Origin of the sequence: Sandarakinorhabdus limnophila DSM 17366, assembly GCF_945882885.1 — a bacterium.
GTDB lineage: Bacteria > Pseudomonadota > Alphaproteobacteria > Sphingomonadales > Sphingomonadaceae > Sandarakinorhabdus > Sandarakinorhabdus limnophila_A.
The window spans coordinates 1-53,344 of the sequence record NZ_CAMCWT010000011.1 but is presented as its reverse complement, the minus strand read 5'-3'; the positions used below and the strand labels follow the sequence as shown (position 1 = coordinate 53,344).

Sequence of the window (53,344 nt, the reverse complement as noted above, 5' to 3'; positions counted from 1 at the left end):
TTCTTCTCCACCGATTATGCCGCCGAATTCCGGCACATCTTCGGTGAACACCGCCTGCCGCACGAGCCCAGCATCTACATCTGTGCGCAGGATCGTGGCATCGGGCGTCCTCCTGATGGCCCCGAACGCCTGCAACTCATCGTCAACGCCCCGCCCACCGGCGACGGCTCCACACCAACGCCAGAGGAGATGGAACAATGTCAGACAGCAACGCTGGCGGTCCTCGCCCGGTGCGGGCTGACACTGAAACCGAAGGCAATGGTGCAAGTGGGCCCAGCGATGTTCGAGGCGCTTTTCCCTTCGAGCGGTGGGGCCCTTTATGGTCGGGCCTCGCACGGGTGGCAGGCCAGCTTCCGCCGGCCTGGCAGCAAGACGAAGCTGCCCGGGCTCTGGGTCGCCAGTGGTTCGGCGCACCCGGGAGCGGGCGTTCCGATGGCGGCCTTGTCCGGCCGCTTGGCGAGCGCAGCGATCCTGCAGGCCCGCGCTTCGATCAGGACGTTGCACCCGGTGGCTACCGCTGGTGGTATGTCGACGCCGAAAGCGACTGCGGACAGTATGGGCTGACGATCATTGCCTTCATCGGTTCAGTGTTCTCCCCCTATTACAAGGCCGCCGGCCGCGATGCCCCGGAAGATCATGTCTCCTTGAACGTCGCGCTTTATGGCAAGGGCTGCCGCCGCTGGGCGATGACAGAGCGCGGCACCGGCGCCCTGTTCCGTGATCGCGCCACGCTGCGCATCGGCCCCAGCCAGGTGCGCTGGGATGGCGCCACGCTGGTGATTGATATCGAGGAAGAATGCGCTGTGCTGCCCATGAAAGTCCGCGGCCAGGTGCGCGTCACGCCGCAAGTCTATGGCCAGCGCCGTTTCCGGCTTGATCCCGGCGGCAAGCATGTGTGGGAACCGATCGGCCCGTGCGCGCGGGTGGAAGCCACCTTCACCAACCCCGATATCAAATGGGCCGGCACCGGCTATCTGGATGCCAACCACGGCAGCGAATCACTGGAAGACGGCTTTGCCAATTGGCAGTGGAGCCGGGCCCATCTGAAGGATGGCTCCACCGCGGTGATGTACGAAGGCCAGCTGAAAGACGGCGCCGATTTCGGCATGGCCCTGCGCATCACGCCCGATGGCCAGGCCGAAGTGATGGAAATGCCCGCCCCCGTGGTGCTGCCCAAAACCGCCTGGCGCCTTGACCGCATGACCCGCGCCGACGCCGGCTACACGGCTCGCGTGCGCGCCACCTGGGAAGACACCCCCTTCTACAGCCGCACCGCACTGGCCACCCGCCTGTGGGGGGAAGACGTGGTGGCCGTGCACGAATCGCTCAACATGCGGCGGTTCGATACGGGCGCGGTGCAGTGGATGCTGCCGTGGCGGATGCCGCGAAAGGCGTAAGGAGGCGCTGACGTCGGCATTGCGTCTTCATCTCGGTCATCGGCGACCATTCTTCGCCCCCCAAAAGCGGACATCATCTGGCTGAAGCTTGAACGGCTAAAATTTCGGACGGTGCCAACAGTCCGGTTTTGGAAGATGATTGTGGTCAGCAGATATTCGTACAGGTGAATCAAAATATTTCAGAAATGCGCCATTGTTGTTATCGGTATCAAGGGATTGGAACCACTTCAACAATCAAAAGGCGTGACGGGTCAGAGTCTGCGAATTTAGGAACAGCCTCGACAGCCGAGGGCATTCGGCGGACCATAAGCGCTATTAAGCGGAAAGAGGAGAAGGCCGCTGTACAAGCGACGGACATGTCCGAAACATCTCTGCGCGGTCAATTGGTCCAAAAGACATATTCCTGATCCTTCTTCCACGCCGCATTGAGCGGCACGTCGATGCGGATCGCGGCTTCGAGCAGGCCGGGCCAGAGCGGCTTGGGCATTTGCGCATTTTGATCTTCGATCATCTTGCGCAACAGGGCAACACGATGCGGTTCGCGCGCGGCCAGGTTGACGCGCTCGGCAGGATCACTCGCCAAGTTGAACAACCAGGCTTGGTCAGGGCGCTTCGAAACCTGCAATTTCCAGTCGCCCGCACGCACCACGCGGTAGTCGCCAGAGCGCCAGAAGGTGATTTCGCGCTTCGGCCCGGCAGCGATCAGGTTGAAGCTGTCCATCTTGCGATCTCCTGGCACGTTCGCACCGGTTGCTGCGGCAATCGTGGCAAACATATCAAGGTGCTGGGCAACATCGTTTCGGACCGTGCCCGGCGCGATCCTGCCCGGCCAGCGCATCATCATCGGCACATGAATGCCGCCTTCGAAGAAAGTGCCCTTGTAACCGCGATAGGGCGTGTTGTGATCCTTGATGCCGGTATACCAGGCGCCGCCATTGTCGCTTGTGAAGATCACAAGAGTATTCTCGTCGAGCCCCGTTTCCTTCAGCTTTTGCATCACATCGCCGATCCGCCGGTCGAGCTGGCGCATCATCGCGCCATAAACGCGTTGGGTATGGTCCTTGATCTGCGGTAGCGCATCATAGTCACTCTTGAGCGCCTGCAGCGGAGTGTGCGGAGCATTGTAGGCGAGATACAGGAAGAAGGGTCGGTTCTGGTTGGCCTCGATCGTGGCCAGCGCATTGTCGGTGAAATAGTCCGTCAGATGGCCCTTTGGGCGAAAGCGCTGACTGTTTCCCCAGTAAACGGCATTGGGCAGGTTCGCCCATAAAAAGCGGTCGATTGGATCCCATGGCAGCTTCGCGTTGACGACCTGAGGATCGTGTTCGGCCATGAAAAGATCTGCGCCCGAACGCATGCCAAGGCTTTCGTCAAATCCCTGCGACGTCGGCCGCAATGGTTCGGCCTCGCCCAGATGCCACTTGCCGATGTGGATCGTGTGATAACCTCTGGCTTTCAGGATTTCTGGCAACATGATCTGGTCGTGCGGCACACCCATGTCGGCATAGGCAGGCAGATCGTGGTTGAGCTCTTCATGATAGATCGGTGGGTAGAGTGAAATGCCACCACTATGAGCCAGGTTTGAAGCAAAGGCGGCTGGAACGGCGGTAAATTCAAAACCGAAACGCGTCGGATATCGCCCCGTCATCAAGGCCGCGCGCGACGGCGAACAGGTCGCATTGGCGGCATAGCCGTTGGCAAAGCTAACCCCTTGCTTGGCAATCGCATCGATGTTGGGGGTCGGCACAGCGCCACCAGCAACGCCGCCGCCGTAGAGCGAGATGTCATTCATCCCAAGATCGTCGGCGACAATCAGGATGACATTGGGCGGACGCTCGCCAGAAGGGGCCACCGCAGGACCCTGCGCCCAACTGATCGGGCGATTCTCTGCGATTGGTTCCCGCCATTCGCCGATGATGCCGGGAAGGTAGATCTTGTACTGCTGAAAACCCAAATAGCCCGCGCCAACCAGCAGGGCCAAGGCACCCAGCCACTTCATCGTGCGTGTCATCGTGGACCTCCGGGTTGAATCGCGGCAGGGCGCAGGGCGAGCAACAGGAATAGCAGGATAACAGGGATCAGGATCAGGCTGGCATAATGTTCGGGTGGATGATGCACGCCCGGTTGCGCGCGGCCAACCCAGGCCGACCAACTGAGCAAACTGCGCTCCAGCAGGCTGACCAACAAAAGCAAGGGCACCAATGTGCGATAATGGAGGGCGACCGCCAATGTCACCATCCCGTGGGCGATCTGCGTGGCGCCGGCCCAAGCGAACAGGCCAATGATCAGCGCCGGATTGTGGCCCAGATCAAGCCCGGCAATCGTGCCTGCACCACCATCGGGCAGGAAGCTGTGGATCATCCCCGGCACGATCCAGCCAACGCCGTACAGCGCCAGGAACCAGGCCGCAGCGCGCGCGCCGCGATAATGGTGGTTGGTGCTGGGCGGCAGCAGCGCGGTCATCATGTGATGGTCACCATTGTCAGGTGCGAAAGGGCGGCAATCAGCGCCAGCACCAGCGCCACGGTGACCCGTGGGCCCACATAGAAGGACAGCACTCTCTGTGTGGGGAAGGAAAAGGTCGCCAACGTGCCGAGCAATTTGTCGGGATGGCCTGCCATGAAGGCCGGGTCCATCACCAGTTTGATCATGTCGCGGCGGCTGCGGTATCGCATCAGGCCGAAAACCGTCCAGCCGGGATCGGGTTCGGTGTTCCAGGCATCGACATAGCCGCCCACTTTGCGCCCGACGATGCCGGGATGGCCGCCATTGCGGAACAACACCGGCATGAAGCGTTTCGAATAGCGTTTCAGCAGTTCAAAGCCCTGCACCATCTGCCCGGTCTGCGGATCTTCCACCGGGTCCATCTGCGCCTTGACCAGATTGAGCATCACGAACTCGCGGCCGTCATCGGCTGCAAGGAAGGCGCGCAGGACATCCGGGCTGTTCCCGGTTGCTTCGAAACGGCCGGCCATCTGGGCCAGAAAGGCATCGATCTCTGCCGGCTTCAGCGGGCCAGACCAATTGTCATACCAGAGCCGGAAGGCGCCATAAGCCAGCAACGCCGTGCCCCAGATGATCCCTTCAGCCATCACGCCAACCGCTCCATTCCGGGCCGCCCTTGGCATGGCGCCGCGCGGCTGCCGCCAGATTGACCCCTTCTATTGGCATTAAAAGTGCCAAGAAATATTTGCAAACGTTATTGTCGCTTGCACCAATGTCGGTTTGCCGCAAAACAAGCCAGCATGACCAACGTATCGCACAAGATGGCATCGCGCTCGAAAGCGCCGCTGGCTGATGGCCGGCGCGAACGCAGCCGATCGAGCCGCGGCAAGATCGTCACGGCGATGCTCGATCTGGTCGGCAAGGGCGATGTAGCGCCCAGCGCGGCGCGGGTTGCCGAAGTGGCGGGCGTTGGCCTGCGATCGGTCTTTCGCCACTTCGACGACATGGACGAACTCTACCGGGAAATGGGCGAGGTGATCGAAGCGCGGGTGATGCCGATCATCCTGCAAGCCCCCGCCGGCGCAGACTGGAAGGAAAGGCTTTTCGATATCGCCGACAAGCGATCGAAGGTGTTTGAAACCATCCTGCCCTACCGGATTTCGGCTAGCCTTAAACGCTTCCAGTCGCCCTATCTGATGCAGGATTATCGCCGCATGCTGCGGTTGGAATTCGAAACGCTTGAGGCCCATTTGCCGGCGACGGTGAAGGCCGATCTGGCCGGCACCCGCGGTCTGCATGTCGTCCTGAGTTTCCAGACCTGGCGGCTGCTGCGCCATGATCAGGAATTGCCGGTTGAAGAGGCCAAGGCGGTGGTGCGGCGCTTGTTGGGCGATGCCATGACCCGAATGCCGGCCGATTGATGCAACGCCTGTTGCTTGTGGCTAGCCTGGCGGTGCTGCAGCAGGCCTGCACCGATACTGCTGGGCCGCCTGCCAAGGCGTGCGCGGGCCTTGCAGACAACAACATGGTCTGGATGCCCGGAGGCCGCTTCGTGATGGGCGATGATCCGCAGTATCCGGAAGAGGGCCCGCCGCGCACGGTCACGGTCAAGGGGTTCTGGATCGACGCCCATGAAGTGACCAACGCCCAATTCGCCGCCTTTGTGAAGGCCACCGGTTACCGGACTATGGCCGAGCGCGAACCACCCCGAATTCCCGGCACCCCGCCCGAGATGCTGGTGCCGGGGTCAGCCGTGTTCAACATCCCATCGCAAGCGGATCCGCGCTGGTGGCGGTGGGTCACGGGCGCCCAGTGGCGGCACCCATCCGGATCGCAAGAAAGCATCAGCGGGCATGACCGCGAACCCGTGGTCCAGATCGCCTGGCAGGATGCGCAGGCCTATGCGCGCTGGGCTGGCAAGCAATTGCCGACCGAGGCGCAATGGGAATATGCCGCTCGCGCCGGGGCAGCCGCACTGCCGGAACCGGTTGATGCGAAAGGCCAGCCGCAGGCCAATTATTATCAAGGCATTTTCCCGGAGAGGAACCTGGGCACCGACGGCTTTGCCGGGCGTGCGCCGGTGGGCTGTTTCAAACCCAACGGCTTTGGCTTGTACGACATGATCGGCAATGTCTGGGAATGGACCAGTTCCAGCGGATCGCGCACCGATGCTGGCGAACCGGTCAACATCATCAAGGGCGGATCCTATCTGTGCGCCGCCAATTATTGCGCCCGCTATCGCCCGGCCGCGCGCCAGTTCCAGGAACGCGGGCTGGGCACCGATCATATCGGGTTCCGGCTGGTGGGTACTGCGAAACCCGGGCCTTCGGCTTGACCTTGCGGCGGCAATACGGCACCAGCAGTGCCAATATTATCGAAAGCAGGGGATAAATCGTGAAGGTCTTACGCACGCCCGATAGCGCCTTTGCGGCGATCAGCGATTTTCCCTTCGCGTCGCATTATGTGGAGATTGCTGATCCTGGCGATGGCACGCCCCTGCGCATCCATTACGTCGATGAAGGGCCGCGCGACGCGCCCGTGGTGCTGATGATGCATGGTGAGCCAAGCTGGTGCTATCTGTATCGGCACATGATCGGCCCTGTGGTGGCAGCCGGTTTCCGCGTGATCGCCCCCGATCTGATCGGCTTCGGCAAATCAGACAAGCCGACCCGGAAGACCGACTACAGCTATGCCCGCCACGTCGGCTGGATGCGCCAGTGGGTCGAGGCGCTGGACCTGACGCGGATGACGCTGGTCTGTCAGGATTGGGGCTCATTGATCGGCCTGCGCCTGGTCGCAGAAATGCCGGATCGTTTTGCCAGCGTGGCGCTGTCCAATGGCGGCCTGCCCGAAGGTGGCCCGCCCCCGCGCGCCTTTGCCCTGTGGCGGGCCTTTTCCCAATGGAGCCCGGTCTTCCCGATCGGCCGGATCATCAACGCCGGGGCCAAACGCGCGCTCAGCGCGGCCGAGATTGCCGCTTACGACGCGCCATTTCCGGACAGCAGCTACAAGGCCGGTGCGCGCATCTTCCCCAGTTTCGTGCCGTTCGAAAACAACGTCGCCATCCCGGACCAGAAGCGCGCGTGGCAGGTGTTCGACCAGTGGCACAAGCCCTTCCTTTGCTGCTTCAGCGACGGCGATCCGGTGACCCGCGGCGGTGAAACGCGTTTCATCGGCCGCGTTCCCGGTACCGCAGGCCAACCGCACCGCACGCTGAAGGGCGGCCATTTCATCCAGGAAAACGACCCGCAGGGCTTTGTGCAGGCGATATTGGAGGTAGCGAAATTATGAACATCACCAATCAGCTTCACCCCAGCCCCGAACATGCCGAGCTATTTTTCGGCGGCGTGGATCACGTCAACGCGATCCGCGTCACCTGGTCCATCGAGCACCAATAGAAATCTTCATTCCAGCCGGGCGAGGGAAACACCACGCCTTGCATGAACCCGCCTGTTTCGACCCGCGCAACTGTCGCTCCGTTAGCGATATCGAGCAGGACGATCGCTTCTCGGCGCTGATAATCATTGGTGCAAATCCGACCACTTTCGGGGAAATGCAACATGTGGCTGGCGCTGCCCAAACCGTCTCGCCTCCACAGTGGCACGAGCGCGCGCTTCTCTTCCTCGAACCGGAAGCCACAGATGACGCGATTGGCGCTGTCATATGCGATGACGATCTGCCTTGCTTCGTCCCAGAGCGGCGGGTTGGTGATGCTACCGCCCGGTAAGCCGCTGACGTCGATGCCCTGCCAGTCCTCAGCGTCTGCAAGTGCAACGCGGATGAGCCGGTTGGGTGCCTGCGCAACGCCGCGCCCGACCATGCTTGTTCGATAGCGATGCTGGCCGTTGTCCATCAGCCAAAGGTGCCGGTCCCCGATCACCGCATCCCAGCCATGGCTGCGCTGGCTGTTGCCGATATAGGGGCAGGCCCAGCTATCGTCGCGGCGCAAGGCAGTGCCATCCCAATGATAGCGGGTTATCGTACGCACACCCACCACATAGACGGTATTTCCAACGGCGCTGAGCCGCGCGACCGATGGCTCGCCGCAATCGAGCGGCGGGCAGGGCATGGTCAAATCGTCCGGATCGATCACACAAAGTTGTGCTGTGGAGCGAACTGACAGATTCTTCGTCACAATCAGCCCGGAATCGAGGATCACGAAACTGTTATAGGGCTGATCGACCGGCAATCGCGCTGCCGCGCGGACAGCGAGATCTGCGCGGTCTAGGCGATGGATGTAGCACCCATAGACGATGTAAAGATCGCCATTGCGGTGGACGGCCATCCCGCCCGGCCAGATCGGGCCGCCGTCGAGGCGCGGGCTGCGGGCGAGAGGGCGCAGCGTCAACGGATCGATACGCTCGACCTGCGCGGTGGTAGGCAACCCGATCCGCGATCGCAGCGCCTGATGGGTCAGCAGAAAAATCTCGCCTGGATCGCCGAGTACGGTCATCGTCGTCATCAACCGGCGCCGCGATGTCGCCGCGAGCCGCAGACTGGCGGGTTCTGCTAGGGCCTGGGGATCGGGAACCGACTGTAACCGGCGTGGGCCGCCGTCCTCGCAGGGCCAGCGGCCAGGCCAATAGCCCTTCACCGTGTAGCGCGGCGGCGGCGCCACCGGATCAAGGTCGCTAATGCTATCACCAATATGGCACCAGCTGGCCACAGTTCGAGCAGCCGTGGTATGAGCAACGTACGCAATGCATTGGCAAAAATCTGGTCGGGTGCCGTGTAGCCTTCGGGCATCGGCAGCACCTGGTTTGCCCTGGCAAAGGCGACATAGTCGCTTTGCATGACGGCAAATCGTTCCGGATCGGCGCGCGACAGATCATCAGTCTCGCCGGGATCGGCGCTGATATTGTAGAGCCGCCAGCGGGCATCGCCATAAGGTGGCAGGTTCTTGACCAGCTTGTAATCGCCTTTGAACAGCACCGCATTGCCCGACAGTTCATAGCCCAGCGGCTTGTCTGCCGGATGGACGGATGGCGTGCTGCCGGTGAGCATCGGCGACAGGTTCAACCCGATCATGGGCTCGACACGGCGCCCGGCAAGAACGCCTTGCTGCGGCGCCACCCCGGCCAGCGCCAACAACGTCGGCGGCATATCGGTGACATGGGCAAAGCCGGTCGCAACACGGCCACCCCTGATCGCCGGATTGCCCGGCCAGGCCATAATCATCGGCACACGCAAGCCCCCTTCGCTGGCGGTGAACTTGTATCCGCGCAGCGGCGAGACTGATGCGCTGGCAAAGCCAGCGCCTTGTGCGGTCAGCGAGCCCGGGCGACCCTGCCTAGCGATGCTTTGATCATAGAGATGATTGGCGTTCCAGCGCGCAAATGCCCCCATCGCCATCGGGTCGGTGGCTTCGGCGCCATTGTCAGACAGAAAAACGAATATGCTGTTCTCATATTCGCCGATGGCCTTCAGATGCGCGACCAGCCGGCCGATTTCGCGGTCCATCGCTGTGGCCATGCCGGCATAGGCCGCCATCGCACCCGCGCGCTGCTGCCGTTCCTTAGGCGACAATTTCGACCAGTCGGCGCTAGTGTTCATGGTCACCATGGCAACGCCGGCGGGCATTACGCCCTGGGTAATCGCACCGGCCCGGCGCTGGCTGCGCAGCGCGGTCCAGCCCGCGGTGTAGCGCCCGGCATAGGCCGCGATATCGGCATCGGGCGCCTGCAACGGCGTGTGGTTGGCGATGAAGTTCACCGAAGCCAGAAACGGCTTTCCGCTGGCCTTGCCGCTGTCGATATAGCGGATCATCCTGTCGACAATCAGGGTCGAGGAATAGAAACGCGCCGGCAGTTTCGCCGGCTTGCCATCCTCGCTCCATTCGGTCTGATCATAAATCAGCAGATTGGGCTTATCTTCAAAATTGTCGGCACCCGATTGGGCCAGCGCGAGCGCATGATCATAGCCGCGCGCTGTGGGCAGGCTGTCGGGCGTGTGGCCCAGATGCCATTTCCCGGTCAGATAGGTGCGATAGCCGCCAGCGCGCAGCTGATCGGCAATTGTCACCACGCGGTTGTTGAGGTGCGCGTCATAGCCGGGCTTGCCCTGATGTTCCGGCGGGATCGTCTCCGGCATGTTGCCCAGGCCAGCGCGGTGGTTGATCACGCCCGTTTGCAGCATCGCCCGCGTGGGCGAGCAGGACCCGGCGACGTGGAAATTCGAAAAGCGCACGCCCTTGGCCGCCAGCGCGTCGATATTGGGCGTTGCAATTTCGCCGCCGAAGGCCCCGACATCACTGAACCCCCAATCATCGGCAAGCAGGATGACGATGTTCGGGCGCTTCGCCGGTGCCGCGTGGGTGGCAGGCGCAAGCAGGTGCAGCAGGGTCAGTGCGGCCAGAACCGTCGCTGGCCGGTTCCGTCTCATCGGATCAGCAAAGCGTCGAGACACCCCGCCTCCACCAGCAGCGGATCGATGCGCTTGCGCGCAGTCGCATCCAGCGCGGCATGGCGCGCGCGCAGATCAGCCAGGCATTTGGCCTGATATTTGAACACACCCTGGGTGTATCGCAGGCCCATGGCGGTCATGCTGAAGGTCGTTTCGCCCGCTTCGATCGCGGCGGCATTGGCGAGGAGGAAGGGCATGTAGATGTCGCCTACCTGCTTCAGCCATCCGGCGATGATCGGCGCAAAGGGCGCATCTGCTGCATCCCATTGGCCGTCGATGCCCGACATATCGTCAATATGGAGCAGCCAGCGGAAGCTGTAGGGATAGTCCTTGCGCATCATTGTTTGCGCGGTCGGGTCGACGCCAAGTTGCGATAACTGGCCATATATGCCGAATTCCGCGAGGCTGGGGCGCGTGCCAAACAGGCAATGGCGATCGACCACATGCGCCTCCAGCGCCGCCAGCAGCGCGTGGGTCGAGGCCTCGATCAGCGGGAAATTCTCCCGCGTGCAGCCGACAATCGCCATCCGCCCGACTTGGCGGGCGCGGAACTGTTCGGCAAAGCCCTGGCTCGTCGCCAGCCCGCCGCCCTTCATCGCGTCAAAGGCGAGCCAGCGGCTCATCTGGATCTGGTCCACATCCTCCAGCCAGCGGTAGCCGAACATCGCCTTGGTCACCCATTCATCGGCAAAATCCTCGATCATGTGCGCGATGAAGGCGCTTGCCGGGTCTGGCGGAACCACGGAACGTTCGGCGTGACGCGCCTCCAGATCATAAATCAGCGGGGTGGAATCATTGTGGAACGTCCTATCGGGATATTCCATCACCGGGATGACCGGTGCTTTGACCCTGGCCAGCGCCTCGCGCGAGTCCGCACCGTGGACCCAGAGATGCGGAATACGGCGATAGCGCATCAGCGCGCGCATCTTCATCGAATAGGGTGAACCGAGCGCGCCGTTGATTATGTACATGGTGATGGTGCCCTGTCTCGATCTGGTGCGGCTGATCTGCGCCCGTTCCTGATGCCCTTTGTCGCCAATCGCGCGATCACGACACAGCTGGCAGCAGCGGTATCGCATTTTATTAGCACTATCAATGCCAACTAATCAGCCAAACTGGCTGTCAGGCTGCTCGATCGCCATGTTTCAAACTTACGAAACATGGGATGGCCAATGCAATCCCCTTCGCATTTACTGACATAATGTCAGAAATAGATTTGTGTCATCTTTGATGACATGCCCCTTGCAAAACCGACCAGGCTCCAAACGTGAACGAACGCGCGACCAGTTGCTTGTTTCGGCGCAATCCCTGTTGATGGAAGCGGGCACGGCCGCGCTCGGCCTTCGTCAGATCACCACACATGCCGGCATGGTGCATGCCAGTTTCTATAACTATTATCCCCAAAACTGTTGATTGGGCAGCAGCGTGGCAGCCTGTGTTGTGCCCGTCAATCACTCCCACCAGGGCACGCCGGGCGGCAGATCGGCGCTGGCCTTGCCGGGGAAGGATGGGCTGCGCTTTTCGAGGAAGGCGGCCACGCCCTCCTTCACATCCGGCCCGCGACCGAGCGCGATGTTCCAGGCCGCATCCACCGCCAGCGCGTCCACCGGCCCGGCGGTGTTGCCCAGCCGCCACAGCATGGCGCGGGCCAGCGCAATGGCAACCGGTGCGGTGCCGTCGCTGAATTCGGCAGCGATGGCGCGGGCGCGGGGCAGCAGCTGGTCGGGCACCACCACCTCGCTCACCAACCCGCCGGCCAGCGCCTCGGCGGCGTCGAAGACGCGGCCTGAAAGGCACCAGCGCAGCGCTTGGGGCAGGCCAACGAGGCGCGGCAGAAACCAGGCGCTGCCGGCCTCTGGCACCAGGCCGCGCCGGGCGAACACAAAACCGATGCGCGCGCCTTCCGCCGCGATGCGCACATCGCATGGCAGGGTGAGCGTGATGCCGACGCCCACCGCCGGGCCGTTGATGGCGGCGATGATCGGCTTCTTCGATTCGAACAGGGCGTGGATGAAACTGTCGTGCTTGCCGCGGCGTTCTTCGCCGAAATTACCGGCGCCCTCACCCGCCATGTCGAAACTTTCCGCACCCGCCGACACGTCTGCTCCAGCACAGAAGGCCCGCCCGGCACCGGTGATGATGATGGCGCGGATGGTGTCGTCCTCGCTCGCCGACCGCACCGCCCGGGCCAACGCCCGGCCCATCGCATCGGTATAGGCGTTGAGTTTTTCCGGCCGGTCGAGCGTGATGATCATCACCCCGGCTTCGTTGCTGACAGTCAGCCCATCTTGCGCCATCATCGCCTCCCTTGCCTGGCCATGCTGCGCCGGAGACTTGGGAGCAGCAACGACTGCTTTGGGGAGGAAACATGCTGCGCTTGCGCCAGATTGCGATGATTGCGCCAGATCTGGCGCCGGTGGAGGAAGTGGTTGGTCAGATGCTGGCTGCCGAAGTTTGCTACCGCGATCCCGGTGTGGGCAAATATGGCCTGCACAATGCGCTGTGGTCGCTGGGCGGCACATTTCTGGAGGCGCTTGCGCCCTTGCAGGAAAACACCACCGCTGGCCGCTACATGGTCCGGCGTGGCGGCGCGACGGGTTACATGGTGATTCTCGACATCGATGACCTTGCCCCCGTGCGCGACCGGCTAGCCGCACGAGGCACGCGCATCGTGGAGGATCTCACCGTCGGCGACGCCGCTTTGCACGCCACCGCACTGCACCTGCACCCGCGTGACACCGGCGGCTGCCTGCTCTCCATCGATCATCACGGGCCAGACGGCGGCATGATGGGCAGTTACATGTGGGCCGGCAGCGCCTGGCACGCCCAAGCCAACGCCAGCCTTGCCATCAGCGGCGCGATGATGACCTGCGATGACCCGACCGCCACCGCGTCGCGCTGGAGCCATATTCTTGACCGGCCTGCCGTGCCGCATGGCGCTGGCTGGCGTGTCACCCTGGACAATGCTGCGCTGGATTTCATGCCAAACAATGGTCCGGCCGGCGAAGGGCTAGCGGCGATCCGCCTTACCGGCCTCAACGCCCCGGCCCGCAGTTGCGGCCTCGATTTTCTTCCGGAGACCAACCAATGAGCTACGAAACCGGCACCGAAGACCTGCTGGCCAGCGTCGTTGACGGCGTACTTACACTCACCTTAAACCGCCCGGCGGCGCGCAATGCGCTGTCGCGCGCCATGCTCGACGGGCTGGCGCGACTGCTAGGCGAGGCGGAGGCTGATCCGGCCATCGGCGCGATTGTGATCACCGGTGCCGGAGGCGCGTTCTGCGCCGGCGGCGACGTGAAGGGCATGGCGGCGCGCAATGAAAGCGGCGAGCCTGAACCCATCGATGTCGCCATCGCCCGCCAGCGCCGCAACCAGCGCGAAACCGCCGGGCGCCTGCATGCCATGCCGAAACCCACCATTGCCGCCATCCCCGGCGCGGCGGCCGGCGCTGGTCTCAGCATGGCGCTGGCCTGCGATCTGCGCGTGATGGCCGACACGGCCTTCATGACGACCGCCTTCGCCAAGGTCGGCTTTTCCGGCGATTATGGCGGCACCTATTTCCTCACCCAATTGGTGGGCGCGGCCAAGGCGCGGGAGATGTATTTCCTCTCCGACCGGGTCGATGCTGCCGAGGCGCTGCGACTGGGGCTGGTCAACCGCGTGGTGCCGGCCGACGCCCTGCTCACCGAAGCCCAGGCGCTGGCCACGCGATTGGCCGCCGGCCCGCGCGTGGCCTATCGCTACATGAAGGAGAATCTCAACCGCGCCTTCTCCGGCGGCGACATGGATGATTGCCTGGACCTGGAGGCCACCCACCATGTCCATTGCGGGCTGACAGAAGATCACAGGGACGCGGCGAAGGCCTTCGTGGAAAAACGCGCGCCGGTGTTTAAGGGGCGTTAGGCCAACATCCCCAGCTTGCGGGCAAAGTCCGCCACCATTTGCGCATGCCGCTCCGGCGCTTCCTCATGCGCAAGGTGGCCTAGGCCGGGCAGGCCGTGATGCTCGGCGCTGGTGCCGTGATGGGCAAGGCGCTGCGCGACGATGTGGCTTGTGGAAGGCGGCACGGTCTTGTCGCGCTCGCCGTGCAGCAGCAGCACCGGGCATTTGATATGAGCGATGCTGCGCTCGATCGTGTCCAGATCCCAGTGCGCCATCAACGACAGCGCACCGCCGGTGTGGCCGGGATTGCGGAACAGGCGTTCGTAATAGGCCACCTGCTCGCGGCTGGAGTGCGAGCCGGTCCAGCGCTTGAGCAGATCAGGCATCGACTGAAAGCGGGTGGTGAACGAGAAGATCGACGGCATGAACGGGTTGACGAACAGCGCCTTGGCCAGACTGGGATAGGCCTTGCCCATACCCTCAAACGGCAGCAGCGCTCCACCCAGCGAGACGATGGCTTGCGGCTGCAGATGGCCGCCCGCCGCCAGCATGAACGCAATTGCCGCTCCTACGCTATGGCCCAGGATCAGCGCCGGTTGCATACCCAATTCGGCCAGCAACACGCCCAGCGCCTTGGCAACATTGTCCGGATCCGGCGAATAGAGCTTCTGGGTAAAACCGTGACCGGGCAGATCCGGAATGACCAATCGGAAATGCGGCGCCAACAGCGGCGCCAGGCCGGCGAAACTGTGCGTGGTCGCCCCGGTACCGTGGATCAGCAGCAGGACCGGTGCATCCTCTGGCCCGGTGATCTGCACGTGATATTTCACACCGCTGGCGGTGACGAACTGGCTCCATTCCTTATTCGGCACATGACGGCCATCAATATCCCAACGCATCAGACCGCCCCACCACTCGCGGCCTTCACCGCCGCTACCACTGACTTGGCATCAACCCGCGGCAGTGTCACCAGCCGGGCCCCCATCGCATTTGCCAGTTCCGTTCCCTGCGGGCGCGGACGCGGGCTGCAATCAATAAAAACGCACGCGATCCCGCTGGCGCGATAGGCGCGTGCCGAAGCCAGCGCCGCGTCCTGCGGGCTTTGGCCGGCGTTGCCGCCAACATTGGCCCTGCCATCGGTAAGCACCACGACCAGCGGCGTGCGGCCCCTGCCCTTCTCGGCTTCGGCCACCTTGCGGGCGAGATCGAGCCCGGCGGCAATCGGCGTCCCGCCGCCACCGGCCAGCCCGGCCAGTTCCTTCTTGGCGCGCGGCAGGCTGCGGGTGGGCGGCAGCGCCAATGCGGCTTCCGTGCCGCGGAAGGCGACCAGCGCCACTTCAGCGCGTTTCACATAGGCTTCGGCAAGCAACAGTTCGACCGCGCCCTTGGCCTCAGCCAGGCGCGCGAACGCCGCCGAGCCACTGGCATCAACGGCAAAAATGGTGGTCGATTGCGTCTGCGCGATGAAGCGACGGATGCGCAAATCGTCAGTGCGAATGGCGAGGCGGCCGTCTTCGCGGACGGGGCGGATCTTCTGCCAAGGGGCAGCGGTCTTGATGGTTTCAATCAGCGCCAGCCGCGCGCCGCGGCCCGGCATTCCTGGCCGCACGCCAGCCGGGCGCCCGCTCGTGATGCTTTTCTGCTTGGCGCCGGATGAACCGCTGGCCTTGGGTGCCTTGCCCATGGTGCCCGCAGCCAGCGCATCGAGCAGGCCCGGCGGCAGCGCGGTTTGTGCCGCATCCAGGATCATGTCGGTCGGATCAAATGGCGGCGGTTCCGGCTGCTCCTGATCGTCGCCCTGGTTGTCGTCGCTGGGCGGCGGTGGAGGCGGCGGCTCTTCCGGCGGCGGCTGGTCGTCGGGCTGTTCTTCGGGAGGTGGCGGTTCCTCTTCAGGTGGCGGTGGCAGGCGGGTGGCGCGCGGCCCAAGGACCAGCGCGGCGGCAGCGGCCATGTCCGCCTCACGCAGCTGCTCGATATCATCTGGCCGGTCATCGGCACGGGCATGGGCGCGGGCAACACGCACCGCCATGATCGGCGCGCGCACCGACGCGATGCCCAGCGCGGCCGCCGCCACGGCCAGAGCGGTTTCTGGGTCCTTGGCGATCGCGCCGGGCTCGGCCAGCATTTCCAGCGGTGGTGGCGGCGCTTCACCGGCGATCAGGGACGCCATGTCCAGCCGCACGCTGTTCAGATCGATATGAATGGCCAGTCGGTCAGCCAGGCCCTGCGGAATCCGTTCCCGATCCGCATCTTCGGGATCGCCTTCGTCGAACAGCACCAGCGGCGGCGCGCCATCGTCGATCGCCGTGGCCAGCCGCGCCGCCAGCGCCGGATTGAGTCGCTCCGCCATCGGCACCACCAACGCCTTGCCTTGGGCATCAGCCAATATGCCGGCGCGGTGCACGGGTTTGCCGCTGGCCAATGTCGCCGTCAGGTCCAGCCCGCCATCCATGGCTTCGGCATCGGCGCTGGCCGGCAAGCGGCGGGTGGGGACGACTAGATTCAGTGCATCGGCCCAGGCATCGCGTACCGGGCCGGGGCGGGCGCGCAGCAGGATGCCTCCAACTGCATTGCCGGCCGCCACCAACACGTCGATCGCCGCCAGCGCCAGCGCCCAGCGTTCTCCCGACGTGTCACTCTCCCCTTCAGGGGTCATGCCGGGATAAGTTCCGCGATGGCGCGGGTGATGCGGGCGGTGGAGCCGGTGTCATCCAGCACATTGCGGCGCAGGCGGTGGCGCAGTGCCATCGTCGCCACTTCAGCCAGATGATGGGGCTTCACATGCTTTTTGCCGGCCAATGCCGCCTGCGCGCGGGCGGCACGCAGCAGGGTCAGTTCCCCGCGCAGGCCATCAGCACCCACCGCCGAGCAGAGCTGTGCACCCAAGCCCAGCATTTCGTCTTCCACCTGCACCTTGGGCAGCAGCTTGCGGGCCTTGGCGATGGCTTCCAGCGTGTCCTGCTCACTGTCTTCAAACTCGGCCACAAAGCTGACTGGATCGCGGTCGAAGCGGTCGCAACGCTTCACGATCTCGATGCGGTCGCCAATGTCGGTCGGGGTGCGCACATCGACGCTGAGGCCGAACCGGTCGAGCAACTGCGGGCGCAGTTCACCTTCTTCCGGGTTGCCGCTGCCCACAAGGATGAAACGCGCCGGGTGACGGATCGAAAGCCCCTCGCGTTCGACGACGTTGGTACCCGACACGGCAACATCGAGCAGAAGATCGACAAGATGGTCTTCAAGCAGGTTGATTTCGTCGATATAGAGAAAACCGCGATTGGCCTTGGCCAGCAGGCCGGGTTCAAAGCGCTTTTCGCCCGTGGCCAATGCACGTTCGAGATCGAGGCTGCCGACAACGCGATCTTCCGTGGCGCCCAGCGGCAGATCAACGAAGGGCACGGCGCTTTCCTCGACGTGCTTGCCGGCGCGTTCTCGGCAGCCTTCGATGCAGGGGCTGCGATCATCGGGGGCACATTTGTAGCGGCAGCCGGGCACGACCTTCATTGGCGGCAACAGGCCGGCCAGCGCGCGCACGGCGGTGGATTTGCCGGTGCCGCGATCGCCGAACACCATCACGCCGCCCAGCCGCGGTTCCACGGCGGCGAGCAGCAGCGCCTGCTTCATCTCGGCCTGGCCAACAATGGCGGTGAACGGAAACGGAGTGCGCGCGGGCGTTGCCATGGCTGTTGCCTTAAGCGGCGGGCCGCCTTGCTGCAAGCCGGTCGGCGATGTGTCGCGCCTGACAGTACTCCCGGCCAGCTTTACAACTCGTTACTATTGAGTTAAATTTTCTGCAGTGTTGAGCCGGGGGTATGTAGCATAAGTAAGATTTTGGGTTTGGCCGTGAGTGCCACACTGCTGGCGGCATCGCCGGCGCTGGCGATCACCAATCTGGTGAGCAACGGCAGTTTCGAGAACGGTCTCGCCAGCTGGACAATCGGTGGCAGCGACGGCCAGAATTTCCCGCCAGTCGCCATTTTCTACAATAGCGCATCGGCCTATCCGATTGGTGCCTTCGGCGAGTCGGTCCCGCCCGACAACAGCGTGTCGAACAGCCCGGATGCCGTTGGCCAGCGCGCCGCCTATTTCGTCACCGATCTGGCGCGTGCGCAGTCGCTGTCGCAAACCATCTTCCTGACGCCGGGCCGCTATGAGTTCGGCTTCTCGGCCTTCGCGCCGCAGAATGGCTACAACAACGCCGGCGATGCCCGCTTCCAGGCCACGATCCTGGGCACCACGGTCGCCAATTATCTGGTGTCGACTGGCCCGGTGCGCACATGGCAGGCCTTCACCGGCCAGACCACGATCCAGACCGCCGGCCTATACACGGTGAACTTCCAGTTCGACACCAACCTCAATCCGTCGAAAGACATCGTGATCGACCGCGTTTATGTGGGCTCGGTGCCGGAACCGGAGAGTTGGGCGATGTTGCTCGCCGGCTTTGGCCTGATTGGCCTGATGCGCCGCCGCTCGAACAGCGCCACGGTGGTTTCCGCCTGAACCTTCACGTCTTGGGCCGATAAAAGAGAACCCCGCAGCGCCAAACGGCCTGCGGGGTTTCTGCTTTTCGGGACACGCGAATCCAAGGCTCAGCCGAATGGCGCGTCAATACTGCGCGGCGGCGTGCTGAACCACTGCGGCCCAGCATCGGTCATGTGGAAGCAATCCTCCAGCCGGATGCCGAACCGACCGGGCAGATAGAGGCCCGGCTCGTTGGAGAAGCACATGCCCGGTGCCAGCGGCGTTGCCTCGTTGTGCACCAAGTTTACCGGTTCATGCCCGTCCATGCCGATGCCATGTCCGGTGCGGTGCGACAGGCCAGGCAACTGGTAGCGCGGCCCGAAGCCTTTCGATTCATAGAAGGCGCGCGCGGCGTCGTCCACGGCTCCGGCCGGCGTGCCCAATTGAGCGGCAGCGAGCGCACGTTGCTGGCCTTCCGCCACGATATCCCACACCCGTCGCACGTCGTCGGGCACACGGCCGAACACGAAGCTGCGCGAGATGTCAGAGGCATAGCCGCCGACGCTGCAGCCGCAATCGATCAGCACCACCTCTCCCTCGCGCACGGCCTGCGGCTTCGCCGAGCCGTGCGGATAGGCCGACGCCTCGCGCAGCAGCACCAGACCGTCGCTCGCCTTGCCGCCCAGCGCCGCAGTTGCGGCATCGATCAAGGCTGCGATGTCACCCGGGGTCATGCCGGCGCGGATGCGCTGCCATGCCCAACGCTGGGCGGCCAACGTCACGTCACTGGCCGCCTGCATCAATGCGATTTCGGTCGCGGTCTTCACCATGCGGCAGGCGCGCACCACCGGGTTGGCCGACGCGATCCGCGCCTGCGGCACACGCCGCGCAAGGCCATCACTGATAAAGAAGCGCACCGTCTCCTCGATGCCGATGGCGGAAGTGGCGCCGCCGGCCTGGCGCAACGCTTCGGCGACGAGTGCCAGAGGGTCCTCGTCCTCCTGCCACACGCGCACGTCGGCCGGAACGCCCAGACTCTGACGGATCGAGGGCTCTTCGAAAAAGGGCGTAACGATCACCGGCTGGCCGCTGGCCGGGATGATGGCCGCTGTCACCCGCTCGCTGCGCCTCCACTTGATGCCGGTGAAATAGTCCAGGCTCGATCCCGGCTCGACGACGATCGCCGCCATGCCCGCCTTGGCCATCAACGCCTGCGCCCGGGCGATGCGAGCGGCGCGTTCGGCCGCGTCGATCGGCTTGAGGCCGCTTGTGATTGGCGTGAGCCCGCTGGTGTCGACGGCGGCAGCGCGCAAAGGTCCCGGCAAGGCAGCCAACCCGGCAAGACCAAGGGCGGCAGCAGCGAAGCGGCGGCGGTTCGGGCGAAGATCGATCATCACCCAAGCCTCGCAGCTTGAGTCATAAAAGCAAGAGGGGGCGCCGCCAGGCCGGCGACGCCCCCACGTTTCAGAAATCCTGACGGATCAGAAATCCTTGCGGAGCGTCACGAAAAACTGGCGCGGCGCGGCCGGCAGCAGCGTCTGGTTGTCGCCAGAGAAGCCGAAGCCGTTGGAACCGATGGTGGCGACATAACGGCGATCAAACAAGTTGGTGACCGTGCCTTCGATCGCCAGATTATTCAGCCAGCGATTGTCGCTGGTGAAGCGATAACCGAGCTTGCCATCGACCACGACGCGGCCGGAGACTTCGCGATCGTTGGAGAAGGTGAAGAACCGGCCCGACATGGCGTTGGCATTGGCGCGACCGTAGAATGCGCCATCGTCATAGGCCAGTTCGAGGTTGGCGATGCTGCGCGGGCTGTCGACCACCGTCTTACCGCGAATTGCTTGCACCACGGCGCCGGCGGCATTGCGAACGTCATCGCGGTAAGTGTTTTCATTGTAGGCATAGCTGGCGGTGACGGTGAACGCCTTCACCGGCTGCCATTGCAGGCCAATTTCCACACCCAGTGAGCGCACATCGCCGACGTTGGACAGCAAGGACGCATTGCCGACAATGCCCGGACCCTGCGGGATGGAGAGCAGCCGGTTGGAGAAATTGACCAGGTAAGCGGCGATCACGCCGTTCACCTTGCCTTCGCCAAAGCGGAAGCCGCCTTCGAAGGTGTTGGTCTTCTCCGGGCGCAACTGGCTGGAGATCACACCAAAGCCGGCGGCCGAGGTGGCAAACGGACCGGTGGTCGCCGCCGCGGTGAAGGCGCGCTGGTTCTGGGTGAAGCTGGCGAACAGTTCGTTGCCGCCGCCCAATTTGTAGAGCAGGCCGACCTGCGGAAGGAACAGATCCTCTGCCTTGATGCGGCCCAGCGCCAGCGGGCCTGGCACCGGATTAATCGCTTCGGCGCGCAGTTTCACGCTCTGGCCCTTGAAGCCGGCGGTGACGATGAAATCCTCGGTCACTTCCCACTGATCTTGAACCGCGAACTGGAAGGTGCGGGTGTTGTAATCGTTATTCCACTGCGTGAAGAACGGGTTCGATTGATAGGTCAGGGCGCTGGTCAGCGGCACGGTCTGGCTGGTGCCCATGTCGTAGAAGCGGCGGGCCTGTTCGAAATCGTTGTTTTCGTACCAGACATTCAGGCGCAGCGTGTTGCTGCCGAACTCGGCCGTCAGATCGCCAATCACGCCGATGCGCGCGATTTCATATTCGGTGGTGCGGAAGCTGAGCGGCAGGCCGCCCGGGCTGGCGCGATACGGCGTGATCCACGAACCCTGGCCCTTGTTGCTGTGGTAATAGGCCTGGATGCCGCCCTTCACCTTGTCGGTGAAATCATGTTCGACGCGGCCACCGGCCAGCCAATCGCGGCGCAGGCCGGCAGCATCATAATAGGTATCATCGACAAAGCGGATCGGCGCCGGATAGGTTGTGCCGAAACTGTTGGGCGCGACCACCACGCCGGTGTCGCCGCGGTTGGCACCGACAAAGGCGATGCGCACGGCGGTCGGCCAATCATTGGCGATATTGTCAAAGAACGGACCGAGACGACCCAGCATTTCCTGATTGAAATCCTGGTAATCGCTTTCCTTGCGGTCGCTAAAGTTCAGGAAGGCGCTGAAGCGGGTCGAGGCGGTCGCATCGGTGGCGATCTTGGCGTTGATCTGGGTCGAGCGCTGCGGACCAAAGCCCTTCCACTTGTCGGCACTGATGTGCGCGCCGCTGATGTAGGCCGACACACCGCCGAGATCACCGGTGTCGAGCGTGCCGTAAACGCGGAACGTATTGCTGTCGCCATAGGTGGCGTTGCCGGCAATGCCGAGTTCCTGCTGGGGCGCGCGGCTGAAGAATTCGATGGTGCCGCCCAGGTTGGAGGTGGAGGCGGTGCCGAGCGCGCCGGCGCCTTGGCTGACGCGGGTGGTGCCGATATTGTCGGCGATGATGGCGCGGCTGATATGAAGGCCGTTGGTGTTGCCATAGCTCATGTCGCCCAGCGGCACGCCATCCAGCGTGAAACCAAGCTGGTTCTGGTTGAAACCGCGCAGCGTGATGCGGGTCGACCATTCATAGACACCGAACGGATCAGCCGACTGGAAATTGACGCCCGGCAGCTTCTGGATGGCGACAAAGGGGCTGCCGCCCGGAACGGTCAGCTTGATATCATCGGCCTTGATCTCGGTGACCTGACGCACCTCACCCTTACCGTACACGACGATCTCGGCATCTTCGACCACGGCATCAGCACCAGCGGCCTCAGCAGCCTCGGCTGCAGCGGTGACAATGACGGGTTGGGCAAACACCGGCCCGGCAAAGGCGGCGCTGGCAAGAAGGGCGAAGCGGTGGAGAGAAAGGCGCATATTTGGGTTCCCCGGTTGTTGATTGCAGGGCAGCCCGTGACAGGTGAATGTTGCGTCGCGATGCCAATTGGGTGACGGCACGGCTGCAGTCAGATGGCAGATTGGTGACGTGTCCGCCAGGCAACAGGGCGAAAGCCATGCCTGAAAGCAAAGGGCCCGGCAGTTTGGCTGCCGAGCCCTTGGCATCTTTGCGGACTGCGGCGCCTCAGGCGGCTGCTTCAACCCGGTGCAGGGCGCACTGGCCCCAGATATCAGAAAGCGCCTTCACCAGCTGCTCGATGTCGTCATCACTATGCACAGGGCTGGGCGTGATGCGCAGACGTTCCGTGCCAACGGGGACGGTCGGATAATTGATCGGCTGCACATAGATGCCGTGATTTTCCATCAGCCAGTCGCTGATCATCTTGGCCTTCTTGGCGTCGCCCACCATCACCGGGATGATGTGGCTGGGATTGTCGAGCTGCGGAATGCCGGTGGCACGCAAGGCGGCGCGCACCTTGGCCACGCGCTCCTGCTGACGCTTGCGTTCGAACGGGCTTTCCTTGAGATGCTTGACCGAAGCCAGCGCACCGGCGGCAATCGACGGGGGCAGCGCCGTGGTGAAGATGAAACCGGAGGCGAAGCTGCGCACGAAATCGCACAGCGCCTTGGACGCTGCGATATAGCCACCAACGACACCATAGGCCTTAGCCAGCGTGCCTTCGATCACGGTCAGTTCGTCCATCAGGCCTTCGCGTTCGGCAACGCCGCCGCCGCGCGGGCCATACATGCCAACGGCATGGACTTCGTCGATATAGGTCATGGCGCCATGCTTCTTGGCCACGTCGCAGATGTCCTTGATGGGCGCGATGTCGCCATCCATCGAATAGACACTTTCAAACGCCACCAGCTTGGGCACTTCCGGACCATACTGGCTCAGCAGCCGGTCCAGATCTTCCGCGTCATTGTGCTTGAACACATGGCATCTGGCGCGGCTGTGGCGGATGCCTTCGATCATGGAGGCATGGTTAAGCGCGTCGGAGAAGACAACGCAGCCGGGGATCTTGGAGGCCAGCGTGGACAGCGCAGCCCAGTTCGAGACATAGCCCGAAGTGAACAGCAGCGCATCTTCCTTGCCGTGCAGATCCGCCAATTCCAGTTCGAGCTGGCGGTGCACGTGCATCGTGCCGGAGATGTTGCGGGTGCCGCCAGCGCCGGCGCCCGACCGGTCCAGTTCTTCATGCATAGCGGCAAGCACATCCGGGTGCTGGCCCATGCCGAGATAATCGTTTGAGCACCACACCGTCACATCCTGGGTGCGGCCGTCCTCCAGATAGCGGGTGGCATGCGGGTAATCACCCTGGTGCCGCTGCAATTCGGCAAACACGCGGTAATTGCCGCGTTCTTTCAAGCCGTCCAGCGCCGCCTGGAAGTGAGCTTCAAAGTCCATTCATCTTCTCCCGGCGCCGTTCATTGCACGGCGTTTTGTCGCACCGCAAGCGGATTCGTGTCGGTTTGAGCCGACATTGTGACAGGTTCGTTAGTCGATTTCTGCAGGCGCTGTCTCGCCTGTTCGGGCATCGCCCAGCGGAAGATTGCCGTGTCCTGCCACGGCACCACCAGGAACCCATGTTCAAGGAAGGCTAGCGCCACTAGGGCAAAGGCCAGCGCATAGCCAGTAGCAATACCGCCGCGGCTGCTGAGCGCCAGATCAGCCAACCACGCCGCCAGCACAGCAATGCCCGACACCGACAGGATGAAGAACCAGCGCGGCGGCGCGATGCGGAAATAGCTGGCCAGATAGCGCATGTGATCCGGCATCATTTCGGTCGACAGATGGGGCACACCGGCGAAAATATTGAACTTGGCCGAAAGGCGCATGACGAACAGCAGCAGGAAGGTGAGCGTCGCAGTCTGGTTCGGCTTGCCCCAAGTGGCCGCCGCCATCACCAGCAGACACACGAACATCGCAACTTCATGATAGATCAGGGTGCTGGCCGCCAGCCGGAAGCGCCGCCAGCCGCGCGCATCGGGCGGGCAGGGATTGCGGTTAGGTCCAGTGACAAAGCCCATCAGGAACGACAATTCGTGCCAGCCCCACAACACCAGCGCACAGGCGAAGGCGACATAGGCCGCCCAGGCGCTGGTCTCCTCGGCCGTGGCAATGATGCCGCCCATGGCAAAGCCCGACGCGACCGAAGCCAGCGTTATGCTTACCGGCCAGGTGTGGCTGGGCAGCTTATCCAGCCACAGCACGAAGCCGGTGGCCACGAACCACAGCACGGTCGCAAACAGCAGAGGCAGTGCAAACTCGGTCACAACCCGCCCGCGCTTACCAGACCGGCGCCATGCGCACGTTGGGGGTGACCGCCATCTTGTCCACCGGGTGCAGATAGAGGCGGGCGAAGGTGGCAGCTGCCTTCAGCGACAGGCCGACGCGCTTGATGCTGCCCATCAGGCCGCCCTGCGCAACGGCGGCGTCAATAGCGTCGCTGGTCTCGCGCATGGATTCCAGCAGGGCGCGATAGGTCGGTGCATCGCTCTGCACGCCGATCGGGAAAACCTGGCGGGTGATGTCGGTGGTGATACGAAAGACCTTGAAGCCGAAGTCTGTCGGATTGATGCCAAAGGCGTTGTACAGCGCCGGTCGCTTGTGATCGCGGACATACATGGTGGCATAGACCGCGTTCAGGAAGAAGCGGATCCACAGCACGTTGAGACCAGAGGTGAGCTTGGGATCGGACCGCATCAGCAGCGCGAAGGCCTCACCGTGGCGATACTCGTCGTTGCACCATTCCTGGAACCACTTGAAGATCGGGTGGAAGCGCTTTTCCGGATGGGCCTCCAAGTGGCGGTGGATAGTGATGTAGCGGGCGTAGCCAATCTTTTCCGACAGATAGGTGGCGTAGAAGATGAACTTCGGCCGGAAATAGGTATATTTCTTGGTCTTGGTCAGGAACCCGAGATCGATGCCGATACCGGCGTCCTTCAGGCTGTCGTTGATGAAACCCGCGTGGCGGCTTTCGTCACGAGCCATCAGCTTGAACAGCGCCTTGGCATCCGGGTTCTTCATGCGCTTAGTGATCTCGGCGTACAGGATGCAGCCGGAAAATTCCGACGTCATTGACGAGACCAGGAAATCAATGAACTCCGGCTTCAGTTCCGGGTCCATTGCGGCGATCACGCCATCAAATTCCGGCGTGCGCTTGAAATGCTTCTTGTTGGGATCGGCGTTCATCTCGTCGATCAGGCTGTCCCACTCGGCGCGCACACCGGATACGTCGATCTTGTCCATCGCGTCATAATCGGTGGTGTAGAAGCGCGGGCTCAGCACGGTTTCCTGGCGCGCAATCGCCAGCGCATCGTCCTTGGTGATTTCACCGCCGGCCTTGATGGGGGTGATTGCGTTCATCACGACTTCTCCGAGCTGAAGGTGATTTCGTAGAGTTCGGTCAATTCCAACTGGGCCTTCATCCTGGTCCACAGCCGGCCAAAGGGGGTGGCTTTCCACACCGTTACCGGGCGGCGCAGGGTGAGGCGCTCACCAAACGGCAGCTTCACCGCGGCACCGTGCACCTTCACCTGATCACCCGGGCCCAGTTCGATATCACCATCCAGTTCGACATGCGCGTGGAGGTTGTCGAACGTGTGCTCGATCTCGATCGTGCACTGGGTATCAAGACGATCGCGGGTGAACAGGCCCATCAGGCACCTCCCGCCAGAAACGGCATCGACGATTGCACCGGCGCTTTCGGAATGATCGGCTGATCCGGCACGCCGCTGCCACCAGGCTGATAGGGGACAAGCAATTGCGCGAAGGCGGCGCGGTTGGTGCTGCCAAAACTTCCCAGTTCAAGGATCCGCCCGGTGGAGGTGTCGGTTAGCGTCAGGGCGCCATCGGCCCATTGCGCCACTGTCACCGATCCGGCGCGATCAACCTGCTTCAGGCGGCGTTCGCGCATCATGCCGCGCATGACGCCGCGGATGAAACCGGTGTTGCTGCCCGGCGGGAAGATGAACACCAATCTGCCGGCCGCCACGTCGGTTACCAGCAACGCGCCATCAGCGCGGTCTTCGAAACGGAACTCGCGGGCCACCTGCACCGCCACTTGCCGCCGTTCCCGCGATTGCGGCGCGGTTTCTGGGGCCGGCAGCACACCCAGCCGGATGCAGCCCACCGTAACGATCGAAATGGCAATCAAGGCACCGGCGGCATAGAGCGCCGATTTGGGGAAGCGTTCGTTGGTGAATTCACCACTCATGCTGCTGCCCCTACCATGGCGGGGGCCGGCACAGCATCCGTGTTTGCCGCAACGCGGTCCGGATCGGCCTTGGCCAGCGCATCGGCGAGCTGCGGCACGAAGTTTTCCGGGACGGATCGCAACATCGGCTGCGGCGAACCGAATTTCCAAGGCCGCACGTGCGGCCACATCTGCAGATAGGCCAACGGGAACCGCACCGTGGGCGTGAGCGAGACATCCACCATGCCGGTGCCGGCCGGCTTGACATCGGCTTTGCCGACCAGTGACAGCGGCACGTTCACGCATTTCGGCAGCGCCACGCCAAAGCGGAGCACCACGCGCTTGTTGGTGAGCGTGTAGATGGTGGATTTCGCCTGCGCCCTTGCCAGCACCGCCAGCACGCCCAGGCCAAGCAAGGCAACTGCCAAGGTGGTGGCCGCGCCCACCACACCGGTGCCGCCGGCCACGAAGGCCAGGCTGGCAACAATCACGAACCAGACGGCAACGAGGCGCGTGTGGAAAACGCCACGCGCCACACCGCGCCAATCAGGCGTGCCCTGCCACAGGATCGTTTCCCCTGGCGGCAGCCGCCCGGGCAGACCCGGGATTGGCTCGTTCTCATATTCCATCGACACGAAAAAAAGCTCCGTCTTTCCGCTCCAGTGCCGGCCCAGCCCCCCCAGCCTTACCGCTGGTTCTGCCGGGAACCGGATCAGATCAGCGGTTCGGCCCGATCGGGGGTCGCCCACAGATAGCCAGCGCCATAATAGGCTTGGATCTTTTCTTCTTCGAGCAGGGTAACCTGATCGGCCGACTTGGTGCGCGGCACGCCGGCAATCTGCTGGCCAGTGATGGCATCGGTCACGACACCGCCGCGCGACACGCGGCCCATGGTGATCGGCATCAGCACAGTGCCGGCGCCGCCAGCCAGATCCACTTCCAGATAGCGCAGGCAGGATTCGGCGCGGTCCATCCACAGTTCCTTGACCGTGCCGGCCTTGCCGGAATCGAGGCCATAAACCGGCAGGCCACGCGGATCGACGTCGTTGGCGTGCACGTCGACCGGGTGCTTGATCATGCGCAGCGGCACGATGCGCGGCTCGCCATGCATGTCGAGATCGGGGCGATCGGCGCGCTGGGCGATCGAGGCCGGGCCAAGACCGGAGGTGAGCTTGTCCCCGGTTACATCGAGCGGCTCACCCGGCCAAACCCGCGGCAGCACATTGCTCGGCAATTCGTCGCGATCGTTGGCTGTCGGCGTGGTCACAACACCCAGGCCGTGCGGCAGCGTAAAGCTTTTCGGCGGCTTGAAGAACAGCGGTTCGGTGCCGCCATGGGCTGCGCCGGTCAGATCATCCTCGACCGGATAGCCTTCGCGGCGGTCTTCGCCGCGCAGATACCAAACGAGCCCAAGGAAAAACAGGAAGAAGGCGAAAAAGGTGAGCTCTGCGATATCCAGGCCCCCAACCAGATGCACATTCGTCATGCGAGGCGTCTCCCCTCAAAGATGCTGTTCGTCACGAGATGCCCCATCTGCGGCGAACTGGCGCGAAACAAGAAAACCGAACCCCGCCGCGCCTGCGGGTTGGAAAATGACTCCCGAAAGAGGGTCATAGCATGCCGGCCACGGCCGTGGGTAGAGCAGAAGCTAACAGCAATGAAATGATTTGCCGTTGTCCAGGCAGGAAGTTTCGCCCTGCTCTTGCCTAGGTAGTTCATCCCAGCAGCACCTCCTGGGCGTGGCTGGTGTAAAAACCCCGGCTGATGCGCTGATCGCGGCCCAGCTTGGCCTGCGGCACACTTCGCGAAAGCCGGGCCTTCAACAGATCATGGGCCACCGGGATGATACTGGGCGAGCGGTCGCTCTTGGGAAAGAACTGGCCGATGGCCCGCGCCGTGCGCAGCAGCGGCGTGCCGGGCGCGAAGGTGAACAACATCGAATGGCGGGTGCGTTCAGCCAGCTTGGCCGTGGCAGCGGCGATCTGATCGCTTTCATAATGGATCAGCACGTCCATCGAGACGATGTGATCAAAATCGCCAAAGCCGGCGTCGAGCATGTCGCCGGCGTGCAACGAAATCTTGCCCTTCACATCTTCGGGCAGCCGCTCCTTGCCGATTTCGATCAGCTGAGGCGAAACGTCGATGCCCACCACGTCCCCACCCCTTCTTGCAACCTCGATGGCCAGCATGCCGGTGCCGCAGCCAGCATCAAGGATACGGCGACCGCTCAAGTCCTGCGGCAGCCAGCTCAGCAGCGTGTCACGCATTTCCTGCCGGCCGGCCCGCACCGTGGCCCGGATTCTCGACACCGGCGCATCGCTGGTCATCGCCGCCCAGGCATCCAGCGCCGTGCGGTCGAAATAGGTTTCCAGCCTGGCGCGCTTGGCGTCCCATCCGGCAGCCTGCTTCGGCGTGTGGGCGTTCATTCAAACCCCAGGAAGTCAAAGATTTCGCGATCCTTCATCGGCACGGCCTTGCACGGCTCCACGCCGGCCCAGAGCAGCGCAGCAAGGCGCTTGTATTCATTCTGCACGGCCAGGATTTCCGGCGACTCGTCCATTTCGAAGATGGTGCATTTTTTCAGCCGGCTGCGGCGGATGGCATCCAGATCGGGGAATTGCGCCAGCCGATCAATCCCGGTGGCTGCGCTGAACCGGTCGATCTCGTCGGTGTTGGCCGAACGATTGGCGATGCAGCCAGCCAGCCGCACTTCATAATTCTTCGATTTGGCCTGGATGGCGGCCATGATGCGGTTCATCGCGAAGATGCTGTCGAAATCATTGGCGGTCACCACAATGGCGCGTTCGGCGTGTTGCAAAGGCGCTGCAAAGCCGCCGCACACCACGTCGCCCAGCACGTCGAAGATCACCACATCGGTGTCTTCCAGCAGATGGTGCTGCTTCAACAATTTCACCGTCTGGCCAACAACATAACCGCCGCAGCCGGTGCCGGCCGGCGGCCCGCCGGCTTCGACGCACATCACGCCGTTGAAGCCTTCGAACATATAATCCTCCGGCCGCAGTTCCTCGTGGTGGAACTCATGCTGTTCCAGCACGTCGATCACCGTCGGCATCAGTTTTTTGGTCAGCGTGAAGGTGCTGTCATGCTTGGGATCGCAGCCGATCTGCAGCACGCGCTGGCCGAGCAGCGAGAAGGCCGCCGACAGGTTGGACGAGGTGGTGGACTTGCCGATGCCGCCCTTGCCATAAACGGCGAAAACCTTGGCGCCCTCGATCTTCTGGCTCGGATCAAGCGCGACCTGCACGCTGCCTTCGCCGTCGCCGGGGCCCAGTTTGCGGGTCTTGTCGATGATGAGCGTCATTGCGCTTCTCCTTACGCCGCCAGGGAACCGGCGGGGGCTACGCCTTCGAGTTGGTCTTCAATCGCGTCGGTGGCGGCCTGAAGGGCGGCCATTGTCTCGGCATCCGGCTGCCAGAAATTGCGGTCCGCCGCTTCGATCAGCCGGTTGGCGATCTTGGCCGCAGCGCGCGGGTTCATCTCGGCAATGCGCTGGCGCATGGTTTCATCAAGCACATAGGTCTCGCTGATGCGCTGATACACCCAGGAGTCGACCTGACCGGTGGTCGCCGACCAACCAGTGGTGGTGGTCACCGCCGCTTCAACCTGGCGCACACCTTCATAGCCGTACTTCAGCTGCGCCTCGATCCACACCGGATTGAGGGTACGGGTGCGGGTTTCAAGCGCAACCTGTTCCTGCAGAGAGCGCACCTTGCCAGATCCTTGCGTCTGGTCACCGATATAGACCGGCGCCGATTCGCCGCCCTTGGCCCGGGTGATGGCGCGGCTGATCCCACCCAGCGTGTCGACGTACTGGTCGATCGTGGTGATCCCCAGCTCAACCGATTCCAGGTTCTGGTAGGCGCAATCGACCGTCTTCAGTGCACTGGCGAGCAGGCCGGGCTGACGCTTGGGCTTGCCGTCGACGCCGTAGGCATAGCCCTTCTGCTTCTCGTAGGTGTCGGCCAGTTCGTTGGGATCGGTCCAGCCGCCGCTGTCGATCAACAGGTTGACGTTGGCGCCATAGCTGCCTTCGGCGTTGGAATAGACGCGCAAACTGGCGGTGGCCATGTCACAGCCATGTTCTTCCAGATAAGAAAGGCTGTGCTTGCGAATGAAGTTCAGCTCCAGCGGCTCTTCGGCTTCGGATGCCAGCAGCGCGGCTTCGGCGAGCATCTTGGTCTGCAGCGGCAAGAGATCGCGGAACACGCCCGACAGAGTCACCAGCACGTCCACCCGCGGACGACCGAGTTGCTCAAGCGGAATGAGCTCGGCCCCGGCAAGGCGGTTGTAACTGTCAAAGCGTGGCTTGGCACCCATTAGCGCCATCGCCTGGGCGACCTGCGCGCCTTCGCTCTTGAGGTTATCGGTACCCCACAGCACCATGGCAACGGTTTCCGGCAGTTTGCCGGCGTCTTCCAAGGCGCGATCAAGGATACGCTGGGCCTGGGCCGTGCCATCCTTGCAGGCAAAGGCCGACGGCAGACGGAACGGATCGAAACCGTGGATGTTGCGGCCGGTCGGCAGGATTTCCGGATCACGCAGGATGTCACCACCCGCCACCGGGGGCACGTAACGGCCATCGAGCGCCCGGATCAGGCCGTTCATCTCGTGATTGACCGACAGGGCGGCGTTCAGATTGGCAAGTTCGCGCAGCACCGGCGTGTTGGGCACGATCCGGCCGTGAAACAGCTTGGCGATGGTGTCGCGATCGATGATCTCACCGCGCGCCTGGGCGCTGGCGGCCAGCATGTCGATGCGGGCCTCTTCGCTCTCGGCATCGCCGAAGACGTGCAGGCCCTGCGGGATCAGTTCCTGCTCGATCTCATAAAGCTTGGCAGCGAGCTTGGAGACATCGCTGCCATAAAGGTCCATCGCCTCGGCCTGTTCGCGGATGATTTCCTCCAGCCCCGGCAATTCCGGGCTGCCCGGCTCGGTCGCGCGCCAGCGGTCCACACTGGCCTTTATGTCGGAAAGCCCCTTGTAGAGGCCCGAATTGGTCAACGCGGGTGTGAGGTAGGACACCAGCGTGGCGCCCGAACGCCGCTTGGCCAGCACGCCTTCGGATGGGTTGTTGGCGGCATAAAGATAGATGTTGGGCAGATCCTGGATGATGCGCTCCGGCCAGCAGCTCATGGTCATACCGGTCTGCTTGCCGGGCATGAATTCCAGGCTGCCGTGCGTGCCCCAATGGACGACCGCGTGCGCGCCGAAATCATTCCGGATCCAGCGATAGAAGGCCATGAAGGCATGGGTCGGTGCGAAGCGGCCATCGAACAGCAGCCGCATCGGGTCGCTTTCGTAACCGTTGGCCGGCTGGATGCCGACGAACATGTTGCCGAACTGTGCGCCGGTGATCAGTACATTCTTGCCGTCAGACTGGAACTTGCCCGGTGCCGGGCCCCATTCCTGCTCGATCTCGGCCAGATAAGGCTCGGTCGCAACAATGCGATCGGCAGGCACGAAGGCGTGCACATTGGCTTCTTGGCCATATTGCATGGCGTTGCCTTCGATCACCCGGCGGCGCACCTCATCCGAATTCTCCGGCACTTCCACGTCATAGCCTTCGCCTTTAAGCCGAACGAGCGTGCGGTGCAACGAATCGAACACCGCAAGGAATTGCGCCGTGCCAGCCGCGCCGCCGTTCGGCGGGAAATTGAACAGCACGACCGCCAGTTTGCGATCCTTGTTTGCGGCTTGACGCAACTGCACCAGCTTCAGCATCTTGTCGGCCATCGCCTCGGCGCGTTCCGGGCACGACTGCATGGCGCGCACGCCGTCCGACGCCGCCCATGTGCAGGCGCGCGAGCAGCCGGTGCAGGCTTCGCCGCCGGCATCGCTACGGCCGCCAAACACCATCGGCTGGGTGCCGCCATCCAGTTCCGGAATGGCGATCATGATCGTTGATTCCAGCGGCAGCAGGCCCTGGCGGTTGGCGCCCCATTGCTGCAGCGTCTGGAACTCCACCGGATGGGCAGAGATATAGGGCCGATCCAGCTTGGTAAGGATTTCCTCGGCCGCCTTGGCGTCGGAATAGGCCGGGCCGCCGACCAGGGAGAAGCCGGTCAGGTTGATGACGGCATCAACTGTCGCCTTGCCGTCCTTCATCATCAGCGTTTCGATCGCCGGGCGCTGGTCGAGACCGCCGGCAAAGGCCGGGATGACATTGAGGCCACGCGATACGAGTGCGCGGATCACGCCGTCGTAATGGTTGCTGTCCTTGCCCAGCACATAGGAGCGCAGCATCAGTACGCCGACGGTGCCGACAGCGTCCTTTTTCCACGGCAGATCGGCCAGGTTTTCCGACATACGCTGCGGCAGATCGGGGTGATAAACGCCAACTTCGGGATATTCCTGCGGCGCTTCCACCTTGGCCTTGCCGCGGAGGCCCTTGCGCGGTCCATCGGCATAACGATCGACCAGTGCCTGAATCATCTGAAAGGCGTTGTCGTCGCTGCCAGCCAGCCAATATTGCAGGGTGAGGAAATAGGCGCGCACATCCTGCGCGGTGCCGGGCACGAACTTCAGCAGCTTGGGCAGGCGGCGCAGCACGGCCAGCTGGGCGGCGCCGCTGTTCGGCGCGCCCTCCTTGGAGGAGCCGCGCAGCTTCTTCAGCCAGCCCAGCGGCCCCTTGGGCGGCGCATCCATGCGATAATCGCCCATCCGCGTCATCTTCACGACGTCGGACTGGCTCATCAGGCACACCATCGCGTCGCACTCTTCACGGCGCGCGGTGAGCGCATCCTTGATCATGCGAATCTGTTCATCAAGGAACAGCATGGTGACGATGACGATATCGGCGCGCGCAATGTCGGCGCGGGTGGCGTCCAGCTTGCCGTCCTTGTCCCAATCGGCGGCGGCGTGGAAACCGATGGAGACCGGCAGGCCCATCTTCTGGAAGCGCACGCGCGCCCGGTCGACCGCGCCCGACAGATGGTTGTCGAGCGTGACGATCACGACATGGCAGTGATCCGGCCGATCCTGTTTCGATGGCGGGGTATCAGCGCGCATAATGGGATTTTGCCTCGTACAGCGTATCGCGGGTGATGGGGGTCACGCCATGCTCGGAAGCATAGCGCTCGGTGTTGCGGCGGGCCTTACCGCGCACAAAGAACGGGATTTTTCCTAATTCCGCAAGGGCTTCCTTCGTCCAGCCGCCTTGTTCGGCAGGCATGGGTGCCGGCGCGGTGATGGTGGCAACTTCGCCTTCCGCCTGTTCGGCGGCCGGTGCGGCGTGAGCAGCCGTCGCCGACGCGTGGCCCAAGTGGCTCGGCCCGGCCGCATCGGAGAACTCGAAATCCTCGCGGAACATGGTGAGCAGATGCTCCTCCAGGCCCATCACCAGCGGGTGGACCCAGGTATCGAACAACACGTTGGCGCCTTCGAAGCCCATCTGCGGGCTGTGTCGGGCGGGGAAATCCTGAACATGGACGGGCGCCGAAATCACCGCGCAGGGCAGCCGCAGGCGCTTGGCGATGTGACGCTCCATTTGCGTGCCGAGCACCAGTTCCGGCGCAGCCGCTTCAATGGCCTCTTCCACCGCCAGATAATCATCGCTGATCAGTGGCTCGACGCCATATTTCTCGGCCGCAGCTCGCACTTCACGGGCAAATTCGCGATTGTAACAACCGAGGCCGACAACCTTGAAACCCAGTTCTTCGCTGGCCACGCGTGCGGCAGCGACGGCATGGGTGCCGTCGCCAAAGATGAAGACGCGCTTGCCGGTGAGATAGGTCGAATCGATCGAGCGCGACCACCAGCCCATGCGACCTTGATCAAGAACGGTGGGCACGGGCAGCCCCGCCACGGCGCACACTTCGCTGACGAATTCGCGGGTTGCAAGCAGGCCGATCGGCACGGTTTTCACGGTCTTCTGACGGAATGTGCGCTCCAACCACGAACAGGCCTGCGCCGCAATTTCGGGATAGAGGCAGATATTGAAATCCGCCTCGCCGATGCCGGCAATGTCGGCCGGACTGGAACCCATGGGCGCCACCAGATTCACATCGATGCCAAGATCGCCGAGCAGGCGGATGATTTCGGAAACATCATCGCGGTGGCGGAAGCCGAGCGCGGTGGGGCCCAGCAGGTTGGCGCGGGGCCGGCGCGGGCCGTTCTCGCCCACCGCCGGCAGCGGCTTTCGCTCCTTGTCCGCCAGCGTCCGCACGATCTGGTAGAAGGTTTCCGACGCGCCCCAATTTTCCTTGCGGCTGTAGCTGGGCAATTCGAGCGGGATGACCGGGCAAGGCAGCCCCATCGTCAGCGACAGGCCGTGCGGATCATCCTGGATCAGTTCAGCCGTACAGCTGGAACCGACGATCATCGCCTGCGGCTGGAACCGATCATAGGCGTCGCGCGCCGCCGTCTTGAACAGTTCAGCGGTGTCCTTGCCCAGATCGCGGGCCTGAAAGGTGGTGTAGGTGACGGGCGGGCGATGATCCCGCCGCTCGATCATCGTGAAGAGCAGATCGGCATAGGTATCGCCCTGCGGCGCATGCAACACATAATGCAGATCGCGCATGCCGGTGGCGACGCGCATTGCCCCGACGTGGGGCGGGCCTTCATATGTCCAGACCGTCAATTGCATCGGTCAGACCCTCAACAGATCACGACGATGGAGTGGTCGCGAGAACAGTTCAGCGAGATCACCGGCCTGTTCGTAACCGTGGATCGGCGAGAAGACGAGTTCGATCGCCCACTTCGTCGACAGGCCTTCCTTCTCCAACGGATTGGCAAGCCCGAGCCCGCAAACCGTCAGATCGGGTCGGGCGGCGCGCACGCGGTCAAGCTGCTTGTCCACGTCCTGGCCTTCGGAAATCATCGTGCCCGGGGGCAGCGCAGCGAGTTCGTCGATCAGATGGCCCTTGTGCAAATAGGGCGTGCCAACTTCGACCAATTCCATGCCGAGTTCGCCGGCCAGAAAGCGCGCCAGCGGCACCTCCAACTGGCTGTCAGGCATGAAGAAGATGCGTTTGCCGGCCAGCTTCTCGCGATAGAGCGCCAACCCCTTGCGGGCGCGTTCACGCGGACCGGCGATCACTTGCTCGAAGCGGGCTTCCGGCACACCGAAGGCCTGCGCTGCCGCATGGAGCCAGGCCGTGGTGCCTTCGGCGCCGAACGGGAACAGCGCCGGCAGATGCTCCGCCCCGCGCTTGTCGAGCGCGGTGCCGGTTTCGGCCAGAAACGGCTGCGCCAGCAGATATTTGGTATTGGGACCAACGCCCGGCATCTGCCCGGCCTTGCGGGCCGGCAGCGACACGACCTTGCTGATGCCAAGATCGCCGAGCAGACGGGTAAGCTGATCTTCCACGATGTCGGGCAGACTGCCGACGATCATGAGCTGCTTTTCGTCGCTGAACGCCAGATCAGGCACCAACGCGGACAGGCAGGCGTCTTCGCCTTGCGTGAACGTGGTCTCGATACCGCTGCCCGAATAGTTGAGCACGCGCACATTGGGCGAAAAGCGGCCGTTCAGCCGCTGCGCCGCGCGTGACAGATCAAGCTTGATCACTTCGGACGGGCAGGAGCCAACCAGGAACAGCAACTTGATATCGGGCCGCCGAGCCAGCAGGCGGTTGACGACGCGATCGAGTTCCTCGTTTGCGTCGGCAAGACCGGCGAGATCCTTTTCCTCAATGATGGCCGTGCCGAAACGCGGTTCGGCGAACACCATCACGCCGGCGGCCGATTGCAGCAAGTGCGCGCAGGTACGGCTGCCGACGACAAGGAAGAAGGCATCCTGGATCTTGCGGTGCAGCCAGATGATGCCGGTCAAACCGCAGAACACCTCGCGCTGACCGCGTTCACGCAAAATGCCATCAACGCCCACCGGTGGCGCATCACAGCCTGAAGCGGGGCCGGCGCTGCTCATGCCGCCTGTGCCACCAGCGGTTCGGACACATCCGCATCCGATTCGGTTGCCGCAGCCGGCTGTGCGGCCGGCGCCGACAGCCGTGCCTGGCGCAATTTCCACACGAACTGCCCGGCGTTGATCACATACGCGACGTACGCCGCCAGCGCAGTGGCAAACAGCACGCCTTCATCAGCGATGCCGGTAAACAGGCCGAACACATACAGGCTGTGCAGCACGATCACCAACATCGAGAACACATCTTCCCAGAAGAAGCTGTCGTGGAACAGATACTGGCCGAAAACCACCTTTTCCCAAATGGCGCCGGTGATCATGATCGTGTAAAGCGCGACCGTTTTGACGACAACCGACCACACCGCCCAATCATAGTTGCTGCCGGTGTTGAGATAATCGATCACCAGATACAGGCTGACGCCAAAGATCAGGAACTGCACCGGCGCCAACAAGCCCTGCACCAGCGTCCATTTCGAATTGTCACGCCGCACCCGCTCTTCCGGGGTGTACAGCGGCCGCGGCGCAGGCGGTGACAACGATGCAGACAAGCCTTCAGACCCCTCGGACATTACGCCAAAAACCCTATCATCCGGCCCCCTTCTGTCAACTGCGCACGCGCGGCGAAGTGACGAAACTGTAACGCTGGCGCCACGCCTGCGTTGACGGGCCGGCAGTGGCACGACTAGGTTGGAACAATGGAACATGTCCTCCCACCCGCCGTGCCGGCGAGCGCCGTGTTGCGCCCGCGTGACGTGCTGGAATTGTTGAAGCCCGTCACCTGGTTCCCGCCGATGTGGGCGTTCTTGTGCGGGGTGGTTTCGTCGGGCGTGCCGCTCAGTGACCGCTGGGCGCTGCTGATCGCCGGCATGATACTGGCCGGGCCGCTGGTGTGCGGCAACAGCCAGGCCATCAACGACTGGTTTGATCGCCATGTGGACGCCATCAATGAGCCGCAGCGCCCGATCCCGTCGGGCCGTATTCCCGGCCGCTGGGGGCTCTACATTGCCTGCATCGGCACCATTATCAGCCTCGCCGTCGGTTTTCTTATCGGCCCGGTGGTGGGCGTTGCCACCATCGTTGGCGTCGCCATGGCGTGGGCCTATTCGGCGCCGCCGCTGCGCTTCAAGGCTGATGGCTGGCTCGGGCCGCTTGTGTGCGCTGCAGCCTATGAAGGGGTGAGCTGGTTCACCGGTGCCGCGGTGATGGCTGGCGGCGTGCCAGACAGCCGCATCATCTGGGTGCTGTGCATGTATGCGTTGGGCGCGCACGGCATTATGGTGCTGAATGATTTCAAGGCGGTGAAGGGTGATGCCCAGTCCGGCGTCAATTCGCTGCCGGTGCAGCTGGGCGAGCGCAATGCCGCCGAAATCGCCTGCTGGACGATGGCGCTGCCGCAAGTGGTGGTGATCATCCTGCTAGCGCGCTGGGGCCTGCACTGGCCGTCGGCAATGGTGGCGTTTTCGCTCGCCATGCAGGTGGTGCTGATGCAGCGCGTGCTGGCCGCGCCGGCAGCCAATGCGCCCTTCTACAACGCGACAGGCACCACACTTTATGTGCTCGGCATGCTGACCAGCGCCTTCGGTCTGTCGGTGATTGTGTGACCACGCAGGCCCCACTCAGTTGGCCCGGCATCGCGCGGCTGGGCCTGGTGCAGAGCGCACTGGGCGCCATTGTGATGCTGGCCTCCTCGCTGCTCAACCGCATCATGGTCGTGGAATACTCCATGGCCGCCGCGCTGCCAGCCGGACTGGTTGCCTTCCATTACGGCGTACAGCTTTCCCGCCCGAAATGGGGCCATGGCAGTGACGCCGGCTGGCGCCGCACGCCGTGGATCATCGGCGGCATGGCCGTTCTGGGCGGCGGCGGCATCCTCGCCACATTTGCCACCACATTATTGGCCGGGCCGGTCTGGCCGGTGTTTGCAGCGCTGGTGCTGGCCTATGCGATGATCGGAATCGGTGTTGGCGCAGCCGGCACCTCGCTGCTAGCCCTGCTTGCCACCCGAACGGCTGAGGCGCGGCGTCCAGCGGCGGCCAGCCTGACGTGGATCATGATGATCGTTGGCATCGTCATTTCGGCGGGCACGGCCGGCGCGCTGCTCGATCCCTTCTCACCGCAACGATTGATCGCGGTGGCGGCCGGCGTGGTGGCGGTGGCCTTCTGTGTCACCTGCCTCGCTGTGTGGGGCATCGAAGGCGCACCGCAGGCCGTGGAGAAGCGAGAGGCCGCCCCGTTCGGCGAGGCGCTCAAGGGCATCTGGGGCGACCCACTCACCCGCCTGTTCAGCATCTTCGTGTTCTTCTCGATGCTGGCTTATTCCATGCAGGATCTCATCCTTGAGCCGTTCGCCGGCCTTGTGTTCGGCATGACGCCGGGCCAATCCACCAGCCTGTCTGGCGTGCAGCACCAGGGCGTGCTGGCCGGCATGATCCTGGTGGGCGTGGGCGGCCACGCCTTTGGCGGGCGCGCAGGGATGAAATTGAAGCGCTGGATCGTTGCCGGCTGCCTGGCTTCGGCCGTGGCGCTGGCCAGCCTGGCGTTGGCCGCGCGGGCCGGGCCGGGTTGGCCGCTGGCCATCAATGTTGCCCTGTTGGGCTTTGCCAATGGCATGTTTGCTGTGGCCGCCATCGGATCGATGCTGGAACTGGCCGGCCGCGGCGGGCCGGGGCATGAAGGCATCCGCATGGGCCTGTGGGGCGCAAGCCAAGCGGCTGCCTTCGGTATTGGTGGATTTGCTGGCGCTTTTGCCGTGGATCGGCTGCGCGCCACCCTGCGCGCCGATGCGCCGGCCTTTGAATTGGTGTTTGCTGCGGAAGCTGTGCTGTTTCTGCTGGCGGCGATCATCGCTTTCCGGTTGAATGACCGGATGGAAAGCAACCCGGCGGGCAGGCCGAATTTGGAAGAGGCAGTCGCATGAATGAGATGTTCGACTTTGTGGTGGTTGGCGGCGGCCCGTCGGGAGCGACGGCGGCCAATGATCTGGCGCTGGCCGGGCACAAGGTGATGCTGCTGGATCGCATGGGCCGCATCAAGCCATGCGGCGGCGCCGTGCCGCCGCGGCTGCTGAAAGACTTTGACGTGCCGATCGAGCAGTTGTGCACAACCGCCAACAGTGCCCGCATGATCAGCCCCGCCGGCCGGGAAGTGGACATGCCGGTAGGCGAAGGCGGCTGGGTCGGCATGGTCGATCGCGACATGTTCGATGAATGGCTGCGCGCCCGCGCCGCCAAGAACGGCGCCGATCGCCGCGACGGCACCTTCGAAGCGCTGGAGCGTGAACCCGATGGCACCGCCGTCGTGACATATCGACCCAAGGGTGCTTCACGTGGTTCCGAGCCGGTGCGGGTGATGACGAAGATGCTGATCGGCTGCGATGGCTGCAATTCGGCCGTGGCCCGCGCGGCCCTGCCCGATGAGAAACTGCCCTTCGTTGCCGCCTATCACGAAGTGGTGGACAGTCCACCCGAAGGCTTCAAGGGCTTTGCCGGTGATCGCTGCGACGTGTTCTACCAAGGCAAGCACAGCCCGGATTTCTATGCCTGGGTGTTCCCGCATGGATCCAAAACCAGCATCGGCACCGGCAGCGCCGTTCAGGGCTTTGAACTGCGCAAGGCCGTCGGCAAGCTGCGCGAAGAGCTGGGCATGACCGAGGAGACCTGCAAGACGGTGCGGGTGGAAGGTGCCCCCATCCCGCTGCGCCCGCGCAAGAAGTGGGACAATGGCAAGGATGTTGTGGTGGCTGGTGACGCCGCCGGTTGCGTGGCCCCTGCCAGCGGCGAAGGCATTTTTTATGCGATGACCGCCGGCCGCGAAGCCGCCAAGGCCGCCGCCGAAGCGCTGGCCAGCGGTGATCCGGCCAAGCTGGGCCTGGCCCGCAAGCGGTTCCTGAAGGCGCACGGCACCGTTTTCCGCGTGCTCGGCATCATGCAGTGGTGGTGGTACCGCAGCGACACGATGCGCGAAAAGTTCGTGAAGCTGTGCATGGACAAGGACATCCAGCAGCTGACCTGGGAAGCCTATATGAACAAGGAACTGGCGCGCAAGAAGCCGCTGGCCCATGTGAAGATCTTCCTGAAGGACAGCGTGCAGCTGATCACCGGCATCCTGTCGGGCGGCGGTGTGCGTGAAGGTGACAGCGCCGGTAAGCGGGCGCAGGTCTGACCGGCCGCAACGCCAAGGGCGGCCCAGGAAGAACGAGAGCGATGTCGCGATTTGCCGAGTCCCCTTGGGTACTGCCCGCCGCCATCGCTGCGGTGGCCGCGACCTTCACGGCGGCCGTGGGGGCCACCATCACCGATATCGGCCCGTGGTATCTGGCGTTGAAGCAGCCCGAGTGGGCGCCGCCCATCTGGCTGTTTGGCCCGGCGTGGACAATCATTTTCATGCTGTGCACGTTTTCCGGCACCACAGCCTGGCTGGCGGCACGCAGCACCGGTGCGTTCGAAGCCATCATTGGCTTGTTTGCCCTCAACGGCTTCCTCAACCTGTTGTGGAGCTTCCTGTTTTTCCGTCTGCACCGCCCTGATTATGCGGCGCTGGAAGTCGGCATCTTGTGGAGCAGCATCGCCGCGCTGATCGTGGTGCTGTGGCGCATCTCCCGCCCTGCGGCGGCGCTGCTGCTGCCCTATCTGGCGTGGGTGAGTTTTGCTGCAATGCTCAACCGGGCGATCGTGGAACTGAACGGGCCGTTCTGAGACGGCGGCCTCAGCGCGGGACCGCCGCCAGAAGGCTCAGGCCTTTGTCTTCAGATAGGCAATGACATCTGCGCGGTCTTGCGGGTTCTTCAGGCCGACGAACGCCATGCGGGGGCCGGGCATGAACTTGGCCGGGGCTTCGAGATAGGTGAACAGCACGTCCTCGCTCCAGGTCACGCCGCTTTCCTTGTTGGCCTTGCTGTAATTGAAACCGGCGATACTGCCGGCAGTGCGGCCGACCACGGCCCACAGCGACGGGCCGACACGGTTCTTGCCAGCCTCGGCGACATGGCAGGCCTTGCACTGGGCAAAGAGCTTTTCACCCTTGGCGGCATCGCCGGTGAGCGAGGCGTAGGTAACGGCCGCCGGAGCAGGAGCGGCTGCAGCAACAGTGGCAGGCTCTGCTGCCGGCGCCGGGGCTTCTGCTGCCGGTGCAACCGGTGCTGCCACCACCGGCGTCTCGGCGGTCGGCGTTTCAGCGGGCTTGTCAGCGCCGCCGCAGGCCGTCGTGAGCAGGGCCACCAGAGTGAAACCGGACAGGGTGAGGACGCGCATGGGGCAATGCTCCTTTGCAAAATGCATGGAACGATAAATTACCACAACGTCATGTTTCCGGCCAATGAATGGCGACCAGCAGCCGCCTATTCGGGACGGAGCGCCGCCGCCGCCGCGAACGGCCCCACGGCAAGCGCCACGAGGCTGGCCGCTGCCAGCAGCCGGAACGCACCAGCCACATCGCTGCCCACGCCAAAGATCAGCACCGGCAGCGCCAGCGGCAGGACGATCAGCCCGGCCAACGCGCCCCCGCCCTTCAGGCCCGCCGTGAGCGCAGCGGCGACGACGGCGAGGCTGGCCAGCGCCGGGGTGCCGAGCGCCAAAGCGATGGCGATGCGGGTGCCATCGTCAGACGACAGGCCAAGCAACACGCCCGCCACTGGCAGCGCTGCCAGCAACGGCACGGCAAAGCCGATCCAGTGGGCGATGATGCGCGCTGCACACACGAGTTCCAGCGCGATACCGCGCGCGATCAACTGATCGATGCTGCCATCCTCCACGTCGGGGGCCAGCAGGGTTTCCACCGGCAACAGGCTGGCCAACAAGGCGGAAACCCAGATGATGCCGGGTGCGATGCGGGCGAGCAGCCGGGCATCGGGGCCGACGGCGAAAGGAAAAAGGGCGGCGGCCAGCACGAAGAACATCACCGGCAGCCACAGTGCCGGGGAACGGGCGATGAGCGAAAGATCGCGGCGGAGGAGCGTGACGAACATCAGCCAAGCCGCAAGGTGGCCGCATCAGCCAGGCCGATATCGCCGTGAACCGCTGCCACAATGAGGCCGCCTGCTGCCCGATGCTGGCCCATTGCGGCCGCCAACAGGCCGGCGGATGCCGCATCAAGCCCGGCGGTGGGCTCGTCCAGCAACCAGCATTCCGCGCCTGCAGCGATCACCCGGACGATGGCGGCACGGCGCTTCTGGCCCGATGAAAGATGCCGGCACGGCACATCCACCAGCCCGGCCAGGTTCATCGCCGCCAGTGCGCCGGGCAGGCGGTCCCGCCCGCCATCCAGCCGCGCCCAATAGTCCAGCTCCGCGCTCAGGCTCTGGCGCGGTTTCAGCGCCACGTCATGCCCGGCAAAGGCGCGGCGACCGCCGCCGCTCACACTGCCGGCTTCGGCGCGCAGCAATCCGGCCAGCAGCCGCAGCAAGGATGATTTGCCGGCGCCGTTCGGGCCGGTCAGCAGCAACGCGCCGCCCGGCGCCACCTGCGCCGAGACAGCCTCGAACAGCAGCCGCCCGCCGCGCCGGCAGGCCAGATTATCGATCACGAGCGCATCCACCACGGCCCCGGCTTAATGGCTCCGTCGGGCTTCGTCACCCCCAAGAGGTGACGTATGCCCGGTTCTTGGCTATCACTGCCGCCATGCCCCCCACCCCCGACCGCCCGCAACTTTCAACCACCGCCCGCATGGCCATCAATTTCGGGCCGCTGCTGCTGTTCTTCGGCGCCAGCAAATTGGGCAAGGCGCTGCATGAACGCGGCCAACTGCCCGGTCTGGCCGATGCCGAAGTGGCCAGTGCCGTTGTTGGCACGGCGGTGTTCGTGGTCGCCACGTTGATCGCGGCGCTGTGGCATTGGGGCAAGACGCGCCATCTGCCGGCCGCAATGATCTTTACCACGGTGATTGTCGTGCTGTTCGGCGGACTCACCATCTGGCTGCAGGACAAGGCCTTCATCCAGTTGAAGCCCACCATCATCTACGGCGTGTTCGCCCTGCTGCTGTTCGGCGGCCTCGCCACCGGCCGGCCGACCCTGCAGCTGGTGATGGAAGATGCGCTGCCCGGCCTGACCGACACGGGCTGGCGCCTGCTCACCCGCAACTGGGCGCTCTTCTTCATCGCGCTGCTGATCGCCAACGAAACGGCGCGGCGCATGCTCGGCTATGATGACTGGCTCAGCTTCAAGGTGTGGGGCGTCACCGTGGCGATCTTCGTATTCACCCTCGCCCAGGGGCCACTGCTGGCCAAACATGGCCTGAAACTGGATTGATCGTCATTCCCCCAACAACCCGTGCCGCTTCAGGGCATGGCGCAACTGGTCATAGGTGAGGTTGAGCGCGGCGGCGGTGCGGCGCTGGTTATGGCGGCGCTTTTCAAGCGCGCACTCCAGGATTTCCTTTTCATAGGCCGAAACGGCGCCGCGCAGATCGGTGACGCTCTCCAGTCGCGGTGCCGGCATGGCGGCGGCGGTGTCCACGGGGCTGATGCTGGGTGCGGGGCTCGGTGCGGGCATCGCGTAAAGCAGAACATGGCTGGAGGTTGGCCGCCACGGCGATTCGAACGGATCGATCACCAACTGCCCCACCGCTGTTTCGGCATCGCCCCAGCGATAGAGCGCGCGTTCGACCACATTCTTCAACTCGCGCACATTGCCCGGCCAGGCCCAGGTGGCCAGCTGTTCCTGCACCTTCGACGTGAAGCCGGGGAAGCGTGGCCAGCCCAGTTCGGCGGCCATGCGGCGGGCAAAATGCAGTGCCAATATGTCGATATCCTCGGCGCGCTCCCTCAGCGGCGGCAGGGTAATGACCTCGAAGCTCAACCGGTCGAGCAGATCGGCGCGGAACCGCCCGCGCGCCACCAGGCCGGGCAGATCCTCATTGGTGGCGCCCACCAGCCGCACATCCACACTGATCGGCTTGTTCGATCCCAGCCGAGTCAGCTCGCCATATTCCACCACCCTGAGCAGGCGTTCCTGTGCCTGTGATGAAAGGGTGCCGATTTCATCCAGGAACAGCGTGCCGCCATCGGCATCCTCGAATCGGCCCGCCCGCGCCCGCTGTGCACCGGTGAAGGCGCCGGGTTCATAACCGAACAATTCGGCATCGATCAGATTTTCCGGCAGCGCCGCGCAATTGAGGCTGACCAGAGTTTGCGACCAGCGCGGGGACAGGCGGTGCAGGCGATCGGCGATCAGTTCCTTGCCGGTGCCGCGTTCCCCGATCACCAGCACCGGGCGGTTCAGCGCCGCCGCTGCCGAGGCGCGTTCGACGGCATCGAGGAAGCTCAACGAAGAGCCGATCATCTGGGCTGGCGCGGCCATGCGATGAGTTGGCACATTTCCCCAATGTTTGGCAATTCTTGGCTATCAAAAAAATTGCGCGGCCACTTTTAATCAAATGATTTCAGTATGTTGGAGCGACATCAGCAGTTGGCACGACCCATGCAATACATCTGGCATGAGCGGCACCCCCTGCCGCCACACAACAGGAGAAACACAATGAGCACCCTTTATAACAGCTTCGGTCGCAACGTGATGGCCCTGATGGCCGCCCTGCTGAACGGCACCACCTTCGTCGCCGCCGCCACTGGCCCTGCCATGGTGACGCCGGCCGTAAACAACGATATCATTGCGTGAACAAAGCGATAATGACTGGGGCTCTGGTTCCCCTCGCCCGCCCCCTCTTGTTGGAACCGGCCCCAGTCAAAACATCAGCCCACACGCTGACGAAGACCAAGTTCGAATTTCTGGAGATCAGACCAATGGGCATTTTTTCCCGCACCCGCGACATCATCGCTGCCAACGTGACCGACCTGCTCGACCGGGCTGAAGACCCGGCCAAGATGATCCGCATGATCATCATGGAGATGGAGGAAACGCTGGTAGAAGTGCGCGCGTCTGCGGCCCGCACCATCGCTGATCAGAAGGAAATGAAGCGCGCCATGATCAAGGCGCAGCAGGCCGTGCAGGATTGGCAGGACAAGGCCGAACTCGCCCTTTCGAAGGGCCGTGAGGATCTGGCCAAGGCCGCGCTGGTCGAAAAGAACAAGGCCAAGGGCTTCATCGACACCACCCAGGTGGAGATTGATCTGCTGGGCGAAACGCTCGCCCTGAACGAAGCGGACATCGCCAAGCTGGAAAGCAAGCTGCGCGAAGCCCGCAACCGCCAGAACGCCCTGATCAACCGCATCGAGAGCGCCACCCAGCGTTCGAAGCTGCGCGAGATGATCCGCGGGCCGCGCGTGGAAGAGGCTTTCAGCCGTTTCGAAGTACTGGAACGCCGTGCCGACATGGCCGAAGGCCGCGCCGACGCGCTGGGCCTGGCCGATGGCACCGGCACCCGCAACCTGGCCGACGAATTCGCCGCGTTACAGGACAATGATGAAGTGGATGCCGAAATCGCCGCCATGAAGGCGCGTCTCGGCAAGACGGAGGGCTGATCTCATGGATGTCACCGGAGTCATTGCCCTCTGCCTCGGCATCGGTTTGCCGGTCATCGGCCTGCCTTGGCTGATCATGCACTATGTCACCAAGTGGAAGAGCCAGACCGGCATCAGCCAGCAGGACGAAGCCCTGCTCGATGAACTCCACGATCTCGCCCGCCGGCTCGACCAGCGTATCGAAACCGTCGAACGCATCATGGCCGCCGAGAACCCCAATTGGAAGGACAGCCGGATCGCCGACATGTCCGATCAACGCCGCCAGCTGCGCTGAACCAGCAACCGGACCCCCAATATTCCCCCTGAGGAGGGCCAAGAAAATGAGCCGCCAGTTTCTCGTCAACAAGACCGAAGGCAAGTTCCTCGGTGTGTGCGCCGGCATCGCCAATTATTTCGGCTGGGATGCCACGATAGTTCGCATTGGCTTTGTCGCTGCCGCCGTGTTCGGCTTTGGCTCGCCGGTGATCCTGTACCTGCTGATCGCGCTGGTCGCGCCCTCCACCTATTGACCCGCCTCCCCGGCGCCTTCGTCAGCGCCGGCCAACAGGGAAAATCGCAATGTCTGAAAGCCGCACCCGCTTCTACCTCGACAAACGCAACGGCAAGATCATGGGCGTTTGCGCCGGCATCGCCGATTATTTCGGCTGGGATGTCACGCTCGTCCGCATCGGCTTTGCCATCGGCGCCATCATGGGCGGCGGTTCCACCATCCTGGCCTATTTGGCCATCGGCTGGATCGCCAATGCCAAGCCAAACACGCTGTATGATCAAAGCCCGGAACGCGTGGAGTTCTGGCGCGACGTGCGGGTGGCGCCCAAGCGTACGCTGCGCGATGTGAACGCCCAGTTCCGCGACGCCGATCGCCGCCTGCGCGATCTGGAATATCACCTGACCAGCGACAGCCGCCAATTGGCTGACGAAATCGAAAAGCTGCGTTGAGGATCGAGCCATGGACGAAAATGTCATCTACGCGCTGATCCCGATCCTGATCTTTTCGATCCCGATCGTCGCCATTGCCTCGAACACGATCAGCAAATGGCTAAAGCTGAAAGAAAAGCAGCTGGAAGTGACAGCCAACGCCACCGCCGAACAGGCCGCCCAATATGCAGGGCGCATCGCGGTGCTGGAAGAACGGGTGGCGGTGCTGAATCGCATCGTCACTGATCGCAACGAGGGCCTTGCCGTGCAGATCAAAGCGCTGCGCGATGAACCCAAGAAACTGAACTGAAAGGCGCCGCCATGGCTCTGGCCCCCTCGATCATCGAAGCGATTGCCCCAGTGGGCGTGATGATCGCGCTCAGCTCTACCATCGGCTGGGTGGTCACCACCTGGATGAAGGTGAAGAACGGCTATCCGCTGGAAAACAGCTGGGGCAAGCCGATGTATCCCAATGGCGGTGGCGAAGCGATGGAGCGCATCCGGCTGATCAGCCAGGAAAATGCCCAGCTGCGTGCCGAACTGGGCAGCCTGAAGGATCGCATGGCGGTGCTGGAACGCATCGCCACCGACAAGCCCAGCATGCTGGCCGCCGAAATCGACGGCCTGAAAACCAAGCAATTGAATTGACCAAACCGGCCCGCCCCGGCTGGCAGAAAAGGAAACAGGGACATGAATCCGTTTGAAATGGTGGTGTTGATCGTGGCCATCGTCACGATTGGGAGAGTTCTTTCCAGTCGCTACGGCGGCAAGGATCAGCGCCGCGCCTCCAAGGGCGAGCTGCCGGCGGCCGACAGCGGTGAGAATTTGCGCCTGCAATCCGAAGTCGCCCGGCTGAACGACCGCATCCGCGTGCTGGAACGCCTGGCCACCGATCCGGCCAAGCGGCTTTCCGATGAAATCGAATCCCTGAAGAACGATTGAGCGAGAGGAGACACACCATGCCCCCGGCTGATTCCCTCCTGATCCTGTCCACTGCCGCCCTCACCGGCCTGGCCCTCATCGGTGGCCTTGCCGCCTGGGGCTGGTCGGGCTGGCTGCGCCTGAAGTTGCGCGAAATCGAAGCCCGGCCGCAGCAGTCCGAACTGCCCGCTATTGGCCAGCGCATCGACCTTGCCGACCTGAAGGAGCGCATCCGCAAGCTGGAAGCCATCGCCGCAGGCGTTGATTTGTAACCTTGACCGCAGCCCGGTTGCCCCTTCATGGGCTGCGATCATGGCCATCACCACTTTCGATGATGTCGAGGCGGAATTCGAAGCCTTCGACGATTGGGACGACCGTTACCGGTTGATCATCGCGCTGGGCCAGGCCCTGCCGGCGATGGACCCTGCCTTGAAGACCGACGCCAACAAGGTGCGCGGTTGTACCAGCCAGGTGTGGCTGCACCCCAGCCGTGAAGGCGACATGCTGCGCTTTGCCGCCGACAGCGATGCCGCCATCGTAAAGGGCCTGGTGGCGCTGGTGCTGATGCTGGCCGATGGACGCCGCCCGGCCGCGATCGATGCCGCCGAAATCAAGGCGCGGCTGGATGGCCTCGGCCTGTCGAAGCATCTCTCCTCCAACCGCACGCAGGGCCTCGCCTCCATGATCGGTCGCATCGACGCGCTGGCGAAGCAGGCTCTTGGGGAAGCCGCATGAGCGAATTTGCCGATCAGGTGAGCCAGTTCATGGGGCCGTTCCTGGGCCGCGTGCCGCACAACAAGCAACTGGGCCTGCGCTTCATCGCCAACGGCAACAATTGGGTGGAGTTGCAACTGCCCTATGCGCCGCATCTGCTGGTCGATCCTGATCACGGCATCTGGGCATCCGGCCCGATCATCACGCTGATGGATACGTGCGTCGGCATGGCCTCCATGCTCACCCGCGGCGCCTTTGAACCGCACGCCACGCTCGATCTGCGTACCGATTATGTGCGCAGCCCCAAGGCCGAAGCCACGGTGACGGCGCGCGGCGAATGTTACCGGATGACCCGCCAGATCGCCTTCGTGCGCGGCTTGGCCCATGATGGCGACCCGGCTGATCCGATCGCGCACGTAACGGGCACCTTCATGTTTGCCGCCTCGAAACTGACCGGAGGCTGGCAATGACCAGCCCCGCGCTTGCCACATTGCTCCGTCTGCCGAGCGGCCGGCTCGATCTGCTGCCCTATGCCGCCCTGCTCGATCTGTCGTTCGAACGGGTGGGCGAGGAATTGCAGCTGGTGATGCCCTTTGCCGAAACCCTGATCGGATCACCCGGCCGCCTGCACGGCGGCTCCATCGGCGGCCTGCTGGAACTGGCGGGTCTGCTCACCGTGATCGCCGCCCAGCCGGAAGGCGAAGCCCTGCCGCGCGTGCGCCCTGTCACCGTCACCGTTGATTTCATGCGCGAAGGCGCTTGCGTGGAAACCCGCGCGGCCGCCAGCATCACCAAGCTGGGCCGCCGCGTGGTGAATGTGCATGCGCAAGCCTGGCAGGGCAGCCTCGACAAGCCGATCGCGGCGGCGCACATCAATTTCGTGCTGGATTGGCCGGAGCGCTGACCAATCAGAAGAAGAAGGCCTCCGGCGGGCAGGGGCTGAGCCCCTGCCCGCACTTTCGTTTGGTCAGCGTTGAGGCTGGGCCAGTGCCTTGACCGCCGCTGCGGTTGAATCGCTGAACAGGCCATCGATACCGGTGGCGAGATAGGTGCGGATTTCACTGTCCACATCGCCCGCTGCGCGCGGATCGGGGCCGGATTTCAGGCCTTCGGGCAGGAAATAATTCTCCGGACGGAACGTCCAGGGATGCACTTCCAGCCCCACCGCATGGGCATCGCGCACCAGGCTTGTGGGCTGGGCCAGCCGGCCGTCGGGCCCGCGCGGGATGATCATCACCCGTTCCGGGCCGATGCCAGCGGCATAAGCCGCAACTGCCTTCAGCCCTTCGGCACTGGCCAGCGCGGCATAGTCATAGCCATCAGCTGATTTGCCGGTTGATCCCATCAGCTGGATCAGCCGCACGCCGGTCTGGCCTTTCAGGGCCTTCAGATTGTCGACTTCAAAGCTCTGGATGAACACGGGCGCCTCGCGCGTGGTCCAGCCGGCCGCGGCCAGTTCGCGCAGCAGCACCGGCTCCAGCGGCAGGCCAATAGCGCGGAAATAAGTCGGATGCTTGGTTTCCGGATAGATGCCGATCGTCCGCCCAGTGCGAGATGAAGCGGATTTGGCCAGCGCGATGATCTCGGCCAGCGTGGGGATTTCGAACTGGCCATCAAACACCGCATTGGCCGGGCGCAACTGCGGCAGGCGTTCTTTCGCCCGCAGCGTCTTCAGTTCGGCCAGGGTGAAATCCTCGGTGAACCAGCCGGTCATCGCTTCGCCATCGATGGTCTTGGTCGCCTTGCGGGCAGCAAACTCCGCCCGGGTGGCCACATCGGTGGTGCCACTGATCTCGCTCTCGTGCCGGGCCACCAGCTGATGATCCTTGGTCGGCACAAGGTCCGGTTCGATGAAATCGGCGCCCTGTTCGATGGCGCGTTCATAGGCGGCCAGCGTGTGTTCCGGCCGCTCGGCACTGGCGCCGCGATGCGCGATGATGATCGGCGGGGCTGGCGGCCCAACCGGAACGGGCGCGGGTTTCAAGGGGGCAGCAGCCATCAGCAACACCATTAGCGGAGCAAGGATCATGCGCATCATTCCTAACCCCTAGCCGGCCAGCGTGACAGGAAAAAGGCGCGCTGGGCACCGGTGCCGGGCCGGCACGAAATCAGCCTGACCGACGGGCAGACAACCTATGACCGGGTGCGGGTGACGGTGCGGTGAGCGCCGTTAGGGGCACCAGTGGATGTCGATGTCCATGTCCAGTTCGGCCAGCAGACGGCCGATCGGGAGCGTGCTGCTCGCGCCTTGCTTCAGCGCCTGTTCCACGACCTTGCGCTTGGCCTTGCCCTGCAGCACCAACGTGACGGTGCGGGCCGTCACCAATGTGGGGCCCGTAAGAGTCACGCGATTCACCGGGGCATTGGCGGGCAGTGGATCGGGGCGCACGCCCAGCGCACGGCGCGCCTTGGGGCCAGCGATGGCGGCATCGAAATCCGGGCCGGGGAAGATGGAGGCGGTGTGGCCGTCTTCACCCACACCCAGCCATGCCACATCGAGCGGCCAATCGAATTCGGCGATGCGTTCGTCCGCTGCGCGACCAGCGGCGACCGGATCCTTCTCGCCAGCCGTCAACGGCACCACGCGGGCCTTTTTCGGAAGGAACAGCCGTGCCAGCGCGCCGGCATTGGACATTGGATCGGTCACCGGTACAAGCCGGTCATCGGTGGGCAGAATGGTCACATCGGCCCATTCGATCTTCATGTCAGCCAGCAGTTTCAGCGCCGGCAGCGGGGTGGCGCCACCGGGAAACGCAACCAGCGCCCGACCTCGGGCTTCCAGCGCCTGGCCGATGATATAGGCGATGTCGCCGGCAACGGCTTCCGCCATCTCGTCGGCGTCGTCATATTCCCACCATTCGGCATCAATCACGCATCATTCTCCAGAAACGGGCACGGTGTAGTTGAGGCCCAGCCGGCCGCCGTCCGCATAGATGGTCTCGCCGGTAATGTAACTGGCGTCGTCGCTCAACAGGAAGGCGGCGATGGCGGCGATTTCTTCCGGCTCACCGGCGCGGCCCATCGGCGTGCGCGACATGATCTGGCGGCGCGCTTCTTCGCTGGCCATCACCGCCTGTTTGGCGAGATCAGTAAGGATGGTGCCCGGCCCGATGCCGACCACGCGAATATTGTGCGGCGCCAGCGCGATGGCGGTGTTCTTCGTCAACTGGTTCAGCCCGCCCTTGGCGACGTTGTAGGCCAGCAGCGCCGGGATGGTGAGCACGGCATTCACGCTGGACATGTTGACGACCACGCCGCCGCCGGCCGCGATCAGGTGCGATGCGGCCAGTTGCGTGGCGTGGAAGGCGGCCGTGAGATTGGTGGCGATGACGCGGTCGAACTGCTCGGGCGTTTCGGTGAGGATGTCGCCCTTCACCGCGATGCCGGCATTGTTGATCAGGCCATCAAGACCGCCCCAGCGCTCCACGGTGGCGGTGATGGCCGCTTCGATCTGATCGCGGCTGGTCACGTCGCAATGGATGAAGGCGGCCGCCTCGCCCAGCTCGGCAGCCCGCTCCGCGCCTTCTGCCAGCACATCGGCCAGCATCACCCGCGCGCCTTCGGCGACCAGCCGCGTGGCGATGGCGAGGCCGATGCCGCGGGCGGCCCCGGTGATGAGATAGCGGCGGTCAGAAAGTCGATGGCTCATGCTGGCGGCTTAGCGCAGCCAGCGGCGTGACGGCCAGCCTTATTCGGTCAGTTCGCTCCACACACCCTTGAGCTTGTCGAAGAAGCCCTGGCTCTTCGGCGTGTTGCGGCCGCCTTCAGTGCCTTCGATGGCGCGGAATTCCTCCAGCAGTTTGCGTTGCCGCGCGGTGAGCTTGACCGGGGTTTCCACTTCGACCTGGATGACCAGATCGCCGGCACCGCCGCCGTTCAGACTGGGCATGCCCTTGCCGCGCACCCGGAACTGCTTGGCGGTCTGGGTGCCGGCGGGGATCTTGATCGTCGTCTGCTGCTTGTCGAGACTGGGCACATCAATCTCGCCGCCCAACGCCGCCAACGTGATCGACAGCGGTGCGATGGCATAAAGCGTGGTGCCGTCGCGCTTGAACACGTCATGCGATTTCAGGTGGACAAAGATATAGAGATCGCCCGCCGGGCCACCGCGCGTGCCGGCTTCGCCTTCACCGGCCACCCGGATGCGGGTGCCATCGTCTACACCCTTGGGCACGTTGACGTTGATGGTCTTCTGCTGTTCCACCCGGCCGGCGCCGCCGCAGCTTTCGCACGGATCGGCGATCACCTGGCCCTGGCCGTGGCAGGCTGGGCAGGTGCGTTCCACCATGAACAGGCCCTGGCGCATGCCAACGCGGCCACTGCCGCCACAGGTGGTGCAGGCGCGGGCACTGGTGCCGGGCTTGGCACCGTTGCCGCCGCAGGGCTTGCAGGCGGCGGCGACGTCGATGGTCAGCGACGCCTGGCGGCCGTTGTAGGCCTCCTCCAGCGACATTTCGAGATCGTAGCGCAGATCGCTGCCGCGCGTCGGCCCACCACGCCGGCCACGGCCACCGCCGCCGCCCATGAATTCGCCGAACACGCTTTCGAAGATATCGGCAAAACCGCCGAAATCCTGAGCGCCGCCACCGCCGCCGCCTTGCCGGAAAGCAGCATGACCAAAGCGGTCGTACGCGGCCCGCTTCTGCGGATCCTTCAGCACGTCATAGGCTTCGCTGATCGATTTGAACTTCTGCTCGGCGGTGGCATCGCCGGGGTTCTTGTCCGGATGCCATTTCATCGCCAGCCGGCGATAGGCGGATTTCAGCACCGCCTCGTCGGCACCGCGTTCCACCTCCAGGAGTTCATAAAAGTCGATTTCGGTGGCCATGCTTCAGTCGCCCCACAACAAACGCAGAAGTGCGCCCGCATCGCTGCGGGCGCAC

General features: G+C 63.7%; 58 protein-coding genes. 25 read left to right on the top strand and 33 right to left on the bottom strand.

The features are described 5' to 3' along the window. Both Q7O19_RS04085 and Q7O19_RS04080 read left to right on the top strand, forming a co-directional pair. A partial coding sequence (locus tag Q7O19_RS04085; RefSeq protein ID WP_369692410.1) for a phytoene desaturase family protein occupies positions 1-564 on the top strand: 564 nt, incomplete at its 5' end. A gap of 23 nt (positions 565-587) precedes the next feature. Then, positions 588-1,397, top strand: a complete 810-nt coding sequence (locus Q7O19_RS04080) for a hydratase (RefSeq protein WP_369692409.1) — start codon at positions 588-590, stop codon at positions 1,395-1,397. A gap of 379 nt (positions 1,398-1,776) precedes the next feature. On the opposite strand, the gene Q7O19_RS04075 is transcribed toward Q7O19_RS04080, so the two are convergent. The 3 genes from Q7O19_RS04075 to Q7O19_RS04065 are packed head-to-tail and all read right to left on the bottom strand — an operon-like array spanning position 1,777 to position 4,489. Then, positions 1,777-3,408 carry a sulfatase-like hydrolase/transferase gene (locus tag Q7O19_RS04075; protein ID WP_303808818.1) on the bottom strand — a complete coding sequence of 544 codons (1,632 nt, stop codon included), beginning with the start codon at positions 3,406-3,408 and terminating at the stop codon, positions 1,777-1,779. Then, positions 3,405-3,863 (bottom strand): hypothetical protein, encoded by a 459-nt coding sequence (locus Q7O19_RS04070; RefSeq protein WP_303808816.1) that lies wholly within the window; start codon positions 3,861-3,863, stop codon positions 3,405-3,407. Before Q7O19_RS04070 ends, Q7O19_RS04075 begins: the two co-directional genes overlap by 4 nt. Next, complete coding sequence (locus tag Q7O19_RS04065; protein WP_303808814.1) at positions 3,860-4,489, bottom strand: hypothetical protein; 630 nt, start codon at positions 4,487-4,489, stop codon at positions 3,860-3,862. Before Q7O19_RS04065 ends, Q7O19_RS04070 begins: the two co-directional genes overlap by 4 nt. A 153-nt stretch (positions 4,490-4,642) precedes the next feature. On the opposite strand from Q7O19_RS04065, the gene Q7O19_RS04060 reads away from it, so the two are divergent. The 3 genes from Q7O19_RS04060 to Q7O19_RS04050 are packed head-to-tail and all read left to right on the top strand — an operon-like array spanning position 4,643 to position 7,133. Then, on the top strand, positions 4,643-5,263 hold the full coding sequence (locus Q7O19_RS04060; protein ID WP_303808812.1) for a TetR/AcrR family transcriptional regulator: 621 nt from the start codon (positions 4,643-4,645) through the stop codon (positions 5,261-5,263). Continuing rightward, positions 5,263-6,177, top strand: coding sequence for a formylglycine-generating enzyme family protein (locus tag Q7O19_RS04055; protein ID WP_303808811.1), 915 nt, complete (start codon positions 5,263-5,265; stop codon positions 6,175-6,177). The genes Q7O19_RS04060 and Q7O19_RS04055 overlap by 1 nt, the downstream gene beginning before the upstream one ends. Before the next feature lie 59 nt (positions 6,178-6,236). Then, positions 6,237-7,133, top strand: a complete 897-nt coding sequence (locus tag Q7O19_RS04050) for a haloalkane dehalogenase (RefSeq protein WP_303808809.1) — start codon at positions 6,237-6,239, stop codon at positions 7,131-7,133. A gap of 61 nt (positions 7,134-7,194) precedes the next feature. Here Q7O19_RS04050 and Q7O19_RS04045 read toward each other — a convergent pair whose 3' ends face one another. From Q7O19_RS04045 to Q7O19_RS04030, 4 genes are all read right to left on the bottom strand, one after another. Continuing rightward, positions 7,195-8,304 (bottom strand): hypothetical protein, encoded by a 1,110-nt coding sequence (locus Q7O19_RS04045; protein ID WP_303808808.1) that lies wholly within the window; start codon positions 8,302-8,304, stop codon positions 7,195-7,197. 128 nt (positions 8,305-8,432) lie between these two features. Next, positions 8,433-10,247: an arylsulfatase gene (locus tag Q7O19_RS04040; RefSeq protein WP_303808806.1), complete on the bottom strand. Its 1,815-nt coding sequence runs from the start codon at positions 10,245-10,247 to the stop codon at positions 8,433-8,435. After that, entirely contained in the window at positions 10,220-11,215 is a 996-nt protein-coding gene (locus Q7O19_RS04035) for a glutathione S-transferase N-terminal domain-containing protein (protein WP_303808804.1), read from the bottom strand. The genes Q7O19_RS04040 and Q7O19_RS04035 overlap by 28 nt, the downstream gene beginning before the upstream one ends. A gap of 480 nt (positions 11,216-11,695) precedes the next feature. Continuing rightward, complete coding sequence (locus tag Q7O19_RS04030; RefSeq protein WP_303808803.1) at positions 11,696-12,544, bottom strand: enoyl-CoA hydratase-related protein; 849 nt, start codon at positions 12,542-12,544, stop codon at positions 11,696-11,698. 68 nt (positions 12,545-12,612) lie between these two features. On the opposite strand from Q7O19_RS04030, the gene Q7O19_RS04025 reads away from it, so the two are divergent. Then, a complete protein-coding gene (locus Q7O19_RS04025) occupies positions 12,613-13,335 on the top strand; it encodes a VOC family protein (RefSeq protein ID WP_303784472.1) in 723 nt (240 codons plus the stop codon). Continuing rightward, a complete protein-coding gene (locus Q7O19_RS04020; RefSeq protein WP_303808801.1) occupies positions 13,332-14,150 on the top strand; it encodes an enoyl-CoA hydratase in 819 nt (272 codons plus the stop codon). The genes Q7O19_RS04025 and Q7O19_RS04020 overlap by 4 nt, the downstream gene beginning before the upstream one ends. On the opposite strand, the gene bchO is transcribed toward Q7O19_RS04020, so the two are convergent. The 3 genes from bchO to bchI are packed head-to-tail and all read right to left on the bottom strand — an operon-like array spanning position 14,147 to position 17,810. Further along, complete coding sequence (gene bchO / locus Q7O19_RS04015) at positions 14,147-15,028, bottom strand: alpha/beta fold hydrolase BchO (protein ID WP_303808799.1); 882 nt, start codon at positions 15,026-15,028, stop codon at positions 14,147-14,149. The two genes, Q7O19_RS04020 and bchO, sit on opposite strands and share 4 nt — an antisense overlap. Continuing rightward, positions 15,028-16,785: a magnesium chelatase subunit D gene (locus tag Q7O19_RS04010; RefSeq protein WP_303808798.1), complete on the bottom strand. Its 1,758-nt coding sequence runs from the start codon at positions 16,783-16,785 to the stop codon at positions 15,028-15,030. The genes bchO and Q7O19_RS04010 overlap by 1 nt, the downstream gene beginning before the upstream one ends. Beyond that, positions 16,782-17,810, bottom strand: coding sequence for a magnesium chelatase ATPase subunit I (bchI, locus tag Q7O19_RS04005; protein ID WP_303808796.1), 1,029 nt, complete (start codon positions 17,808-17,810; stop codon positions 16,782-16,784). The genes Q7O19_RS04010 and bchI overlap by 4 nt, the downstream gene beginning before the upstream one ends. Before the next feature lie 162 nt (positions 17,811-17,972). Between bchI and Q7O19_RS04000 the strand changes: the two genes are divergently transcribed. Next, positions 17,973-18,629, top strand: coding sequence for a PEPxxWA-CTERM sorting domain-containing protein (locus tag Q7O19_RS04000; protein WP_303808794.1), 657 nt, complete (start codon positions 17,973-17,975; stop codon positions 18,627-18,629). A gap of 89 nt (positions 18,630-18,718) precedes the next feature. Here the strand turns inward: Q7O19_RS04000 and Q7O19_RS03995 are convergent, their stop codons facing one another. The 15 genes from Q7O19_RS03995 to bchF all read right to left on the bottom strand — a co-directional run bounded on the left by Q7O19_RS03995 (position 18,719) and on the right by bchF (position 37,035). After that, complete coding sequence (locus tag Q7O19_RS03995) at positions 18,719-19,984, bottom strand: Xaa-Pro peptidase family protein (RefSeq protein WP_303808792.1); 1,266 nt, start codon at positions 19,982-19,984, stop codon at positions 18,719-18,721. Positions 19,985-20,071: 87 nt separating this feature from the next. Beyond that, on the bottom strand, positions 20,072-22,396 hold the full coding sequence (locus Q7O19_RS03990) for a TonB-dependent receptor (RefSeq protein ID WP_303808790.1): 2,325 nt from the start codon (positions 22,394-22,396) through the stop codon (positions 20,072-20,074). Positions 22,397-22,601: 205 nt separating this feature from the next. Continuing rightward, a complete protein-coding gene (gene hemA / locus Q7O19_RS03985; protein ID WP_303808788.1) occupies positions 22,602-23,825 on the bottom strand; it encodes a 5-aminolevulinate synthase in 1,224 nt (407 codons plus the stop codon). Between the two features lie 20 nt (positions 23,826-23,845). Beyond that, on the bottom strand, positions 23,846-24,694 hold the full coding sequence (gene puhE, locus Q7O19_RS03980; RefSeq protein ID WP_303780665.1) for a putative photosynthetic complex assembly protein PuhE: 849 nt from the start codon (positions 24,692-24,694) through the stop codon (positions 23,846-23,848). 13 nt (positions 24,695-24,707) lie between these two features. After that, positions 24,708-25,787 carry a magnesium-protoporphyrin IX monomethyl ester (oxidative) cyclase gene (acsF, locus tag Q7O19_RS03975; protein WP_303783637.1) on the bottom strand — a complete coding sequence of 360 codons (1,080 nt, stop codon included), beginning with the start codon at positions 25,785-25,787 and terminating at the stop codon, positions 24,708-24,710. Beyond that, the gene (locus Q7O19_RS03970; protein ID WP_022680693.1) at positions 25,787-26,080 is read right to left on the bottom strand and encodes a hypothetical protein; all 294 of its coding nucleotides are present in this window, start codon (positions 26,078-26,080) and stop codon (positions 25,787-25,789) included. Before Q7O19_RS03970 ends, acsF begins: the two co-directional genes overlap by 1 nt. Continuing rightward, complete coding sequence (puhC, locus tag Q7O19_RS03965) at positions 26,080-26,637, bottom strand: photosynthetic complex assembly protein PuhC (RefSeq protein WP_303808786.1); 558 nt, start codon at positions 26,635-26,637, stop codon at positions 26,080-26,082. The genes Q7O19_RS03970 and puhC overlap by 1 nt, the downstream gene beginning before the upstream one ends. Then, positions 26,634-27,245 carry a photosynthetic complex putative assembly protein PuhB gene (gene puhB, locus Q7O19_RS03960; RefSeq protein WP_022680695.1) on the bottom strand — a complete coding sequence of 204 codons (612 nt, stop codon included), beginning with the start codon at positions 27,243-27,245 and terminating at the stop codon, positions 26,634-26,636. The genes puhC and puhB overlap by 4 nt, the downstream gene beginning before the upstream one ends. Positions 27,246-27,328: 83 nt before the next feature. Beyond that, positions 27,329-28,102: a photosynthetic reaction center subunit H gene (puhA, locus tag Q7O19_RS03955; RefSeq protein ID WP_303808784.1), complete on the bottom strand. Its 774-nt coding sequence runs from the start codon at positions 28,100-28,102 to the stop codon at positions 27,329-27,331. Positions 28,103-28,331: 229 nt separating this feature from the next. After that, positions 28,332-29,042 (bottom strand): magnesium protoporphyrin IX methyltransferase, encoded by a 711-nt coding sequence (bchM, locus tag Q7O19_RS03950; RefSeq protein ID WP_303783641.1) that lies wholly within the window; start codon positions 29,040-29,042, stop codon positions 28,332-28,334. Further along, the gene (gene bchL, locus Q7O19_RS03945; protein WP_022680698.1) at positions 29,039-29,938 is read right to left on the bottom strand and encodes a ferredoxin:protochlorophyllide reductase (ATP-dependent) iron-sulfur ATP-binding protein; all 900 of its coding nucleotides are present in this window, start codon (positions 29,936-29,938) and stop codon (positions 29,039-29,041) included. The genes bchM and bchL overlap by 4 nt, the downstream gene beginning before the upstream one ends. Positions 29,939-29,949: 11 nt before the next feature. Then, positions 29,950-33,645: a magnesium chelatase subunit H gene (locus tag Q7O19_RS03940; protein WP_303808782.1), complete on the bottom strand. Its 3,696-nt coding sequence runs from the start codon at positions 33,643-33,645 to the stop codon at positions 29,950-29,952. Then, the gene (gene bchB / locus Q7O19_RS03935) at positions 33,635-35,221 is read right to left on the bottom strand and encodes a ferredoxin:protochlorophyllide reductase (ATP-dependent) subunit B (RefSeq protein WP_303808780.1); all 1,587 of its coding nucleotides are present in this window, start codon (positions 35,219-35,221) and stop codon (positions 33,635-33,637) included. The genes Q7O19_RS03940 and bchB overlap by 11 nt, the downstream gene beginning before the upstream one ends. Before the next feature lie 3 nt (positions 35,222-35,224). Then, complete coding sequence (locus Q7O19_RS03930; protein WP_273435414.1) at positions 35,225-36,505, bottom strand: ferredoxin:protochlorophyllide reductase (ATP-dependent) subunit N; 1,281 nt, start codon at positions 36,503-36,505, stop codon at positions 35,225-35,227. After that, a complete protein-coding gene (bchF, locus tag Q7O19_RS03925) occupies positions 36,502-37,035 on the bottom strand; it encodes a 2-vinyl bacteriochlorophyllide hydratase (RefSeq protein WP_369692408.1) in 534 nt (177 codons plus the stop codon). The genes Q7O19_RS03930 and bchF overlap by 4 nt, the downstream gene beginning before the upstream one ends. Positions 37,036-37,194: 159 nt before the next feature. Between bchF and chlG the strand changes: the two genes are divergently transcribed. The 4 genes from chlG to Q7O19_RS03905 are packed head-to-tail and all read left to right on the top strand — an operon-like array spanning position 37,195 to position 41,193. Further along, positions 37,195-38,100, top strand: a complete 906-nt coding sequence (chlG, locus tag Q7O19_RS03920) for a chlorophyll synthase ChlG (protein ID WP_303808778.1) — start codon at positions 37,195-37,197, stop codon at positions 38,098-38,100. Continuing rightward, positions 38,097-39,416: a BCD family MFS transporter gene (locus Q7O19_RS03915; RefSeq protein WP_303808776.1), complete on the top strand. Its 1,320-nt coding sequence runs from the start codon at positions 38,097-38,099 to the stop codon at positions 39,414-39,416. Before chlG ends, Q7O19_RS03915 begins: the two co-directional genes overlap by 4 nt. Beyond that, positions 39,413-40,660, top strand: a complete 1,248-nt coding sequence (locus tag Q7O19_RS03910) for a geranylgeranyl diphosphate reductase (protein ID WP_303808775.1) — start codon at positions 39,413-39,415, stop codon at positions 40,658-40,660. The genes Q7O19_RS03915 and Q7O19_RS03910 overlap by 4 nt, the downstream gene beginning before the upstream one ends. 41 nt (positions 40,661-40,701) lie before the next feature. Continuing rightward, entirely contained in the window at positions 40,702-41,193 is a 492-nt protein-coding gene (locus tag Q7O19_RS03905) for a TspO/MBR family protein (RefSeq protein WP_022680706.1), read from the top strand. 36 nt (positions 41,194-41,229) lie between these two features. On the opposite strand, the gene Q7O19_RS03900 is transcribed toward Q7O19_RS03905, so the two are convergent. The 3 genes from Q7O19_RS03900 to ccmA all read right to left on the bottom strand — a co-directional run bounded on the left by Q7O19_RS03900 (position 41,230) and on the right by ccmA (position 43,033). Continuing rightward, on the bottom strand, positions 41,230-41,748 hold the full coding sequence (locus tag Q7O19_RS03900) for a cytochrome c family protein (RefSeq protein WP_303808773.1): 519 nt from the start codon (positions 41,746-41,748) through the stop codon (positions 41,230-41,232). Positions 41,749-41,834: 86 nt separating this feature from the next. Continuing rightward, the gene (gene ccmB / locus Q7O19_RS03895) at positions 41,835-42,461 is read right to left on the bottom strand and encodes a heme exporter protein CcmB (protein WP_303784251.1); all 627 of its coding nucleotides are present in this window, start codon (positions 42,459-42,461) and stop codon (positions 41,835-41,837) included. Further along, positions 42,461-43,033: a heme ABC exporter ATP-binding protein CcmA gene (ccmA, locus tag Q7O19_RS03890; RefSeq protein WP_303808772.1), complete on the bottom strand. Its 573-nt coding sequence runs from the start codon at positions 43,031-43,033 to the stop codon at positions 42,461-42,463. The genes ccmB and ccmA overlap by 1 nt, the downstream gene beginning before the upstream one ends. An 80-nt stretch (positions 43,034-43,113) precedes the next feature. Between ccmA and Q7O19_RS03885 the strand changes: the two genes are divergently transcribed. After that, complete coding sequence (locus Q7O19_RS03885) at positions 43,114-43,740, top strand: inner membrane-spanning protein YciB (protein WP_303784255.1); 627 nt, start codon at positions 43,114-43,116, stop codon at positions 43,738-43,740. Between the two features lie 3 nt (positions 43,741-43,743). Here the strand turns inward: Q7O19_RS03885 and pspF are convergent, their stop codons facing one another. After that, on the bottom strand, positions 43,744-44,790 hold the full coding sequence (pspF, locus tag Q7O19_RS03880; RefSeq protein ID WP_303808770.1) for a phage shock protein operon transcriptional activator: 1,047 nt from the start codon (positions 44,788-44,790) through the stop codon (positions 43,744-43,746). A 177-nt stretch (positions 44,791-44,967) separates the two neighbouring features. Between pspF and Q7O19_RS03875 the strand changes: the two genes are divergently transcribed. From Q7O19_RS03875 to Q7O19_RS03820, 12 genes are all read left to right on the top strand, one after another. Continuing rightward, positions 44,968-45,105, top strand: a complete 138-nt coding sequence (locus Q7O19_RS03875; protein WP_303784259.1) for a hypothetical protein — start codon at positions 44,968-44,970, stop codon at positions 45,103-45,105. A gap of 125 nt (positions 45,106-45,230) precedes the next feature. Next, a complete protein-coding gene (gene pspA, locus Q7O19_RS03870; protein WP_303795432.1) occupies positions 45,231-45,908 on the top strand; it encodes a phage shock protein PspA in 678 nt (225 codons plus the stop codon). 4 nt (positions 45,909-45,912) lie between these two features. Further along, positions 45,913-46,182 carry an envelope stress response membrane protein PspB gene (pspB, locus tag Q7O19_RS03865; RefSeq protein WP_303784261.1) on the top strand — a complete coding sequence of 90 codons (270 nt, stop codon included), beginning with the start codon at positions 45,913-45,915 and terminating at the stop codon, positions 46,180-46,182. Between the two features lie 46 nt (positions 46,183-46,228). Continuing rightward, complete coding sequence (locus Q7O19_RS03860) at positions 46,229-46,417, top strand: PspC domain-containing protein (protein ID WP_303808768.1); 189 nt, start codon at positions 46,229-46,231, stop codon at positions 46,415-46,417. Between the two features lie 49 nt (positions 46,418-46,466). Further along, positions 46,467-46,847, top strand: a complete 381-nt coding sequence (gene pspC / locus Q7O19_RS03855) for an envelope stress response membrane protein PspC (RefSeq protein ID WP_022680716.1) — start codon at positions 46,467-46,469, stop codon at positions 46,845-46,847. A 10-nt stretch (positions 46,848-46,857) separates the two neighbouring features. Further along, positions 46,858-47,136 carry a hypothetical protein gene (locus tag Q7O19_RS03850; RefSeq protein ID WP_303808767.1) on the top strand — a complete coding sequence of 93 codons (279 nt, stop codon included), beginning with the start codon at positions 46,858-46,860 and terminating at the stop codon, positions 47,134-47,136. Between the two features lie 59 nt (positions 47,137-47,195). Then, positions 47,196-47,474, top strand: coding sequence for a hypothetical protein (locus tag Q7O19_RS03845; protein ID WP_303808819.1), 279 nt, complete (start codon positions 47,196-47,198; stop codon positions 47,472-47,474). Between the two features lie 42 nt (positions 47,475-47,516). After that, on the top strand, positions 47,517-47,768 hold the full coding sequence (locus Q7O19_RS03840; RefSeq protein ID WP_303780694.1) for a hypothetical protein: 252 nt from the start codon (positions 47,517-47,519) through the stop codon (positions 47,766-47,768). Between the two features lie 17 nt (positions 47,769-47,785). Further along, entirely contained in the window at positions 47,786-48,019 is a 234-nt protein-coding gene (locus Q7O19_RS03835) for a hypothetical protein (RefSeq protein ID WP_303784265.1), read from the top strand. 40 nt (positions 48,020-48,059) lie between these two features. Next, positions 48,060-48,482 carry a SufE family protein gene (locus Q7O19_RS03830; RefSeq protein ID WP_303808765.1) on the top strand — a complete coding sequence of 141 codons (423 nt, stop codon included), beginning with the start codon at positions 48,060-48,062 and terminating at the stop codon, positions 48,480-48,482. After that, positions 48,479-48,931, top strand: a complete 453-nt coding sequence (locus tag Q7O19_RS03825; RefSeq protein WP_303808764.1) for a PaaI family thioesterase — start codon at positions 48,479-48,481, stop codon at positions 48,929-48,931. Before Q7O19_RS03830 ends, Q7O19_RS03825 begins: the two co-directional genes overlap by 4 nt. Next, positions 48,928-49,365 (top strand): PaaI family thioesterase, encoded by a 438-nt coding sequence (locus Q7O19_RS03820; RefSeq protein WP_303808761.1) that lies wholly within the window; start codon positions 48,928-48,930, stop codon positions 49,363-49,365. The genes Q7O19_RS03825 and Q7O19_RS03820 overlap by 4 nt, the downstream gene beginning before the upstream one ends. 63 nt (positions 49,366-49,428) lie before the next feature. Here Q7O19_RS03820 and Q7O19_RS03815 read toward each other — a convergent pair whose 3' ends face one another. From Q7O19_RS03815 to dnaJ, 4 genes are all read right to left on the bottom strand, one after another. Then, the gene (locus tag Q7O19_RS03815) at positions 49,429-50,499 is read right to left on the bottom strand and encodes a glycerophosphodiester phosphodiesterase (RefSeq protein ID WP_303808759.1); all 1,071 of its coding nucleotides are present in this window, start codon (positions 50,497-50,499) and stop codon (positions 49,429-49,431) included. 132 nt (positions 50,500-50,631) lie between these two features. Further along, positions 50,632-51,333 carry a 6-phosphogluconolactonase gene (gene pgl / locus Q7O19_RS03810; RefSeq protein WP_303780704.1) on the bottom strand — a complete coding sequence of 234 codons (702 nt, stop codon included), beginning with the start codon at positions 51,331-51,333 and terminating at the stop codon, positions 50,632-50,634. A 3-nt stretch (positions 51,334-51,336) separates the two neighbouring features. Further along, positions 51,337-52,110, bottom strand: a complete 774-nt coding sequence (locus Q7O19_RS03805) for an SDR family NAD(P)-dependent oxidoreductase (RefSeq protein WP_303808757.1) — start codon at positions 52,108-52,110, stop codon at positions 51,337-51,339. A 39-nt stretch (positions 52,111-52,149) separates the two neighbouring features. Continuing rightward, on the bottom strand, positions 52,150-53,289 hold the full coding sequence (gene dnaJ / locus Q7O19_RS03800; RefSeq protein ID WP_303808755.1) for a molecular chaperone DnaJ: 1,140 nt from the start codon (positions 53,287-53,289) through the stop codon (positions 52,150-52,152). Positions 53,290-53,344 lie beyond the last annotated feature (55 nt).

What these genes read in the sequence shown, in the direction of transcription:
- bchO (WP_303808799.1), bottom strand. Translation starts at nt 15,028, where the DNA reads ATGCGTTGGGATATTGATGGCCGTCATGTGCCGAATAAGGAATGGAGC.
- pspF (WP_303808770.1), bottom strand. Translation starts at nt 44,790, where the DNA reads ATGGCCGCGCCAGCCCAGATGATCGGCTCTTCGTTGAGCTTCCTCGAT.
- Q7O19_RS03825 (WP_303808764.1), top strand. Translation starts at nt 48,479, where the DNA reads ATGAGCGAATTTGCCGATCAGGTGAGCCAGTTCATGGGGCCGTTCCTG.
- Q7O19_RS03900 (WP_303808773.1), bottom strand. Translation starts at nt 41,748, where the DNA reads ATGCGCGTCCTCACCCTGTCCGGTTTCACTCTGGTGGCCCTGCTCACG.
- Q7O19_RS03970 (WP_022680693.1), bottom strand. Translation starts at nt 26,080, where the DNA reads ATGGGCCTGTTCACCCGCGATCGTCTTGATACCCAGTGCACGATCGAG.
- Q7O19_RS03835 (WP_303784265.1), top strand. Translation starts at nt 47,786, where the DNA reads ATGCCCCCGGCTGATTCCCTCCTGATCCTGTCCACTGCCGCCCTCACC.
- Q7O19_RS03845 (WP_303808819.1), top strand. Translation starts at nt 47,196, where the DNA reads ATGATCGCGCTCAGCTCTACCATCGGCTGGGTGGTCACCACCTGGATG.
- puhB (WP_022680695.1), bottom strand. Translation starts at nt 27,245, where the DNA reads ATGGAATATGAGAACGAGCCAATCCCGGGTCTGCCCGGGCGGCTGCCG.
- Q7O19_RS03860 (WP_303808768.1), top strand. Translation starts at nt 46,229, where the DNA reads ATGAGCCGCCAGTTTCTCGTCAACAAGACCGAAGGCAAGTTCCTCGGT.
- puhA (WP_303808784.1), bottom strand. Translation starts at nt 28,102, where the DNA reads ATGACGAATGTGCATCTGGTTGGGGGCCTGGATATCGCAGAGCTCACC.
- Q7O19_RS03905 (WP_022680706.1), top strand. Translation starts at nt 40,702, where the DNA reads ATGTCGCGATTTGCCGAGTCCCCTTGGGTACTGCCCGCCGCCATCGCT.
- Q7O19_RS04060 (WP_303808812.1), top strand. Translation starts at nt 4,643, where the DNA reads ATGACCAACGTATCGCACAAGATGGCATCGCGCTCGAAAGCGCCGCTG.
- Q7O19_RS04020 (WP_303808801.1), top strand. Translation starts at nt 13,332, where the DNA reads ATGAGCTACGAAACCGGCACCGAAGACCTGCTGGCCAGCGTCGTTGAC.
- Q7O19_RS04065 (WP_303808814.1), bottom strand. Translation starts at nt 4,489, where the DNA reads ATGGCTGAAGGGATCATCTGGGGCACGGCGTTGCTGGCTTATGGCGCC.
- Q7O19_RS03850 (WP_303808767.1), top strand. Translation starts at nt 46,858, where the DNA reads ATGGACGAAAATGTCATCTACGCGCTGATCCCGATCCTGATCTTTTCG.
- ccmB (WP_303784251.1), bottom strand. Translation starts at nt 42,461, where the DNA reads ATGTTCGTCACGCTCCTCCGCCGCGATCTTTCGCTCATCGCCCGTTCC.
- dnaJ (WP_303808755.1), bottom strand. Translation starts at nt 53,289, where the DNA reads ATGGCCACCGAAATCGACTTTTATGAACTCCTGGAGGTGGAACGCGGT.
- hemA (WP_303808788.1), bottom strand. Translation starts at nt 23,825, where the DNA reads ATGGACTTTGAAGCTCACTTCCAGGCGGCGCTGGACGGCTTGAAAGAA.
- pspB (WP_303784261.1), top strand. Translation starts at nt 45,913, where the DNA reads ATGGATGTCACCGGAGTCATTGCCCTCTGCCTCGGCATCGGTTTGCCG.
- Q7O19_RS04070 (WP_303808816.1), bottom strand. Translation starts at nt 3,863, where the DNA reads ATGATGACCGCGCTGCTGCCGCCCAGCACCAACCACCATTATCGCGGC.
- Q7O19_RS03830 (WP_303808765.1), top strand. Translation starts at nt 48,060, where the DNA reads ATGGCCATCACCACTTTCGATGATGTCGAGGCGGAATTCGAAGCCTTC.
- bchB (WP_303808780.1), bottom strand. Translation starts at nt 35,221, where the DNA reads ATGCAATTGACGGTCTGGACATATGAAGGCCCGCCCCACGTCGGGGCA.
- bchL (WP_022680698.1), bottom strand. Translation starts at nt 29,938, where the DNA reads ATGACGCTCATCATCGACAAGACCCGCAAACTGGGCCCCGGCGACGGC.
- bchM (WP_303783641.1), bottom strand. Translation starts at nt 29,042, where the DNA reads ATGAACGCCCACACGCCGAAGCAGGCTGCCGGATGGGACGCCAAGCGC.
- Q7O19_RS03940 (WP_303808782.1), bottom strand. Translation starts at nt 33,645, where the DNA reads ATGCGCGCTGATACCCCGCCATCGAAACAGGATCGGCCGGATCACTGC.
- pspA (WP_303795432.1), top strand. Translation starts at nt 45,231, where the DNA reads ATGGGCATTTTTTCCCGCACCCGCGACATCATCGCTGCCAACGTGACC.
- Q7O19_RS03840 (WP_303780694.1), top strand. Translation starts at nt 47,517, where the DNA reads ATGAATCCGTTTGAAATGGTGGTGTTGATCGTGGCCATCGTCACGATT.
- Q7O19_RS03805 (WP_303808757.1), bottom strand. Translation starts at nt 52,110, where the DNA reads ATGAGCCATCGACTTTCTGACCGCCGCTATCTCATCACCGGGGCCGCC.
- Q7O19_RS04075 (WP_303808818.1), bottom strand. Translation starts at nt 3,408, where the DNA reads ATGACACGCACGATGAAGTGGCTGGGTGCCTTGGCCCTGCTGGTTGGC.
- Q7O19_RS03815 (WP_303808759.1), bottom strand. Translation starts at nt 50,499, where the DNA reads ATGATGCGCATGATCCTTGCTCCGCTAATGGTGTTGCTGATGGCTGCT.
- chlG (WP_303808778.1), top strand. Translation starts at nt 37,195, where the DNA reads ATGGAACATGTCCTCCCACCCGCCGTGCCGGCGAGCGCCGTGTTGCGC.
- acsF (WP_303783637.1), bottom strand. Translation starts at nt 25,787, where the DNA reads ATGAACGCAATCACCCCCATCAAGGCCGGCGGTGAAATCACCAAGGAC.
- Q7O19_RS04010 (WP_303808798.1), bottom strand. Translation starts at nt 16,785, where the DNA reads ATGACCCCTGAAGGGGAGAGTGACACGTCGGGAGAACGCTGGGCGCTG.
- pspC (WP_022680716.1), top strand. Translation starts at nt 46,467, where the DNA reads ATGTCTGAAAGCCGCACCCGCTTCTACCTCGACAAACGCAACGGCAAG.
- Q7O19_RS03995 (WP_303808792.1), bottom strand. Translation starts at nt 19,984, where the DNA reads ATGATCGATCTTCGCCCGAACCGCCGCCGCTTCGCTGCTGCCGCCCTT.
- Q7O19_RS04055 (WP_303808811.1), top strand. Translation starts at nt 5,263, where the DNA reads ATGCAACGCCTGTTGCTTGTGGCTAGCCTGGCGGTGCTGCAGCAGGCC.
- puhC (WP_303808786.1), bottom strand. Translation starts at nt 26,637, where the DNA reads ATGAGTGGTGAATTCACCAACGAACGCTTCCCCAAATCGGCGCTCTAT.
- Q7O19_RS04035 (WP_303808804.1), bottom strand. Translation starts at nt 11,215, where the DNA reads ATGTACATAATCAACGGCGCGCTCGGTTCACCCTATTCGATGAAGATG.
- Q7O19_RS04030 (WP_303808803.1), bottom strand. Translation starts at nt 12,544, where the DNA reads ATGATGGCGCAAGATGGGCTGACTGTCAGCAACGAAGCCGGGGTGATG.
- Q7O19_RS03885 (WP_303784255.1), top strand. Translation starts at nt 43,114, where the DNA reads ATGCCCCCCACCCCCGACCGCCCGCAACTTTCAACCACCGCCCGCATG.
- Q7O19_RS03990 (WP_303808790.1), bottom strand. Translation starts at nt 22,396, where the DNA reads ATGCGCCTTTCTCTCCACCGCTTCGCCCTTCTTGCCAGCGCCGCCTTT.
- Q7O19_RS03820 (WP_303808761.1), top strand. Translation starts at nt 48,928, where the DNA reads ATGACCAGCCCCGCGCTTGCCACATTGCTCCGTCTGCCGAGCGGCCGG.
- Q7O19_RS03875 (WP_303784259.1), top strand. Translation starts at nt 44,968, where the DNA reads ATGAGCACCCTTTATAACAGCTTCGGTCGCAACGTGATGGCCCTGATG.
- Q7O19_RS04045 (WP_303808808.1), bottom strand. Translation starts at nt 8,304, where the DNA reads ATGACGACGATGACCGTACTCGGCGATCCAGGCGAGATTTTTCTGCTG.
- Q7O19_RS04025 (WP_303784472.1), top strand. Translation starts at nt 12,613, where the DNA reads ATGCTGCGCTTGCGCCAGATTGCGATGATTGCGCCAGATCTGGCGCCG.
- bchI (WP_303808796.1), bottom strand. Translation starts at nt 17,810, where the DNA reads ATGGCAACGCCCGCGCGCACTCCGTTTCCGTTCACCGCCATTGTTGGC.
- Q7O19_RS03930 (WP_273435414.1), bottom strand. Translation starts at nt 36,505, where the DNA reads ATGAGCAGCGCCGGCCCCGCTTCAGGCTGTGATGCGCCACCGGTGGGC.
- Q7O19_RS03910 (WP_303808775.1), top strand. Translation starts at nt 39,413, where the DNA reads ATGAATGAGATGTTCGACTTTGTGGTGGTTGGCGGCGGCCCGTCGGGA.